This window comes from Enterococcus pernyi (genome assembly GCF_045371165.1).
Taxonomy (GTDB): domain Bacteria; phylum Bacillota; class Bacilli; order Lactobacillales; family Enterococcaceae; genus Enterococcus_B; species Enterococcus_B pernyi.
The window spans coordinates 1-57,671 of the sequence record NZ_JBIQDM010000002.1; the positions used below are offsets into that span (position 1 = coordinate 1).

56 protein-coding genes, 1 tRNA gene and 1 other RNA gene (1 of these 58 running past the window's edge) are annotated in these 57,671 nt (G+C 38.2%); 20 read left to right on the forward strand and 38 right to left on the reverse strand.

Annotated elements, in window-relative coordinates:
• Window positions 1–186: 186 nt before the first annotated feature.
• The 3 genes from ACH0AK_RS02585 to ACH0AK_RS02595 are packed head-to-tail and all read right to left on the reverse strand — an operon-like array spanning window position 187 to window position 2,977.
• Complete coding sequence (locus ACH0AK_RS02585) at window positions 187–1,191, reverse strand: FecCD family ABC transporter permease (protein ID WP_023519883.1); 1,005 nt, start codon at window positions 1,189–1,191, stop codon at window positions 187–189.
• A complete protein-coding gene (locus ACH0AK_RS02590; RefSeq protein ID WP_499796716.1) occupies window positions 1,188–2,177 on the reverse strand; it encodes a FecCD family ABC transporter permease in 990 nt (329 codons plus the stop codon). Before ACH0AK_RS02590 ends, ACH0AK_RS02585 begins: the two co-directional genes overlap by 4 nt.
• A complete protein-coding gene (locus ACH0AK_RS02595; protein WP_023519886.1) occupies window positions 2,177–2,977 on the reverse strand; it encodes an ABC transporter ATP-binding protein in 801 nt (266 codons plus the stop codon). The genes ACH0AK_RS02590 and ACH0AK_RS02595 overlap by 1 nt, the downstream gene beginning before the upstream one ends.
• A gap of 165 nt (window positions 2,978–3,142) precedes the next feature.
• Here ACH0AK_RS02595 and ACH0AK_RS02600 point away from each other — a divergent pair, with 165 nt between their 5' ends.
• Window positions 3,143–4,099 carry an iron-hydroxamate ABC transporter substrate-binding protein gene (locus ACH0AK_RS02600; protein WP_194179991.1) on the forward strand — a complete coding sequence of 319 codons (957 nt, stop codon included), beginning with the start codon at window positions 3,143–3,145 and terminating at the stop codon, window positions 4,097–4,099.
• A 153-nt stretch (window positions 4,100–4,252) separates the two neighbouring features.
• On the opposite strand, the gene ACH0AK_RS02605 is transcribed toward ACH0AK_RS02600, so the two are convergent.
• From ACH0AK_RS02605 to rpmG, 7 genes are all read right to left on the reverse strand, one after another.
• Window positions 4,253–4,936: a response regulator transcription factor gene (locus ACH0AK_RS02605; RefSeq protein WP_010735133.1), complete on the reverse strand. Its 684-nt coding sequence runs from the start codon at window positions 4,934–4,936 to the stop codon at window positions 4,253–4,255.
• On the reverse strand, window positions 4,914–7,538 hold the full coding sequence (locus tag ACH0AK_RS02610; protein WP_137072551.1) for a DUF4118 domain-containing protein: 2,625 nt from the start codon (window positions 7,536–7,538) through the stop codon (window positions 4,914–4,916). The genes ACH0AK_RS02605 and ACH0AK_RS02610 overlap by 23 nt, the downstream gene beginning before the upstream one ends.
• Before the next feature lie 27 nt (window positions 7,539–7,565).
• Entirely contained in the window at window positions 7,566–8,087 is a 522-nt protein-coding gene (locus ACH0AK_RS02615) for a potassium-transporting ATPase subunit C (RefSeq protein ID WP_023519889.1), read from the reverse strand.
• Between the two features lie 36 nt (window positions 8,088–8,123).
• Complete coding sequence (kdpB, locus tag ACH0AK_RS02620; RefSeq protein ID WP_499796717.1) at window positions 8,124–10,154, reverse strand: potassium-transporting ATPase subunit KdpB; 2,031 nt, start codon at window positions 10,152–10,154, stop codon at window positions 8,124–8,126.
• Window positions 10,155–10,169: 15 nt separating this feature from the next.
• Window positions 10,170–11,846 (reverse strand): potassium-transporting ATPase subunit KdpA, encoded by a 1,677-nt coding sequence (gene kdpA / locus ACH0AK_RS02625; RefSeq protein WP_023519891.1) that lies wholly within the window; start codon window positions 11,844–11,846, stop codon window positions 10,170–10,172.
• A gap of 315 nt (window positions 11,847–12,161) precedes the next feature.
• Window positions 12,162–12,653, reverse strand: a complete 492-nt coding sequence (locus ACH0AK_RS02630; RefSeq protein WP_010735128.1) for a dihydrofolate reductase — start codon at window positions 12,651–12,653, stop codon at window positions 12,162–12,164.
• An 82-nt stretch (window positions 12,654–12,735) separates the two neighbouring features.
• Window positions 12,736–12,900, reverse strand: a complete 165-nt coding sequence (gene rpmG, locus ACH0AK_RS02635; protein ID WP_373865805.1) for a 50S ribosomal protein L33 — start codon at window positions 12,898–12,900, stop codon at window positions 12,736–12,738.
• Between the two features lie 217 nt (window positions 12,901–13,117).
• Between rpmG and ACH0AK_RS02640 the strand changes: the two genes are divergently transcribed.
• Window positions 13,118–13,564, forward strand: coding sequence for a DUF2188 domain-containing protein (locus ACH0AK_RS02640; RefSeq protein ID WP_226075381.1), 447 nt, complete (start codon window positions 13,118–13,120; stop codon window positions 13,562–13,564).
• 126 nt (window positions 13,565–13,690) lie between these two features.
• Here the strand turns inward: ACH0AK_RS02640 and asnB are convergent, their stop codons facing one another.
• Window positions 13,691–15,586 carry an asparagine synthase (glutamine-hydrolyzing) gene (asnB, locus tag ACH0AK_RS02645; protein ID WP_010735126.1) on the reverse strand — a complete coding sequence of 632 codons (1,896 nt, stop codon included), beginning with the start codon at window positions 15,584–15,586 and terminating at the stop codon, window positions 13,691–13,693.
• A gap of 651 nt (window positions 15,587–16,237) precedes the next feature.
• Between asnB and ACH0AK_RS02650 the strand changes: the two genes are divergently transcribed.
• Window positions 16,238–16,798 (forward strand): hypothetical protein, encoded by a 561-nt coding sequence (locus ACH0AK_RS02650; protein WP_226075384.1) that lies wholly within the window; start codon window positions 16,238–16,240, stop codon window positions 16,796–16,798.
• An 816-nt stretch (window positions 16,799–17,614) separates the two neighbouring features.
• On the opposite strand, the gene ACH0AK_RS02655 is transcribed toward ACH0AK_RS02650, so the two are convergent.
• Window positions 17,615–17,702: transfer RNA gene (locus ACH0AK_RS02655), tRNA-Ser, on the reverse strand.
• A gap of 330 nt (window positions 17,703–18,032) precedes the next feature.
• Complete coding sequence (locus tag ACH0AK_RS02660) at window positions 18,033–18,599, reverse strand: TetR/AcrR family transcriptional regulator (RefSeq protein WP_023519894.1); 567 nt, start codon at window positions 18,597–18,599, stop codon at window positions 18,033–18,035.
• A 254-nt stretch (window positions 18,600–18,853) separates the two neighbouring features.
• Between ACH0AK_RS02660 and ACH0AK_RS02665 the strand changes: the two genes are divergently transcribed.
• The 5 genes from ACH0AK_RS02665 to ACH0AK_RS02685 all read left to right on the forward strand — a co-directional run bounded on the left by ACH0AK_RS02665 (window position 18,854) and on the right by ACH0AK_RS02685 (window position 23,942).
• A complete protein-coding gene (locus tag ACH0AK_RS02665) occupies window positions 18,854–20,188 on the forward strand; it encodes a DUF1576 domain-containing protein (RefSeq protein WP_194179989.1) in 1,335 nt (444 codons plus the stop codon).
• Window positions 20,157–20,492 (forward strand): hypothetical protein, encoded by a 336-nt coding sequence (locus tag ACH0AK_RS02670; protein ID WP_023519896.1) that lies wholly within the window; start codon window positions 20,157–20,159, stop codon window positions 20,490–20,492. The genes ACH0AK_RS02665 and ACH0AK_RS02670 overlap by 32 nt, the downstream gene beginning before the upstream one ends.
• 204 nt (window positions 20,493–20,696) lie before the next feature.
• Window positions 20,697–21,293 (forward strand): TVP38/TMEM64 family protein, encoded by a 597-nt coding sequence (locus ACH0AK_RS02675; protein WP_010735121.1) that lies wholly within the window; start codon window positions 20,697–20,699, stop codon window positions 21,291–21,293.
• A 101-nt stretch (window positions 21,294–21,394) separates the two neighbouring features.
• Window positions 21,395–23,194 carry a glycerophosphoryl diester phosphodiesterase membrane domain-containing protein gene (locus ACH0AK_RS02680; protein WP_175401364.1) on the forward strand — a complete coding sequence of 600 codons (1,800 nt, stop codon included), beginning with the start codon at window positions 21,395–21,397 and terminating at the stop codon, window positions 23,192–23,194.
• Between the two features lie 598 nt (window positions 23,195–23,792).
• Window positions 23,793–23,942 carry a hypothetical protein gene (locus ACH0AK_RS02685; protein WP_010735118.1) on the forward strand — a complete coding sequence of 50 codons (150 nt, stop codon included), beginning with the start codon at window positions 23,793–23,795 and terminating at the stop codon, window positions 23,940–23,942.
• Window positions 23,943–24,084: 142 nt separating this feature from the next.
• On the opposite strand, the gene ACH0AK_RS02690 is transcribed toward ACH0AK_RS02685, so the two are convergent.
• A complete protein-coding gene (locus ACH0AK_RS02690; protein ID WP_023519900.1) occupies window positions 24,085–24,474 on the reverse strand; it encodes a phage holin family protein in 390 nt (129 codons plus the stop codon).
• A 316-nt stretch (window positions 24,475–24,790) separates the two neighbouring features.
• Here ACH0AK_RS02690 and ACH0AK_RS02695 point away from each other — a divergent pair, with 316 nt between their 5' ends.
• From ACH0AK_RS02695 to ACH0AK_RS02705, 3 genes are all read left to right on the forward strand, one after another.
• Window positions 24,791–25,153: a helix-turn-helix domain-containing protein gene (locus tag ACH0AK_RS02695; protein ID WP_010735116.1), complete on the forward strand. Its 363-nt coding sequence runs from the start codon at window positions 24,791–24,793 to the stop codon at window positions 25,151–25,153.
• A gap of 6 nt (window positions 25,154–25,159) precedes the next feature.
• Window positions 25,160–25,588, forward strand: coding sequence for an ImmA/IrrE family metallo-endopeptidase (locus ACH0AK_RS02700; protein ID WP_019722947.1), 429 nt, complete (start codon window positions 25,160–25,162; stop codon window positions 25,586–25,588).
• A 116-nt stretch (window positions 25,589–25,704) separates the two neighbouring features.
• Window positions 25,705–26,769 carry a type I restriction endonuclease gene (locus tag ACH0AK_RS02705; RefSeq protein ID WP_010735114.1) on the forward strand — a complete coding sequence of 355 codons (1,065 nt, stop codon included), beginning with the start codon at window positions 25,705–25,707 and terminating at the stop codon, window positions 26,767–26,769.
• 559 nt (window positions 26,770–27,328) lie between these two features.
• Here the strand turns inward: ACH0AK_RS02705 and ACH0AK_RS02710 are convergent.
• The 4 genes from ACH0AK_RS02710 to ACH0AK_RS02725 all read right to left on the reverse strand — a co-directional run bounded on the left by ACH0AK_RS02710 (window position 27,329) and on the right by ACH0AK_RS02725 (window position 29,166).
• Window positions 27,329–27,526, reverse strand: coding sequence for a cold-shock protein (locus ACH0AK_RS02710; RefSeq protein WP_010735111.1), 198 nt, complete (start codon window positions 27,524–27,526; stop codon window positions 27,329–27,331).
• A 213-nt stretch (window positions 27,527–27,739) separates the two neighbouring features.
• A complete protein-coding gene (locus tag ACH0AK_RS02715) occupies window positions 27,740–28,132 on the reverse strand; it encodes a hypothetical protein (RefSeq protein ID WP_062805015.1) in 393 nt (130 codons plus the stop codon).
• Between the two features lie 225 nt (window positions 28,133–28,357).
• Complete coding sequence (locus ACH0AK_RS02720) at window positions 28,358–28,795, reverse strand: GNAT family N-acetyltransferase (RefSeq protein WP_499796718.1); 438 nt, start codon at window positions 28,793–28,795, stop codon at window positions 28,358–28,360.
• A gap of 173 nt (window positions 28,796–28,968) precedes the next feature.
• Entirely contained in the window at window positions 28,969–29,166 is a 198-nt protein-coding gene (locus tag ACH0AK_RS02725; RefSeq protein WP_010735111.1) for a cold-shock protein, read from the reverse strand.
• Between the two features lie 304 nt (window positions 29,167–29,470).
• Between ACH0AK_RS02725 and ACH0AK_RS02730 the strand changes: the two genes are divergently transcribed.
• Window positions 29,471–29,845 (forward strand): hypothetical protein, encoded by a 375-nt coding sequence (locus tag ACH0AK_RS02730; RefSeq protein WP_023519902.1) that lies wholly within the window; start codon window positions 29,471–29,473, stop codon window positions 29,843–29,845.
• A gap of 480 nt (window positions 29,846–30,325) precedes the next feature.
• Here ACH0AK_RS02730 and ACH0AK_RS02735 read toward each other — a convergent pair whose 3' ends face one another.
• Both ACH0AK_RS02735 and gdhA read right to left on the reverse strand, forming a co-directional pair.
• Complete coding sequence (locus ACH0AK_RS02735) at window positions 30,326–31,672, reverse strand: glucose-6-phosphate isomerase (protein ID WP_019722952.1); 1,347 nt, start codon at window positions 31,670–31,672, stop codon at window positions 30,326–30,328.
• Between the two features lie 111 nt (window positions 31,673–31,783).
• Window positions 31,784–33,133 carry an NADP-specific glutamate dehydrogenase gene (gdhA, locus tag ACH0AK_RS02740; RefSeq protein WP_023519903.1) on the reverse strand — a complete coding sequence of 450 codons (1,350 nt, stop codon included), beginning with the start codon at window positions 33,131–33,133 and terminating at the stop codon, window positions 31,784–31,786.
• A gap of 112 nt (window positions 33,134–33,245) precedes the next feature.
• Between gdhA and ACH0AK_RS02745 the strand changes: the two genes are divergently transcribed.
• Window positions 33,246–34,505, forward strand: coding sequence for a BaiN/RdsA family NAD(P)/FAD-dependent oxidoreductase (locus ACH0AK_RS02745; protein ID WP_499796719.1), 1,260 nt, complete (start codon window positions 33,246–33,248; stop codon window positions 34,503–34,505).
• A 113-nt stretch (window positions 34,506–34,618) separates the two neighbouring features.
• Here the strand turns inward: ACH0AK_RS02745 and ybaK are convergent, their stop codons facing one another.
• Genes ybaK through ACH0AK_RS02760 form a run of 3 tightly spaced genes read right to left on the reverse strand, consistent with a single transcriptional unit; the run spans window position 34,619 to window position 37,066 of the window.
• Window positions 34,619–35,104 (reverse strand): Cys-tRNA(Pro) deacylase, encoded by a 486-nt coding sequence (gene ybaK, locus ACH0AK_RS02750; protein WP_224434865.1) that lies wholly within the window; start codon window positions 35,102–35,104, stop codon window positions 34,619–34,621.
• A 20-nt stretch (window positions 35,105–35,124) separates the two neighbouring features.
• A complete protein-coding gene (gene aroD / locus ACH0AK_RS02755) occupies window positions 35,125–35,880 on the reverse strand; it encodes a type I 3-dehydroquinate dehydratase (protein WP_023519905.1) in 756 nt (251 codons plus the stop codon).
• 16 nt (window positions 35,881–35,896) lie between these two features.
• Window positions 35,897–37,066 (reverse strand): class I SAM-dependent rRNA methyltransferase, encoded by a 1,170-nt coding sequence (locus tag ACH0AK_RS02760; RefSeq protein ID WP_065095976.1) that lies wholly within the window; start codon window positions 37,064–37,066, stop codon window positions 35,897–35,899.
• Window positions 37,067–37,451: 385 nt separating this feature from the next.
• On the opposite strand from ACH0AK_RS02760, the gene ACH0AK_RS02765 reads away from it, so the two are divergent.
• The 3 genes from ACH0AK_RS02765 (at window position 37,452) to ACH0AK_RS02775 (ending at window position 41,363) form a co-directional block, all read left to right on the forward strand.
• The gene (locus ACH0AK_RS02765) at window positions 37,452–39,650 is read left to right on the forward strand and encodes an LTA synthase family protein (RefSeq protein WP_404852096.1); all 2,199 of its coding nucleotides are present in this window, start codon (window positions 37,452–37,454) and stop codon (window positions 39,648–39,650) included.
• A gap of 485 nt (window positions 39,651–40,135) precedes the next feature.
• A complete protein-coding gene (locus tag ACH0AK_RS02770; protein WP_019722957.1) occupies window positions 40,136–40,864 on the forward strand; it encodes a hypothetical protein in 729 nt (242 codons plus the stop codon).
• Entirely contained in the window at window positions 40,851–41,363 is a 513-nt protein-coding gene (locus ACH0AK_RS02775) for a P-loop NTPase family protein (RefSeq protein ID WP_010735100.1), read from the forward strand. Before ACH0AK_RS02770 ends, ACH0AK_RS02775 begins: the two co-directional genes overlap by 14 nt.
• Window positions 41,364–41,440: 77 nt before the next feature.
• On the opposite strand, the gene ACH0AK_RS02780 is transcribed toward ACH0AK_RS02775, so the two are convergent.
• From ACH0AK_RS02780 to ACH0AK_RS02790, 3 genes are read right to left on the reverse strand one after another with little or no spacing between them, the layout of a single operon-like run.
• Entirely contained in the window at window positions 41,441–42,883 is a 1,443-nt protein-coding gene (locus ACH0AK_RS02780; RefSeq protein ID WP_499796720.1) for an ATP-binding protein, read from the reverse strand.
• Window positions 42,883–43,599 (reverse strand): winged helix-turn-helix domain-containing protein, encoded by a 717-nt coding sequence (locus tag ACH0AK_RS02785; protein WP_010735098.1) that lies wholly within the window; start codon window positions 43,597–43,599, stop codon window positions 42,883–42,885. Before ACH0AK_RS02785 ends, ACH0AK_RS02780 begins: the two co-directional genes overlap by 1 nt.
• On the reverse strand, window positions 43,580–43,930 hold the full coding sequence (locus ACH0AK_RS02790; RefSeq protein WP_010735097.1) for an SdpI family protein: 351 nt from the start codon (window positions 43,928–43,930) through the stop codon (window positions 43,580–43,582). The genes ACH0AK_RS02785 and ACH0AK_RS02790 overlap by 20 nt, the downstream gene beginning before the upstream one ends.
• A 142-nt stretch (window positions 43,931–44,072) precedes the next feature.
• Between ACH0AK_RS02790 and ACH0AK_RS02795 the strand changes: the two genes are divergently transcribed.
• Complete coding sequence (locus tag ACH0AK_RS02795; RefSeq protein WP_226075404.1) at window positions 44,073–44,846, forward strand: Cof-type HAD-IIB family hydrolase; 774 nt, start codon at window positions 44,073–44,075, stop codon at window positions 44,844–44,846.
• Window positions 44,847–45,139: 293 nt separating this feature from the next.
• Here ACH0AK_RS02795 and ACH0AK_RS02800 read toward each other — a convergent pair whose 3' ends face one another.
• The 10 genes from ACH0AK_RS02800 to ACH0AK_RS02845 form a co-directional block, all read right to left on the reverse strand.
• Window positions 45,140–46,534 (reverse strand): oxaloacetate decarboxylase subunit alpha, encoded by a 1,395-nt coding sequence (locus ACH0AK_RS02800; protein WP_224434869.1) that lies wholly within the window; start codon window positions 46,532–46,534, stop codon window positions 45,140–45,142.
• Window positions 46,535–47,074, reverse strand: a complete 540-nt coding sequence (citX, locus tag ACH0AK_RS02805) for a citrate lyase holo-[acyl-carrier protein] synthase (protein WP_023519909.1) — start codon at window positions 47,072–47,074, stop codon at window positions 46,535–46,537. It lies immediately after the preceding gene.
• Window positions 47,067–48,599 carry a citrate lyase subunit alpha gene (gene citF / locus ACH0AK_RS02810; RefSeq protein ID WP_194179982.1) on the reverse strand — a complete coding sequence of 511 codons (1,533 nt, stop codon included), beginning with the start codon at window positions 48,597–48,599 and terminating at the stop codon, window positions 47,067–47,069. Before citF ends, citX begins: the two co-directional genes overlap by 8 nt.
• A gap of 2 nt (window positions 48,600–48,601) precedes the next feature.
• Entirely contained in the window at window positions 48,602–49,489 is an 888-nt protein-coding gene (citE, locus tag ACH0AK_RS02815) for a citrate (pro-3S)-lyase subunit beta (RefSeq protein WP_226075410.1), read from the reverse strand.
• Window positions 49,477–49,785 (reverse strand): citrate lyase acyl carrier protein, encoded by a 309-nt coding sequence (gene citD, locus ACH0AK_RS02820; protein WP_010735091.1) that lies wholly within the window; start codon window positions 49,783–49,785, stop codon window positions 49,477–49,479. The genes citE and citD overlap by 13 nt, the downstream gene beginning before the upstream one ends.
• Window positions 49,782–50,792, reverse strand: a complete 1,011-nt coding sequence (gene citC / locus ACH0AK_RS02825; protein ID WP_023519912.1) for a [citrate (pro-3S)-lyase] ligase — start codon at window positions 50,790–50,792, stop codon at window positions 49,782–49,784. The genes citD and citC overlap by 4 nt, the downstream gene beginning before the upstream one ends.
• A gap of 16 nt (window positions 50,793–50,808) precedes the next feature.
• Window positions 50,809–50,934 carry an OadG-related small transporter subunit gene (locus tag ACH0AK_RS02830; protein ID WP_010735089.1) on the reverse strand — a complete coding sequence of 42 codons (126 nt, stop codon included), beginning with the start codon at window positions 50,932–50,934 and terminating at the stop codon, window positions 50,809–50,811.
• A 15-nt stretch (window positions 50,935–50,949) separates the two neighbouring features.
• Window positions 50,950–52,065 (reverse strand): sodium ion-translocating decarboxylase subunit beta, encoded by a 1,116-nt coding sequence (locus ACH0AK_RS02835; protein WP_034691433.1) that lies wholly within the window; start codon window positions 52,063–52,065, stop codon window positions 50,950–50,952.
• 72 nt (window positions 52,066–52,137) lie between these two features.
• Window positions 52,138–52,533, reverse strand: a complete 396-nt coding sequence (locus ACH0AK_RS02840; protein WP_023519913.1) for an acetyl-CoA carboxylase biotin carboxyl carrier protein subunit — start codon at window positions 52,531–52,533, stop codon at window positions 52,138–52,140.
• A gap of 19 nt (window positions 52,534–52,552) precedes the next feature.
• Window positions 52,553–52,873: a hypothetical protein gene (locus ACH0AK_RS02845; protein ID WP_023519914.1), complete on the reverse strand. Its 321-nt coding sequence runs from the start codon at window positions 52,871–52,873 to the stop codon at window positions 52,553–52,555.
• 399 nt (window positions 52,874–53,272) lie between these two features.
• On the opposite strand from ACH0AK_RS02845, the gene ACH0AK_RS02850 reads away from it, so the two are divergent.
• The 3 genes from ACH0AK_RS02850 (at window position 53,273) to citG (ending at window position 56,448) form a co-directional block, all read left to right on the forward strand.
• On the forward strand, window positions 53,273–54,619 hold the full coding sequence (locus ACH0AK_RS02850; RefSeq protein WP_023519915.1) for a CitMHS family transporter: 1,347 nt from the start codon (window positions 53,273–53,275) through the stop codon (window positions 54,617–54,619).
• Window positions 54,620–54,863: 244 nt separating this feature from the next.
• Window positions 54,864–55,559 (forward strand): GntR family transcriptional regulator, encoded by a 696-nt coding sequence (locus ACH0AK_RS02855; protein ID WP_023519916.1) that lies wholly within the window; start codon window positions 54,864–54,866, stop codon window positions 55,557–55,559.
• Window positions 55,552–56,448, forward strand: a complete 897-nt coding sequence (gene citG, locus ACH0AK_RS02860) for a triphosphoribosyl-dephospho-CoA synthase CitG (RefSeq protein ID WP_023519917.1) — start codon at window positions 55,552–55,554, stop codon at window positions 56,446–56,448. The genes ACH0AK_RS02855 and citG overlap by 8 nt, the downstream gene beginning before the upstream one ends.
• On the opposite strand, the gene ACH0AK_RS02865 is transcribed toward citG, so the two are convergent.
• Both ACH0AK_RS02865 and ssrA read right to left on the reverse strand, forming a co-directional pair.
• Window positions 56,403–57,131 (reverse strand): response regulator transcription factor, encoded by a 729-nt coding sequence (locus ACH0AK_RS02865; RefSeq protein WP_438846593.1) that lies wholly within the window; start codon window positions 57,129–57,131, stop codon window positions 56,403–56,405. The two genes, citG and ACH0AK_RS02865, sit on opposite strands and share 46 nt — an antisense overlap.
• A gap of 304 nt (window positions 57,132–57,435) precedes the next feature.
• Window positions 57,436–57,671, reverse strand: a transfer-messenger RNA (tmRNA) gene (gene ssrA, locus ACH0AK_RS02870); it runs 132 nt beyond the window's last position.

Here is a 57,671-nt window from a genome sequence, read left to right on the forward strand (position 1 = left end):
GGCTGTATAGAACGCTTACATATTCATTATAACAATACATAACCTTTCGTTGGATGAGAATTGTATTAGATAGGTCTTGTTACTTTATTTCTTATCTGGCTGTTGAAGGTATTTCTAAATCTACTAAAAAACACTAAAGGCAAAATCGCCTTCAGTGTTTCCCGATCCCAACATTCTGGTCTTATCCTAGACAGATAGTTGTTTCTTTTGAATATAAAATAATAAATAAAGAAAATACGGTGCGCCCAAGACGGCAATCAAGATCCCTGTAGGAACTTCTCCATCTGGTAAAATGATGCGCGCAAGAATATCAGCAATATTGACAAATAATCCTCCGAACAAACCACTGAATAGGAGTGTCCACTGATTTTCTTTACGTACAATGATTTTGGCAGCATGCGGTGCGAGTAAACCCACAAAGGACAAGCTGCCTGCCACAGCAACACTGCCACAGGCTAAACCAACTGCAAGCAGTAATAAAACTGACTGACTTCGTGACACGTTCAACCCTAAGCTTTGCGCACGTTCTGGGCCAAAGGATAAAAGACCAATCCTGCGACTATAGAAAAACGCTAAAGGGATCAGAATAAGTACCCATGGCAAAAAGGCAGTGACATAAGGCCAACTAGCCCCCCAGATTGAACCTGCTAACCAAGCGTTCACAAAGCCATAATTTTCTTTTGAGATTTTTATCGTACTTAAAAGCATTGCCGCAGAAAAGCCCGCATTCACAGCGATACCTGAAAGGAGCAAGCGATTCATCGCTACTTGTCCAGAACGCTGATAGGCAACAAAATAGACTAGACATGCAGCAAGCGTGCCGCCTAAAAAGGCAACGAAAAGCAACAAGAAAGGTGACGCATGGCTAGTAAAAAAACCTAAGTATAGCATCACAAAAAATCCTGCGCCGGAGTTGATACCTAAAATACTTGAATCAGCTAATGGGTTTCTAGTTACTCCTTGCAAAAGATAGCCTGCGATTCCTAGACAGGTACCTGCGAATAAACTGATCAATAGGCGTGGCAAGCGAAATTCTGTCAGAACCAATTGTTGGACCTGTGTTCCTCTACCAAGTGCGACATCGATCAATTGATCAATATAAAGAAACGGTGTACCGATCATTAAACTGATTCCCGCAGTCACAAGCCATAAAAATAGTAACAGGCCAATCCCCCAATATATTTTTTTCACACGCGTTCCCTCCTAACTTGTACCAATAAAAAAGGGACACCAATCAAGGAAATAACTAAGCCAAAAGGTGTTTCAAATGGTGGATTGACCATGCGTGCCACAAAATCTGCTAACATAACTAAGATCCCCCCAGCGATAAATGAAGCTGGCAAGACATACCGATAATCCGTACCGACAAAGCCACGAACAACAGGTGGGACCATCAAACCAATAAAAGAGACGGGCCCAACTAAAGAAACAGCTAACGCTGCTAAGATCGAAACAAAGATGAAAACCAGTACCCGTGTGCGCTGTGGATGTCCTCCTAAGGCGATCGCATGTGATTCACTCAAATGGATCAGGGAGATCGACTTCCCTAATAGAAAAGAGCCAATAACCGCCACTAGATAGATAGGTGAAAGAACGAGTAACTGTTGCCAAGTAATATTCGCCGCACCGCCAACAAACCAAAAAGTCAAATCTTGTTGTAGATTAAATAACTGGGTCAGTGCTTGGCTGATTGCGGTAAAAAAAGAACTGATTGCCACACCGGCTAAAATCATCTGCATAGTACTGAGTCCTATTTTTGAAAAACTGAAAAAACCTAGAACGATCATCGTCACGATCAACGAACCAAGTAATGAAAGCAGAAAAATTGAAAACGGCGAAGCTTTAGGTAAAAAAGCAAAGCTAAATGCCATGGCTAACGAGGCACCAGCATTGATCCCTAACAATCCTGAATCTGCCAAGTTGTTTCGCGTTACCCCTTGCATCAAAGCGCCACTGAGGGCGAAACAGCTACCCACAATAAATGCTCCGATGACCCGAGGCAGACGGATATTACGTATGATCTGCTGGGATTGATCAGTTGGATCGAAATGGAACAACGCCTGCCAGACTTCATTTCCTTTAACTTCAGAAGCACCATTATACAAAGCAAAAAAGAAGACAAGGATTGCCAATAACAGAAGCAGCCATAGGATATTTATTTTTTTCCCTTTCCTCATCATTTTCCCTCCGGTTTCTTGATGAGATCATATGTTAAAAAGACAGGTTTATTTGTTTCAGGTAATTGAACGATTTGTGCTTCGATCTCAAAAATCTCTCTCATCCATTCTTTCGTGATGACTTGTTCTGGAGTCCCGTTGACAATTAATCGCCCTTCTTTCATTGCGACTAAATAATCGGAAAAACGGGAGGCATGATTGATGTCATGGATCGACATCAAAATCGTTGTTTTTTTCATTCGGTTGATTTCTTTCAGCAGATCTAAGATTTCCAGTTGATGCGCCGGATCTAAAAAAGTTGTCGGTTCATCAAGGATCAAGATATCTGCTTCTTGAGCTAACGCCATCGCAATCCAGACTCGTTGGGCTTGACCTCCGGATAAACTCGCTAAGTCTCGATCTTTTAGCGAGATCAGATCCGTCGCTGTCAATGCCCACTCAATGGCTTGCAGATCTTGATCATCCATGCCACTGAATAGTTTTTGATAAGGATATCTACCGTAAGAAACGACTTCTTCGACTGTCATTCCTAATGGGTATTCACTCGTTTGGGCTAGTAAGGCAAGTTTCCGAGCTAGTTCTTTCGAATGATAGGTCGTCAAGTCACGATCGTTGACTAATATTTTACCGTTTTTTACAGGAAGTATGCGGGTAAAGCTTTTTAATAATGTAGACTTACCACTGCCGTTCGGGCCAATCAAACTGGTGATTTTCCCTTCTGGTATAGCGACAGACAAATTTTCAATTATCGTTTTGTTGGGGTAACCGGTAGTAATTTCAACTGCATTTAATCTAGACATATACTTCCCCCTCTCATTGAAAATCATTCTCAATTATGACGGTACTTCACAAATTCGTCAAGCACAAATTTCGTCATTTACGTTAGTAAAAAGAGTTGACAGCGCCCTTTTCTTGGGGAATAATAGCAATTGAGAAACATTCTCAATTACGTTTGGAGGAAAGACATGAGACTTAAAAATAAACTATTCACAATCTCTAGTGCATTACTTTTGGTGGGATTACTGAGTGCTTGCTCGCCAGGCTCATCTACAACCGAAGAGACAACCGCATCATCGACTACTGCTGATAATGGTACGCATACCTTGACAGATACATTAGGACATTCAGTTGAAATACCTAACCAACCAAAGCGGATCATCGGCAGTTATTTAGAGGATTATCTTGTTGCGTTAGGTGAAACCCCGGTTGCTCAATGGACAGTCGGCAGTGGTTCGATCCAAGATTATTTACAAGATGATCTGAAAGATGTCCCAACTATCTCCTATGATCTACCCTATGAAAATGTGTTAAGTTTTGAACCTGATTTATTATTGATTTCTTCTTCAGCCACTGTTGAAGGTGGTAAATACGAGCAATATAGTAAAATTGCTCCAACCTATGTTGTTAAAAATGGTACCGATGTCACATGGGAAGAACAGTTGCAAGACATTGGCAAAGTATTGAATAAAGAGGACAAAGCAGAGGAAATCATTCAAGATTATCAAGATTACGCGAAAGAAACACGAGAAGAATTGAGTGATCAGATCGATGGGAAAACAGCGGCTGTCTTATGGGTCACGAACAACTCTGCCTTTATGGTCAGCCAGAATCGTTCAAGCGGTCGCATCGTTTATGAAGATCTACAATTTGGTGTGCCATCTTTAGTAGAAGAAGTATCAAAAGAGGCAACCTCTGATTGGTCAGCTGTTTCATCAGAAAAATTAGCTGAATTAGACGCAGACTACATCATCTTAGTCAATAGTGATGAAGAAGCAGCGATGTTCAACGAACCCACTTGGCAAAATCTGAAAGCAGTCAAAGCGGGTCAAGTGTTCGAATTTGGTCCAACTTCTAGCTGGTTATATAATGGACCAATCGCTAGTCGTCAAATGATCGATGATATCAAAGGCGAGCTAAAGTAAAAACGTGAAAACCACAATTTGGCTTGCGCTGTAAATAAAAGAAGTGTTCCATGTGCTAGCTGGTAAACAGCACATCGAAAAACGACAATCACCAAGCGGTAAAATTCTTCGGTGATTGTCGTTTTTTTCGATATTCAATTTGTTTGTCGCTTACTAAGAATTTCGGTAATCACGTAACCGATAGCCAACTCCGATCTCAGTGATCAAATATTCTGGACGAATGGTATTTTTCTCGATTTTTTTCCGAATGTTTGACATATTCACTCGCAACACTTGGGAATCTGTTCCATAAGGCCCCCAAACTTCTGATGTTAATACGCGATAAGTGACGACCTTCCCAAGGTGTTGGAATAATACGAGCAAAATGCGATATTCATTCTTAGTGAGATGGATCGGTTCTCCTGCTTTGGTTAACAGTTGGCTTTCTGTGTCCAAAGTCAATTCACCATTGGTGATGACTGAAGGTAATTCCTCTTGTTTACGATGACGAAAAGCGGTTCTGATCCTAGCAAGTAATTCATTCATCCCAAAAGGTTTAGTGACGTAATCATCAGCACCGAGATCGAGGGCTTTGACTTTTTCATGCTCGTTGTTTCGCGCTGAGATCACGATCAACGGTGTAGCCAGTCGTTTACGAATGATTTTCAATAATTCGATGCCATCAATGTCTGGCAAACCTAAATCGAGCAAAATCAAGTCAAAGGAATCTTCTTGGAACACATGCAAAGCTTCCATGCCTGTTGTGGCAATCGTAACGTGATAATGTTCTTTTGCCAACACGACTTCCATAAAATCAGTGATCGTTGGGTCATCTTCAATCAATAGTACTTTCCTCATGTAACGTCACCTCCTCACTCTTGTTCAAATAGATGCGAACCACTGTTTTCCCTTCTGATACAGCCATCTCTAATTTCCCATTATGGGCATGGATGATGGTTTTGACAATACTTAATCCAATGCCAAGACCATTTTTTGAATCGATTGGTACTTCTTCTTCATTAGATAGATTCATCTGGATTTTTTCATATTGCTTCAATGAGATTTCACCATCATTCTTCACTTCGCAAATGACCTGTTGTCCCTCTTGAAACACGCTAACTTCTACTTGCCCTTGTGTCGATCCATGACGAAACGCATTTTCCACCAGATTGAACATCGCTTGCTCAATCAAGATAGGGTCAACTTCGACAAATAAAACCGCTGTCGGTAAATGAACCAATAGTTCCTTGTCAGGATAAACTTTTGTGACATGTTCATAGACTGCTTCGATGATTTCCTCAATCGGTTCTGTTGTTTTTTTCACTTGCATCGTGTCCATATTGATCCGTGTGATCGACAACAGATTCTCCACCATTCGAATCAACCATTGGGATTCTGTCTGGATATCGGTCAGCAATTTTTGGCGCGTTGCTTGTTTCAGCTCTTCATCTGTTTGCAAGAGTGTTTCTGCAATCCCAGAAATCGCAGTCAATGGTGTACGCAAATCATGGGAGATCGCACGTAATAAATTACTGCGAACTTTTTCACGTTCATTTTCTAACTCAATTTGTTCTTTTTCATTCTTAAGCTCTGTTTGCTCTAAGATAACAGCAAGCTGGGTCAACACTAACCGTAAATAATTCAATTGACTATCCTCGATCGGCAGCCCGCGACTGCGACGAATCCCTAAAACAGCTAACGTCTTACCATTTGCGACAATCGGTAAATAAAAACCTTTTGCGCCACTTAATGTATCCGTTCCATAACCTGAGTCTTTTTGATTTTTAGCCGTCCAATAAGCTACTGCTGCCTCTTCTGGATGATCGAGTAAAAATGGGGCATCTTTTGGTGTATATTGGCTTAGCTTGATGGCATGTTTATCAAAGAAAATCACTTCCCGATCCAATAGTCTACCTAAATAAGTGGCAGATAATTCAACGATTTGTTGCTGGTCTTCTGCTAAAACAAACTGCTTGTTCAGTTCATACAGAATTTCCATCTGTTGTTCTTTTTCTCTGGCATGGACAGCCTGTTTTTTCAGACGAACCATCAAATTACTGATCATCAATGCAACGATCAGCATGATGACTAAAGTAATCGGATAACCTTGTTTATATACGGTCAAGGAATACAGCGGCTCGACAAAAAACCAGTTGAAAGCTAAGACACTTAAAATAGAAGATAATGCGCTCCAAAAATAGCCAGAGGTCAAACGGGCAACAAGTAAGATAAAGAAAATGTACACCAACATCAAGTTTTGTTCTCCAAAGTGAAGATATTGCATCACTTCAGTCAAGAGCGTTGCTACGAACACACAGATCAATGAAATCGCAAAATCTTTTCCTCCCCCTTCCACTAGTTTCTTGGAATGGGAAAGGATGGTTGAACGTTTTTCTTTATAAGGAATCAAGTGAAGTTCAGTTTCTGGCAATCGTTTGAGCAGTCGTACATCCAGCTCTTCTGAAAACAATCGCTCCGTCCACGGTTTCGCCAAATTTTTACCGATGATCAAATCGGTTGCGCCGACCAGTTTAGCATATTCGACGATCGTTTCAAATGAATGGTCCTCCTCGATTACCACGACTTCTGCGCCAAGTTTCTCCGCTAAGTCATTCGTCCCTTGTAAACGATCATCGGAACGAATGTATAGCACGATCCATTCTGCCCCCAAGCCTTGAGCTAACCGAGCAGTCCACCGAATACTTTTCTCAGCCATTTTAGGGAAAGCATCTTGAACGATCGTGATCAATTTACTTTGGACACCATTTGTTTTACCGATCACACGATTGATATGATCCGAAGCCCGTTGAATCGCTAGACCTCGTAACTGTTCCAATTTTTTAGGAATAAAGAAGTGCTGCAAGGCGCGTTTTGCATTTTCATCAGCATAGATTTTCCCTTGCGCTAAACGATCGATCAATTCATCTGGTTCCACATCGATCACCTTCAATGTCGCCTGTTGGAAAAACGTATCCGGAACCGTTTCTTTTACTTCGATCCCAGTCACTTCTTCAACGATATCATTCAAGCTTTCAATATGTTGGACGTTGATCGTCGTATGGACATTGATTCCTGCATTCAATAATTCTTCGATATCTTGATATCGCTTGCGATTTCTTGATCCTGGCGCATTACTATGGGCTAATTCATCGATCAAAACGATCTCTGGCTGACGTTTGATAATGGCATCGATATTAGGTTCACTCAAAGTCAGCCCTTTATACGTCACTTCTTTTAAAGGAATCTGTGGTAATCCTTCTAATAATTGGTTCGTATCCGGGCGATCATGAGGTTCGATGTAGCCTACCACAATGTCTTTACCTAGTACGCTCAGCTCTTGTGCTTCCGCCAGCATTGCATACGTCTTGCCGACTCCCGCCGCGAAACCAAAATACACCCGTAGACGTCCTCGGCTTTTTTCACGCTGGTGTAACATTTCTGAAACATCCTGTCTTTCCATCTTTGTTTCACCTAACCCCTCTGCCACCTACATGTTATCAAGTGACAGATTCAATTCAAGCACGTTGACAAACATTCGATCTGAAAACCAATCTTTTTGTGCTTTTTCCTGTATTATAGCACGAATCTTAGTAACGTCTTCTCCCCGCTCTTTAGCGATACGAGAGACTTGACTTTCTGCGGCTACCACACTGATATGCGGATCAACACCGCTTGCAGAGTTTGTGACTAAATCGATTGGGATCTCCGTAGTTTGATTGCTTTGTTGTGCCAATTTCGTTTTATCTTCTACTAATTTCTTTTGCTCCGATGAGGTTGGTGAAAGTTGGGTCACGTCTTGCCCTCTTCCACTAAAATAAGCTGCCTGTTGAAAGGATTGTCCAATCAACGAAGAGCCAACCACCTTCCCTGAAACGACTTCCTGACTACCATTGGCTTGATGAGCAAAGAAAAGTTGACCGATACCAGTAACAGCGACGGTGTATAGCCCACCGAGGAGTAGGATGCTGAGGAATAAAAAACTAAGCTGTGCTCTAAGGATCTTTTTCATAGGTGAATTCCTTCTTTCTGCAAAATGTCTTTCTTTTTATATTAAGAAAAAGCTCAAAACGAGATCGATCAGTTTGATGAATATGAACGGGGCAATTAAACCACCTAATCCATAGACCAATAGATTATGCCGCAAAATCTGACTGGCAGGTTTTTCTGTATACTTGACTCCTTTTAACGCTAAAGGAATCAATGCGACAATAATCACTGCATTATAGATAACAGCCGATAAAATCGCCGTAAGAGGACTACCTAATGCCATGATATTCAATTGGGCCAATTCGGGATAGATCCCATAAAACAAGACTGGGATCACAGCAAAATATTTTGCGACGTCATTTGCAATACTAAACGTGGTCAAAGCACCTCTAGTCATCAATAATTGTTTACCGATACGTACGACCTTCAATAGCTTCGTTGGACTAGAATCTAAATCGATCATATTGCCCGCTTCTTTTGCTGCTTGTGTCCCTGTATTCATCGCCACTGCCACATCCGCTTGTGCTAATGCTGGCGCATCATTCGTTCCATCACCTGTCATTGCTACAAGATGACCTTTTTCTTGATAGTCACGAATAAGATCCATTTTATTTTCAGGTGTTGCTTCTGCGAGAAAGTCGTCGACCCCCGCCTCAGCCGCAATCGCCGCTGCTGTCAAAGGATTATCTCCTGTGATCATGATAGTTTTAATCCCCATTTTACGCATATCTGCGAAGTTTTCCTGTACGCCATTTTTTACAATATCTTTGAGATAAATGACCCCCATCACTTGATCATTTTTTACAACCACCAAAGGAGTTCCGCCAGCTTGGGCAACTTTTGCAACGATGTGATCACATTCTTCTGGATATTGTCCACCACGTGCCTGCACATATTTCTTGATCGTATCTGCGGCACCTTTACGGATCTGATCGCCACGATAATCCATGCCGCTCATGCGGGTTTGCGCACTAAAATCAATGAATTTCACTTCAAATTTTTCAAAAATACGTTCCCGCAAAGCAAATTTTTCTTTAGCTAAAATGACAATACTGCGGCCTTCTGCCGTCTCATCTGCTAAAGATGAAAGTTGTGCTGCATCAGCTAATTGTTGTTCTGTGACGCCATTGACCGGTAAAAACTCACTTGCCCGACGATTTCCTAAAGTAATCGTTCCTGTTTTATCTAACAGTAATACATCAACATCTCCCGCTGCTTCGATGGCACGACCACTCATTGCAATCACGTTTTCTTTCGTTAATCGACTCATTCCAGCAATTCCGATCGATGAAATCAATGCACCGATCGTCGTTGGCGCTAAACATACGAATAAAGCAATGACAACGATCGTCGCAATCGGCGCCCCTTTACCTGACAGCTGACTACTGAATTCGGTAAAAGGAACTAAACTAACAGAGACCGCTAAAAAGATGATCGTTAACGTGATCAAAAAGATTTGTAACCCGATCTCATTCGGGGTTTTCTTTCGTTGTGTCCCTTCCACCATTGAAATCATTTGATCTAAAAAGGAGTGTCCATTTTCGGATGTCACACGGATCACCAAGTAATCAGAAACCACCGTCGTCCCACCAGTAACGGCACTTCGATCGCCCCCTGATTCACGGATTACTGGCGCTGATTCCCCTGTAATGGCACTTTCGTCCACTGAAGCAGCTCCTTCGATTACATCACCATCCGCCGGAATTTGTTGACCCGATACTACGTAAATCAGATCCCCCTTTTTGAGATCAGAAGATTTGATCTCAATAAATTCTTGGTTTTCAATGTCTTCTAAGCGATTGATCTTATAAGTGACTACTTCTTTTTTTGCTTGCTTCAAGCTATTTGCTTGCGCTTTTCCGCGACCTTCTGCCACTGCTTCGGCAAAATTTGCAAACAATAAAGTGATCCATAACAAACAGGTGATCGTTATAGTAAACCATAAAGGCACGGTTGTTTGTCCAAAACAAAGGATCGTCGCTAAGATCGCTCCGATGTAGACCATGAACATCACTGGGTTTTTGATTTGTTGTCTTGGGTCTAATTTGACAAAGGCTTCTTTGATTGCCCATACATAAATAGTTTTCATTTGATTTTACTCCTTCTAACTTAAGGTAAAATGATCAGCGATCGGACCTAATGCCAACGCTGGTAAAAAGCTCAATGCTCCGACAACAAGGATAACGATCATCAACATGGAGATGAATGTGCCATTCGTTGTTGAAAGTGTTCCATCATTGATCGCGATGGTTTTCTTCCTTCCCATGTTTTCAGCCAAGAACAAAATAGCAACGATCGGAATGTAGCGAGAGCACAACATCAAGACACTTCCTAAAAGATTTAGAAACGGTTTATCTGCCGTCAACCCACCAAATGCACTCCCGTTATTATTTGCTAGAGAAGTCACATTATAAAGCAACTCACTAAATCCATGAGGCCCTTTATTGGTCAACCAAGTTAAAACATCAGGATGCAGTGAAACTGCCATCGTACCAAACAACGTCAATAATACTGGCGTCAAAATCACTAAACTAGCCATCTTGATATCGAAAGCCTCGATTTTCTTGCCTAAATATTCTGGCGTACGCCCGACAAGTAGCCCAGCGATAAAAACCGTCAGTAGTAGAAATGCCAACATGCCATATAATCCACTACCCACACCACCAAAGATGATCTCCCCTAATTGCATCAAGAAAAGCGGAATACCACCACCGAGAGGCGTAAAACTGTCCAACATCGCATTGACTGATCCATTCGATGCCGCTGTTGTGCTAACAGCCCATAAGCTTGACCAACCCACACCAAAACGTACTTCTTTTCCTTCCATATTCAGTGAACCCAGAACATCCGTAAAAGCGGGCCCATGATATTCACTAATTGCTACACCTACAAAAGCTGCAAAAAGAAAAACAAACGAAACGATCAAAATCGTTCGACCTTGTTTCCATTCTTTGACCCAATAGCCAAAAGCAAAAATCAATGCAGTAGGTATCAACAAGATGGCGAGATTCTCGATGAAATTAGAAAAAATCGTCGGATTCTCAAATGGATGAGCGGAATTTGCACCAAAAAATCCACCACCATTGGTTCCTAATTGCTTGATGGCTACTTGACTGGCCACAGGTCCTAGATACAACCATAAAGATTCTCCAGATAGACCAGTGTATGACATCCCATGACTAAACGTTTGAACCACGCCTTGGGAAATCAGAAGTACAGCAGTAATTAATGAAAGTGGTAAAAAAATGTAAAGCAAACTGCGTACTAGATCTTGCCAAAAATTGCCCAGTTGGCTTGATTTCCTTTGGATGATGCCGCGGATCAATGCACAAAGAACCGCTAAACCTACAGCTGCTGACAAGAAATTTTGAACAGTCAAACCAAGCATTTGCGTCGTATTCGACAGTGTCACTTCTCCTGCGTAAGCTTGCCAGTTGGTATTTGTCACAAAACTAACAGCTGTATTCACGGCTAAATCAAATGACAGATTTTCCACGCCATTATTGCCAGGAAGCCAACCTTGGACCATCAATAATCCGGTTAAAAATAGCAAAGAACAGATTCCAATACCCAACACATGCGCTAAATAGCGCTTCGCTGTCATTTTCTTTTGACTCTCAGGACCAATCAATTGATAAAAAAAGCGTTCGATTGGTTGGATGAAACGTACATATTTTGGTGTTTCCCCTGTCATGATCAACTTGATGTACCACCCAAGAGGTGCGGCTAAAACGAGTAGAATAAAAAAGAAAAACAACCCTTGAAATACTGCACTCATCATTGCTCTTCCCCCTTAAATAAAAACCAAAATAGATAAGCTAACAAAATAATACTGATACAACCTAAAAATAAGATCATTTTCTTCCTCTCCTTTGTTTTCATCATAGACAAAGGACTATAAAGATAGTGTTAATATTCAAGAAATTTCTTTATATGTTCTTTATACAACACAAAAAAACAGCTAAACCTTAAGGAGCAACGCTCGCTTGACTTAGCTGTTTCTCTATAAATAAGACAAAAAAAAGATGCTCCCATGATCTTGAACATCTCCCTTTATTTCTTTCAATCCTCCATTTTATGCATCAATGATCAGAGCTTACTTTCTTACCCATTTTTGGAAGCGATGGGCATAATGGTTTTCTTGATCCGTGATACCGATATGTTCTTCTGCTAGTTCAAAATCACTAAAGTCGATCTCTCCAATATACGTATCTCCTTCAAACTCACCATCGATCAGTGTTCGCCAAATAATCCCAGTCTGGGGCAATAGTTCTTGAAAGATCCGACTTCCACCAGAAACATAAATATCTTCTGAAACAGTCTCCGCAAAAGCCAATAATTCATCGATCGAATGCATGACTTCTGCATTTTCTTTGACCTCAAAATCTTCTTGGGTAGTCAACACGATGATGTGGCGATAAGGAAGAGATAGGTCGCCCATGCCTTCATATGTTTTACGCCCCATCACTAATAAACGATCCACCGTATGTTCTCTGAAAAAACGCATATCATTTGGCAAACGCCAAGGCAATAGCCCATCTTTACCGATCAACCCATTCTTGTCTTGGGCCCACATGGAAATAAACATTTTGACTCGCTCCTTTCATCTACTACTTGATTATACTAAAAATAAAAAAGCTTGGGTACAGACCCAAACTTTTTTAGACATATTATTTTGTTTCGCGGTGCAAAGTAACTTTACGTTCGCGTGGGCAATATTTTTGCTTTTCCAAACGATCAGGATTGTTACGTTTGTTTTTGTTAGTTAGGTAGTTACGTTCTTTACAAGAAGTACACTCTAAAGTAATGTTTACGCGCATGATTTTCCCTCCCATTTATACTAGAATCCTCTAAGATGACTCTCAGACTTGATTATCTTACCATGATTTTTATCAGATTGCTAGCCTTTTTCACGATTTTGTTAAGTAGTTCTACTTGACGAGCAAAAAATAAGCATAGCAAAAATTGAAACAGATGATTTTTCTTTTTACCAAGTTGAGATTACACTTGTTATAGTAGTAAAATCAATTATTCTTTTAGGAGGAGTTAACTATGCCTTGGAATATGAAAGATTTTCCACCAGCCATGAAGAACTTGGAAGAATTGACCAAAAAGAAAGCAATCGATATCGGCAATGCGCTTTTAGTTGAAGGCTATCCTGATGATCGTGCAATCCCGATTGCGATCAGTCAAGCGAAAGAATGGGTTGAAAGTGCAGATGAGAAAGAGAAGAAAGCTTTCTCAAAAGAGAAAAATCCACAAAAAAATGACAAGCATGATAGCAATCCGCGAGCAGCCAAATTATTAGACGCCACAGTCGAAGTCAAATTCGAAGAAGATCATTGGATCGTTCGCTCTAAAGGCGCTGAAAAAGCAAGCAATCACTTCGATCATAAAGAAGACGCCATTGAAAAAGGAAAAGAAGTAGCTCGTAATAAAGAAACATCCTTGATGATCTATAAAAAAGATGGCACATTTGAGCGAGAAGTCCATTACTGATTGTATACTATCGTACCTTTGAATAAAAAATCAACCTAGTCCGATTTACGGCAAAAAACGAAGAGTCTGCCCATTATGGATCGGCACTCTTCGTTTTTGCGTTCAATAGAAACATAGTTGGATCGTCTAAACTGTTACATATTGGATCGGTTCAGCTTGAGGAATCGTTTCATCCACAAAATAAACTTTGTACCACGTCAAGAAACTGAAAATCGTCCAAATCTTACGCTGTTCTTCACTTCTACCTTCATGATGGTCATCAAGTAATTTGATGATCTTCGCTTGATCAAAGAACTCTTTCGCAAAATCAGCTTCAAATAATTCTTTTACTTGGTGATAGCCATGTTCTTCTTTCAGCCAAGCTTTGATCGGTACAGGGAAACCAAGTTTTACACGATTTGACCATTCTTCAGGCAGATGCTTGTTCGCAGCTTGTCTAAAGACATCTTTTGTATTGTTTTGATTCAATAAATACTTACTTGGGATTTGTTGCGCTAATTTCATTACTTCGATATCAAGAAGTGGTACCCGCACTTCCAGTGAACTTGCCATTGAAAGTTTATCGGCTTTTAACAAAATATCTTTTGGCATCCATTGGTGTAAATCAACATATTGCATCTTGTTGATCTCGTCTTGGATTCCTTCCGTTTTCGCATAATGTTCTGCCATGATTTCTTTGACTGTTGGGGCTTGTTGAAATTCTGGCGTCAACAAGTTGGCCGCTTCGTTTTCTTCAAAGATCCGTGCATGTCCGATAAAATATTCTTTGGCAGGCGCTAAAGATTCATATAGATGAATCCTACCATGGAAATTACGCATCTTACCGATTTTTCTACCTAAGTTATAGCGAGTGCCTTTCGGTAATTTTTTCAATCCTTGAGCAATCACTCGGATAAATTTTGAATTTGTGTGGAAGCCATATGATTGATAGCCAGCAAATAATTCATCTGCCCCCTCACCAGATTGGACCACTCGTACACTTTGTGCCGCAAGATTCGCTAAGAAATATAACGGTACACAAGATGGATTAGAATCTGGTTCATCTAAATGGTATTGGATCAAAGGGAAAGCCTTAAACGACATGTCTCCATCAATGACAGCTGCGGTGTTATCCAAGTCAAGCATTTCTGTTAATTTACGTGCCTCGATTGCTTCATTATAGGTTTTATCATCAAAGCCTATTGAGAATGAATGGTCTGGTTTCAAAACAGAAGTCACATAACTTGAATCGACCCCACTTGATAAGAACGAGCCAACTTCCACATCACTGATCGTGTGTGCTTCGATCGATGCTTTCACAGTTTCATCAATTTGATCGATCCATTCTTGACGGCTTTGTGTGCCTTTTTCTTCAAAGTTCGCATCCCAATACTGTTGGATATCCATGTGGCCATCTTTGTAAGTGAAATAATGACCTTCTGGTAAACGATAGACGCCTTTAAAGAATGTTTCCCCATTTAAAGGAGAATATTGGAACGTCATATATGGTTTCAATGCTTCCCGATTCAATTCTTTATTGAAGTCTGGATGTGGTAAAAAACTCTTGATTTCAGAACCAAACATCAAAGTTCCGTTCATTTCAGCATAGTAATACGGTTTGATCCCAAAATGATCTCTTGCACCGAATAATTCTTTTTTCTCATTATCCCAAATCGCAAAAGCAAACATCCCACGTACTTTTTGCAATAACTCAGTTCCCCATTCTTCATAGCCATGTAATAAAACTTCTGTATCAGCATGGGTTTTAAAAATATGACCTGCATCGATCAATTCTTTTCTAAGTGGTTGATAGTTGTAGATTTCTCCATTAAAAATAATGATTTTTGTTTGGTCTTCATTGTAAATGGGCTGTGTGCCCCCTTCTAAGTCAATAATACTTAGACGTCTAAAACCCAAAGCCACATCACGATCAATGTATTCACCTGAACTATTCGGTCCGCGGTGAATGATGCGATCCATCATGTCATTTATGATTGCTTTTTTATTATCTTTGTCATTAACAAATCCTACGATTCCGCACATTTATTTCACATCCTACTAAAATTACTATTCCATTATTATGTCCACATGAATCTTATCACAGGAAGGCATCCAGAATGAATGATTTTCACTCTTACAATTTCGTCACATGAAAACAAATAAAATGAAAAATCTCTATCTTTAAAAAAAGTAGACTCAACAATTAATTTAACATGTTTTATCCTAGGAAGCTACTGGATTCTCCTATAGTTTACAAATATTTCATGTTATTCATAAATAGGGAGATTTTTGTAGACGTATATCTTCAAAATAACAAGCGATTTCATTTTTTATTTCAATCTAAAATCTTCTTTACTTGCGCTTTGATAGGATACCTTTTATCCATCACTGTCTTTTACGTCGGCATGTAAGAAAATCATCATGCGAGAAAAAAAGTCAGTTATTCTGTTTGGTAGAAACGAGAACTACTCGGCACAATATTAAAAAAACTTTTTATTTGCCTCTTATTACATTTGAAAATAACTAAGTATCTCTTTGTACTACCTGCTTCACTATACAGAGTAGGTAAATTTCAATAAATAAAATTCAATATACAATAACTGTAACCTGCTATCAAATCACTTGACGAAAAAACGAATTTCGGAGATGCTCAATTTAAGAACATATTTTATTTTAAAGTTAGGAAGGATGAACATGAAAAACGGAAAAGTACTATTAGGGATATTGTTAGGGGTAACAACTATTATTGGGGCATTTATATTAGGTATCATGCTATTCCCGTTATTTGCACCAGAAATCCAAAACACGACAATTCAAGAAGCCACAAATACTTCACAGGCAAAAAGTACCGAACGTTCATTAACCACAACAGAAACAACAAGCCCAAATGATCAACAGCTGGTAAATCAAACACCTACACAAGGACAAACCCCAGATTCAATTTTGGAAAAGGCATTAAATACACCTGCTACACCATTGAGCGCCTTTAGCTCAGATCCTTATGATTGGGATTTAAATCAAGCGAATATCACGAACGGCACCGCTCAGTCTATCGGCTGGATTCAAGCAGAAGACGCAACTGGAAGAATAGAGGTAGAATACCACTGCTTCGCTTGCGACACGAATTGGAGCGGTAGAAATTACGCCTATGAATGGAATGGCCAAACGATGACAACTAAAATAACTCCTTTTACAATCGTTGGAACACCTTGCGAACATCAAAAATCCTTAAAAAATCATGGCTATATTAGTTGATTTCAGATAAATAGAAAATCTATCTAAAAAAGAGAACAGATTACTTGAATACAAGAAAACAAGCGCACAAACCAAAAAAGACTACACCGTCGTTTAGATTTTTGCGCTTATCTTCTTGTAAATAAAATTTTTTATTGCTCAGGATAGGAAGCTAATGATTGCCCCATTACGAGGAACAAAGAGCAAGAACTTGAGATTCAATCAAAAAAAAATCAAAATTAGCAATCACTACTTTTATAAGAATTTTTTTTACGTCCTTTTTATTGCAAGAGTATTTTAAAACAACCTCTTCCATCATAGCGAAAAAATAATCCTCATGTTCACTCAACCTTCCCGTATAATTTAAGTATCAACGAGCAAGACGTTGAAATAAATCAGGATGGTAGATATAGATGGCAATTTATTATTTTAACAAAAAAACAGATGCGCGAGGAAATCACGAAGTCCACGTGATCTCATGTACGCATTGTCCAGAGGATGTACTTTTTATTGGCGTATTTTCTACATGTGAAGAAGCCCTACATAAAGCATGCACATCCCACACATCCAAAAGTTTCGATGGATGTCGCTACTGTTGCAAAGACTGCCATAACGGTTGACTTTCAAGGGATAGCTAGGCTGTCCCTTGTTGTTTCTTTCTTTTTACAGAGATCTTTCTTTATACATAAAATAGACCGTGTTTGTAAATTTACAAATCACATGAGATGAGTATGTAAAATTATAAAAGGAGTACCAAAAGGGGAGTCAAAGAATAATTTAAGATAAAAATACAACAAAAAAGACACGACCTAAATCGTTTCTAACCGTTGGTATATAAGGAAGGTACGGGATTTGAACCCGTGCACCACATTTCTGCGGCTCGCCGGATTTCGAGTCCGGTGCATTACCACTCTGCCAACCTTCCATGCCTACTATTTTTAATCTTTTTTCTGCAAATGTCAAGAGGTATTATGCACTCCAGTTCATCTTATTTGTTTTGTAAACTGGTCATTTAAATACCATAACTGTTATGTTTAAATCCGAAAACACTTTTCAAATTACAGGATTGGAATAAAATAGCTTACGGACATTCGTCTTCTCGCACCACCAAAAAACGAATAAACGGCGTTAACAGTAGAAGTAACCTCTTCGAAAAAATAAGGCGCCATCCACAAAAATTTGAAGAACATTTTTCGTAGATGGCGTCTTATTTCTAGAGGCTAAACACTTCTGTCTCGACCTCATGCTGTTGTAATTAGCGTATTTTTTCTGGATTTTCAATTGCAAGTACAGAATCGACCGTCGTTTTGATGATCGAAATGATTTGCTCTTCAGTCGGATGCATAATACTAGAAGACATCAATGAAGCAATACCAGTGATGGTTACCCAAGTACCAGTATGAAGCGCATCAATATACTCTTCCGATAAATCTTTATAGCGGGCGTCCTCTTTTAATAACTTACGGAAATAATTATAAGAAAAATCATGCATCTTTTGACCATTTCCATGCTCATCGATATATAAAGCCATATAAAGGCTATGGTTTTTCTTAGCGAAATAAATATAATTCAATCCTAAATCAATGATTTTATCGCCTGTACGCTCTACAGGAAACACTTCTTCTTCTAACTGTTGGAAGATGACATCTAATAGCGTATTTTTTAAATCTTCCATATTTTTGAACTCTAAGTAAATCGGTTGGGTAGATATCCCCATCTTCTTCGCGATATTTCGTGCAGTGAAACCTTTAAATCCTTCTTTAGCAACAACTTCATATGCAGCTTTCAGAATTTGATCCTTCGTATAGACTTTTCTTCTCATAATAAACTCCCCCACTCCATGCTACAGTCTCTGTTCTTTTATTTTAACCGATATTGATCAATTTTTGCAAATAATATACCTAAATTGTTATATTTTAAAGCATATATGTGTTTTTTTATTGATTTTCTCAATTTTCTAAATATTTTTTTGTGTAATTTGTTTCCCCTTACAATTTTTTATTTTGTGTTGAATTTAAGTTGACCTAAAGTTTTCTTTCAAGTTATAGTTAAATAAAAAGGAAAAGAAGGTGTGTAATGAAGAATAAAAGTGACGTTATTTATATTCATCCTAAAAAAAGAATCATTTCTCAAAGGAAAAACTATTTTTACCTTATTTTTACAGGCGTGTTTTTTTTGATTATTGGATTGCTTAGCGATTCTTTATCAAATAACCTCGTGGGATTAATGGTCATCATGACCTCCCCCAGTAATCTTTTGACCGACTATATTGCTTTAGGTGGATTTGGAAGCGCATTTATGAATGTAGGCTTACTTACACTCTCTTCTGTGTTACTCGCCTATCGCCATAAAGTCATGTTGAATGGTGCAATGTTTGCTTCCATATTGACTGTCTCGGGTTTTTCATTCTTTGGGAAAAATCTATACAATTCCATCTCCATTATCCTCGGTGTTTATTTATATGCCTATTTTATGCACAAACCATTTTCTCAATATGTAATGATTGGCTTATTTGGTAGTGCACTCTCCCCTGTTGTCAGCTATATTACATTCGGGATGGGTTTACCAATCCTTCAAGGTGCTTTCCTGGGTAATTTAGCCGGTTTGATCGTTGGCTTTTTATTGCCGATCCTAGCTGTTCAGACTCTGACCTTTCATCGTGGTTTTACACTTTATAATATTGGTTTTACTTCAGGGTTGATTGCTATGTTGGTGACAGGTATCCTTCGACAATTTAGTTATTCGATCGAAGTACATTCGATTCTTTCGACTGATTACCACCATGAATTGACTTGGATCATTTTTTTATTCTTTTTATCAACCGCTGTTTGTGGCTTCTTCTTTAATGCCTTCAAATTGAAAGGATTACGTGAAATCTTTGAGTCTTCTGGAAAACTTACAACAGATTTCATCGGCACATCAGGTATCGGCGCCACCTTGATCAATATGGGCTTTGTTGGCTTGTTATTGATGTCTTACGTCTTGCTGATCGGTGGTGTGCTAAATGGACCTGTGGTGGGAGGAATCATCTCAGTGGCTGGTTTCAGCTCATTTGGAAGTCATGTTAAAAATTGTTTTCCGATTTTGATTGGTATCTACATTGCCTCAATATTAGGGACGATGCATGATATGACCGAAACAACCATGCTCGTAGCTGCGATTTTCGGTACAGGGCTTGCCCCGATCAGTGGATTTTATGGCGGCGTTTATGGAGTGATTGCAGGCTTTTTACATATTACTCTTGTCCATAATCTCAGCACATTACACGGAGGATTGAATCTATATAATAGTGGGTTTTCAACGGGATTTATTGCTGGTATACTAGTGCCTATCCTAGAAAATTTTACGTTTACCGGGAAGGGAAAGAACGCACATGGAAATGGAAAAAGAACTATCAAAGAGGATCATTGATGAATTTCTCACGTATTTTTACGAACACGAGATCAATGAGATTCGTATTGGCTTAGAATATACAGATGAAGGACTGTATATCGAATTTCAAGGAACAACGAAAAATCCGCCAAAAGATTTGAATACATTGGCCTCACTGTTGAATACACCTAGAGATCCTAGTATGGAGATCTATTACCACGAGTTGCTAGGTACCCCTTCTCATGGCCAAGAATCCTATCGATTACTTGGGAATCTGATCGATGATGTGGAAATCATGTATGATTCGCCAATTTTGAACATCAAGATTTTTCGCCGGATTTAAATGTGAAATAGCCATGATCCTTTTATAGATCATAAAATTAAGTAAATAAGACTCTAGATGGATGTTTTATTTTGTTCCATCCTCTATACTTGGTTTGAACTTACAAAATTGTTTGTTGTTTCTCACTTGAAATAGTGGCGCGCAGTGGCGCTTTTCAGGTAAAATACAATTATCAGATGAAAACCTCGAAGGAGTTGACTAGGGATGAACGTTGCAGTATCACGTAAATTAATGAATATTATATCGATCATCGGTATTGGTTTTTCAATTGCACTCACGATTTATTTTATTAATCTAGGCGTCTTTAAAGATTTGAACGCATTAAGAGGTCTTGTAGGTGATTCAATTATTTTAGGACCGATAATCTTTATCTTGATCCAAATACTGCAAGTCGTTATACCGATCATTCCTGGAGGGATCAGCACCGCAGCAGGTGTCCTGATTTTTGGTCCTTACGCTGGCTTTATCTATAATTATGTTGGTATTTGTATCGGTTCGATCATTATTTTCCTATTAGGTAGAAAATATGGAAAACCATTTATCCTGTCGATGATTAGTGATAAAACATATGACAAATATATTGGTTGGTTAGAAAACCAAAGTCGTTTTGAAAAGCTTTTCGCGCTAGCGATCTTCTTACCAGTAGCACCAGACGATGCCTTGTGTTTAATGGCTGGCTTGACAAATATCTCAGTCAAAAAATACACGTTGATTATTTTGATTGCTAAACCCTTATCGATCTTTTTGTACAGCATGGCATTGATTTATGGTGGTAACTTCCTGACTGGCTTGTTAGGATGATTTCTTAATAGATACACTGTGAGTACTGCAATGAAAGATTCCTGCAGTACTCCTTTTTTATGTTTTTTGCGCTATAATGTTAGGAGTAGGTGATAATAATGATCGTTTATTTAAAACGAAGTTTAGGAAATGCTTGGGACTTCCTGAAAGGAACACAAGCTTATTTTCGTGATGTAGTTCTGATGCATGGGTTTATTTTGTTTATTTGTTTGCCTTTGCTTGGTAGTATGACACGCTTGATTTTACAACGTGGGTCGATCGATTATCTTTCAACGGATAATATCCCCACACTGATTTCGCAACATCCAGGAGTTTTCTTCTCCTTGATCGCTGTCTTATTGTTGATTTTGCTCTTAGTCTATTTTGAGTTTACTTTTTTGCTAATGAGTGTTTATTTCATCAAAAAACAAGAACCAATTTCATTAAAGCAATTATTGCAGTTGACCATCCGACAAATAAAAAAAGTTCGTCCGATGATTTTTTTATTTTTCTTAGCTTACTTTTTTTTGATTTTACCGATCAGTGGATTAAGTTTTAATTCGGACTTACTTTCTAAAATAAAAATTCCTGCATTTATTATGGATTTTATTTTCACTAACCGCTGGATCATCGTAAGTTCTTTTCTACTTGTCTATGTCTTCCTCGGTTATATCGGGATTCGTTTAATCTTTGCATTACCTGAAATGATTTTAAGAGATCGCCCTTTTCGTGAAGCGATCCGTGAGAGTTGGCGTTTGACCAAAGCACGTTTTTTTGCGATTTCAGGTCAATTTTTAGTGATCAGTGGTACGATTTTATTGATTTCAACAATCAGTTACTTGGCGATCTTGTCAGGTCAGATCTTTGTTGAGGAATATTTCTCCGATTACTCATTGATTAGTGCTGTTTTTGCCATGACACTCTTACAAGGCGTTCTTTTGTTCAATATTGTGATGTCTACCGTCGGAATTTTTTACGTCATTGTAGACTTTATGGATGATGAAGGTTTCTTACCAGATATTCCCAGCTGGTTCTCTTCACAAGAAGTGCCCAAAAAACACACAGCTTTAAAAAATACTGCGTTTACTTTATTTGCTGTTTTCTTCGGTGTCGGTGTTTGTATTTACAATATGAATTACCTGACATCTGCTTCTGAAACAAAACCTCTAACGATTTCCCATCGTGGCGTTAGCTTAGGAAACAGCGCACAAAATACGATTGCTGCACTAGAAAAGACGAGCAAAGATTATCATCCAGATTATGTAGAAATGGACATCCAAGAAACCAAAGATGGTCAATTCGTGGTCATGCATGATTTCAATTTAAGAAATTTGACTGGAGTCAATAAAGCACCGCAAGACCTAACTTTAGCAGAACTGGAAAAATTGACTGTGACTGAAAATGGTGCCAAAGAGCCATTGGTTTCATTCGATACGTATTTAAACCGAGCAAATGAACTGAACCAAAAATTATTGATCGAAATCAAAACGACTCGAAAAGACTCGGATGATTTAGTTAAAAATTTTGTTAAAAAATACGAAGAAACTATTTTAACACATGGACATATTTTACAAAGTTTGACTTATCAAACAGTGTCAGATTTAAAAGCGGAAAACCCTAATTTTTACGTTGGCTACATTTTGCCTTTTAATCTAGTTGGCCCTCCAGTAACACCTGCCGACTTCTTGACCATGGAGTACAGTACGATCAATCGTAATTTCATTGATTCTGCTCATCAGGATGGCAAAAAAGTCTATGTATGGACACCCAATGAGTCAGACGATATGAGCCGGATGATGTTTTATGGTGTAGATGGTATCATTACAGATGATATGCAAGCGTTGAATGATACGATCAAAGATTCTGAAGGAGAAATTACTTACTCTGACAAGTTATTAAACTTTGTTCTTGGTGTTGGTTAATATAAAAACGTGTTGCTCACTATCCCACCGGATAAGTAAGCAACACGTTTTTTTTAGTTTATCTTTGCTTTGATTCCTTAATAGCTCGAACGACTGCTAAAACAGCAGGGATAGCAGATATAACTGCTAGAAAAATGCTTAGTTTACCAGAATTTTTTCTTTTTTGCATAGCGATTCGCCCCCTTTCTTTTATTATAATGAAGTTTGCGAAATATCTCAAAGCAAGTGTTTGCTCGACGCTTTCAACTTTCACTATTTTGATGCCTGTTTTGCTATTATTTCAGTCATTTCAACCCAAAATATGACAATTTTGTTTGAACATTATCCCCCACTGTTCGTGAGTCCAAACCAAAAAAGAGATACATTAATCTTAAAGAGGTGAATAAAGATGGTCTACATTCAAACTGGTATATTTATTTTATTAATGATTAGATTATTGATGGGAATCTCAGAGAATTAATTTCAAGTAAACTAGCAACAGCTATCTTATAGCACATTGATTGCCCAAATATTAGAATGGTGCTAAACTTAAGGTGTATTCGGAAGTTTTATGAAAAATTTCATGAATACACAAATACCGATGAAAGGAGAAATATCTATGACATTCACAAAAACAAGCATCAGCTATCGTGTAGCATTTGATAGCTCAACGAATCGCTTCATGGCAATCGATGCAATGAACGAACAACACATCGCTTATGGGATCACCATTGAGCAAGCAGTAAAAGCGCTACACGAATCTAACTAAGGAGTGTTCCCTTTTCATGTCAGCTGATAATTCTATAGAGAATTAAAAGACGTTTTTGGCTAAACGAGCCATAGAAACGTCTTTTTTGTTTGCTCCAAATAAGAAGAGTATCCTAGCAGCACTTTTAAGAAAATCCTATCGATCATTTTTTGTACTTCCCCTGCTCCTCTGAGAAATCACGCCATTTTTTCAAACGTACTTTAACAAAATCAGGTACAGGTATTCCTAGTTTCCTTAGATTTTCAATAACGGACAAACCATAGATCGCACAATACGAAAAAACCAAAGCAATACCAATTGCTTCAAAACCTGTAATTTTGAGATAGGGATAAGCAATCAAAACAATAAGTAAAATCAACAAATATTTGATTACATCTTTTACCACAGAACGTTTGAATCGTTTCTTTTTTCCTGTTTGCAGACAGATACCACTAATAAAATCAAGACACAGAATCAATACAAAAATTTGAATGTACACATTACTTACAAGATTTCTAAACTCATTCAATACCACATCATTCTCTACAATCATTTTGCTCACCCTCCACTTTCTGGAATACCTAACCTTTGTTTGATCTTACCTATTCCGACAGACTACTTCAATTTGATTACAATTCAATGTTCATCATCTTTGACACAAAATAACTTTTAAGCTATTATAAAGTCAATAGAAATCATAAGAATACGCTTTATCTTAAGCATGCTCTATTGAAAGAACTTTTAAGTAACTGTATTCTTAACTTTTCGAACAATTGAATCAGTGTATAAGCAAACTATAATAGCTTAAAAGCTAATTGTCAACCATAATGACTTTTATGCTATTTAAATATCAAGAAAGGTGGTTCCTTATGACACTAGTTGCGCGAATCAAACAATTAGCAGAAGAAAAAAAAGTAACCTTTGCTGAAGTCGAACGTGCCGTAGGAATCTCTAATGGCCAGATCCGAAGATGGGATCGTGTTTCACCCAAGTCGGAAAATTTAAAAAAAGTAGCGGATTATTTTGGGGTAACAACTGATTTCTTATTGGGCAGCAACCAAGCGCCAAAATGGGCAAATAAAGATGATTTATTTGAGTTAGACAAAATGCTCAATTCAAATGTCAATATGGCGTATGGTGGAGAAACATTGACAGAACAAGAAAAGCAACGTGTGAAAGATGTATTGACGGGGCTTTTCTGGGAATTTCGAAAACGTGGCAAAGAGAAGTGAGCATATATGGAGATGGATATTATCAAACTAGTAAGCGAACTGAAGCGTACCTATGATACCGCCAATCCTTTTGTGATTGCTGAAAAATTAGGAATAGAAATCAGATATGTTTCTTTTCTCGATAATCCAAAAGGACAGTTTCAAGAACTATTAGGCTCCCCTATTATTTTATTGAACAACTCACTGAAAGAATCAGAAGAACGTTTTTACATTTGTGCCCATGAACTTGGACACGCTTTGTTCCATCGAGAAATATCTAGTTACTATGTATCCTCTAGAAATTCAAGAAGCAAGTCTGAAAGCGAAGCTAACTGCTTTGCTTCGAACTTGATCGTTTCCTTGTACAAAGAAGATACGGAAACCTACCCAAGAGAAGTGGAAGAACTGACAAGACTTTATGGTCTTCCAGAGAGTTGTTATCGGTTTTTGATTTAATGAGTGTACTATTATGTTTATTTAGGACTTAGTGGGGTAAGTCCTCGATAATATAGATTTGGCGACTACTACTACCTGCCGTTAAATGGGAGTAAGAAACTATCAGGAGGGCTATTATGGAATTGGAAAAGTTTCAAGATAATTTAAAACAGTTAGGTAAAAGAGTTATTGAGCTAAAAGATAGTATTGGTACAGAGGAGGCAACCAAAACATCTTTGATCATGCCGTTCTTTGCAACTTTGGGCTATGACTTATTTAACCCCACAGAGTTTGTACCAGAATTTACAGCAGATGTTGGCATAAAAAAGGGAGAAAAAGTTGACTATGCTATTGTCTTAGATGGAAAACCCACTATATTAATCGAAGCAAAGTCAATCAATCAACAGCTAACGAAACATGATTCTCAATTGTTCAGATATTTTGGAACAACAACATCTAAGTTTGGAATATTAACAAATGGCGAAGAATATAAATTTTTTACTGATTTAGACGAGCCTAATAAGATGGATTTGACACCTTTTTTAACTATAAATATCACAAAAATTAAAGATAACCAGATTCCTGAATTAGCAAAATTTCATAAAGATAATTTTGACGTTGATAAAATCACAAGCTCTGCGGCAGAATTAAAGTATCTCAGTTCATTAAAATCTTATCTTACTTCTGAATTAAATGAGCCTTCCGATAACTTCGTTAAGTATCTATTAGGCGAAATTTATGAGGGGATGAAAACAAAACAGACAATAGAAAAATTTAAACCTATCATAAAAAAAGGAATGAATCAATTTATTGCTGAAAAAGTAAATGACAAATTAAGTGCAGCATTGAAAACATCAGTTATTACAGATGAAAATGAAGCTAAATCTCAATCAGACACAACAGATGAAAGTGACAGTGAAGTTATTACTACTCCAGAAGAGCTAGAAGCTTATACCATTTGCAAAGTTGTCTTAAAAGATACCATTCCATTAAACCGACTATTTTATAGAGATAATAGAAGCTATTTTAATATCCTATTAGACGACAATATTAGAAAATGGATTTTACGTGTTCGTTTTAATTCATCTGGTATGAAAATCGAATTGAACGATGATAATAAGACGATTTATGAGCTATCCGAACCAATGGATATCTATAACCTATCCAAAGAAATGATTAACGTGGTAAATAAATTTTTATAACCGCTAAAAAGAAAGCGCTATTATTTATAACACCTTCTCATTATGAGTTTGTTGTCTATTCAAATAAAAAAGAAAAAAGTTATCTGTAAAAATATTATTTGTATTTTTTACAGATAACTTTTTATTTTCAAATAATCTTTTCTACTTACACTGTTCACTCGGTTTTAGGAGAAGAAAGAATATTTAGAGTTAGCTTTGTCTCCAGCTTACCTTATATATATTTTATTGACTAGCGTTATCTAACATACGCATCAATAGTACAGATCACTTGCTGACATTATTTTACCAACACATTGATGCGGCGTAACTGCCGTTGTTTTGGTGTATCTTCATTCCGTTGATGCTTTCTGTTCTAGTTTTAAAAATCTTACAATACATTTTCCTTTTTATGTACATACTGTTTTAAATTTTAAATCTCAATAAGCCTAAGTATACCCTTTTACATGATTTAGTATATATCATAAATTAGCTTTATTTAACTCTCTTTCCAAATCTTATTATTTGATAAAAAGACAAAAAAACCATCTCACAAGGAGATGGTTCAAAGTCGTCTATTGAATTATTTATTGATATTTACTGCTTGTGGTCCACGTTGACCATCTTCAATATCATAAGTAACTGCTTGACCTTCATCTAAAGTCTTAAAGCCTTCACCTTGGATGGCTGAAAAATGTGCAAATACATCTTGTCCATCTTCACCAGTGATAAATCCAAAACCTTTGTCTGAGTTAAACCATTTTACTGTACCGTTATTCATATATATTTCCTCCTATTACGTAAATCATACGTGTTTTATTGCAATTAACATTACTTGGTAAAAGGAGTTTTTATAGTGTGAATATATCGCTCAGATTACGTTTCAAATTAGATTACTTATTTAATATACCATGTATTACCTAAGAATACAAATATTTACACTTATTCTTTTGATTTATCATTCTAGTAGTATAAGTTTGTACCATTAATATTTTTATTTTGTCAATTTGTACTCAATACCATGGATCGTAATATTTTTGATAGTATCAGGCCATCCCTTGCTCTGCCATTTCTCTTCATTTGCTTGTTTTTCGATTTGATCAGCACCTTGGTTATAAAACTTCACTTGGTTTTTATTATACCAAGGATCTTTATGTGGATTTGGACTTAATTGGTAGCGATATTTCCCTGGGTTGATTTCATACCCTCTGTTCGTACCACCAAATGACGCTTCTCTCCATTTATACTGTTTTCCTTCTATTCTCATGGTACAGCCTAGAAGATAAGTGCCACCTTGCTCCTTTGCTGCCGCATCTCTACTATTCCAAAACATACTCCCACTTAATAAAACTGTTATACCTAAAATAATTACTAAAATTCTCTTCATGAAAAAATTCTCCTATCAGTATTTTTGAATTCGCTTAATCTTACAAATAATCTGTGAAAAACATATTGAATTTCCCTTGATTTTTACTAAGAATGAGCTTATGAAAACATCAAACCAATGTTCAATAAATACGAACAAATATGTCTGCATACTTGTTTTACTTATTCAAATAACTGATTAATCGCTTAGTATGAGCCGCTCCTATTCATTCGGATTTTTCATTCATCAAATTTTTTTTAATACCCGCATCAATCGTCCAAACCGATCATTTTCCTTAGTTATTTCCCGATATCCCCATTTTTCATATACCCCTTCATGTTGAGTTGTTATATATACACTGCCGAAACCAATTTCCTTTAGTTTATTTTCACCTGTTGTAACTAATTTTTGGCTGATATGCTTCCCTCGATATTCTGGCGCGACAAAAACAGTGGCAATGTTAGGCGTGTAGTCCTTCGTATCAATAATGTCTTTTTTTACAAGAGTACAAAATCCTACAACATGATTTCCATCTTTTGCAATAATCACGGATTCCCAATCTGTAAATTCTTGTTTTTCCATTTTTTCTGCTATATACTTTGCTGCTTTCCATTCAAATTGACGGATAGAATTAGCTACTGAAAGCCAATCAGAATGTTCTTGGGTTGTAATGACATATTCCATATACTTTTCCTCTTTTCTAATTACTTTAAAAGCATTTGATTCTTGCGATCTCTACCTACTGATTATTAAATAATAGTTTACTTGATTTTTCAAATGTTTCCAAAATTTTCATATCTATTCCAAATAACAAAAAAACCATCTCACAAGGAGATGGTTCAAAGTCGTCTATTGAATTATTTATTGATATTTACTGCTTGTGGTCCACGTTGACCATCTTCAATATCATAAGTAACTGCTTGACCTTCATCTAAAGTCTTAAAGCCTTCACCTTGGATGGCTGAAAAATGTGCAAATACATCTTGTCCATCTTCACCAGTGATAAATCCAAAACCTTTGTCTGAGTTAAACCATTTTACTGTACCGTTATTCATATATATTTCCTCCTATTACGTAAATCATACGTGTTTTATTGCAATTAACATTACTTGGTAAAAGGAGTTTTTATAGTGTGAATATATCGCTCAGATTACGTTTCAAATTAGATTACTTGTTTAATATAGCACGTATCAGCTAAGAACACAAATAATAACTCTCGCAAAACATCATTAGAGTTTATGATACCTATCTCTAGTCAAAACAAGTTTAATGTAAGTAATTATTATTATCACGCTAATTTGGATGCGTTATCTTTTTACAATATATATATATAAAGTGTACGATAAATAAATAATATATATGGGAGAAATTATAATAAAAAAAATTGTTTTTATTGGTATGGTAACTAGTCTTCTTTTACTCGCTGCTTGTGAGACAACTACCTCAAAAAATACAGAGTCAGATAACCAATCTATAAGTTCAACGAGTAATATCGAACTAAATTCAATAAATGAAAAGAGTTCGTTTCAAGAAAATTCATCAATATTTCAACCTTCACAAATTCAAGAAGCTATAAATTCTACTCAATCATCTGAGGTAACAACGGAATCAACGGCTGCTTCTTCGCCCCTTGTAGGTAATGCAATAACCTCTCAGGAACGAGCAATGCAAGTACTTATCAGTGATTCTCCTGAATTACAAAATGAGGATATCGTGGTTACTTTCTATAAATAATTGAATCAGACTATCTATTCAATACACAAAGTAAATCAATACTTGAACAAGGAGGATCAGGATCGGTAGGTTTTTATCGAGTTTCTAAGGAAGGAACGATCACAATAACTGATGCATACGGAAACGCAGTTTAATTTTTTAACAAAAAAATTTAGTAGGCTTTATTTGTCAATAAACCTTGATCAAACTATACTACCTCCATAAATATATTTCTCACTCCAATTATACTTAGTTACAAAGAAGTATCTATCCCCCAGATATATGGTCACCTCTCTCTCCTTGTCAAAGAACGTGCTGTAAGTAAATCAGATGATTTTTTAAACAATCAAGATAAAAAGCATCTGGTCAACTGGTCCAATTTACATCAAAAAAAAGACAGCCAATAATCGGCTGTCTTTTCTGCATGTAGTACCATTAAAATAAAATGGCACCTACATGTTTAGTCGTTTTCATTACTAAGAATCTTCTCTAACCCCCATCTTACAGGCGTTCGTTCAATTCTTTCGCAAGGTCTTCAAACCCTGGTTTGCCTAGTAAAGCAAACATGTTTTTCTTGTAAGCTTCTACTCCTGGTTGGTCGAATGGGTTGATGCCATTCAAGTAACCTGAAATGCCGACAGCAATTTCAAAGAAGTACATTGTGTAACCTAATGTGTAAGCATCCATTGTAGGGATTTTAACTAATAGGTTTGGTACATCGCCGTCTGTATGAGCTAATAATGTACCTTCAAAAGCTTTTGTATTTACAAAGTCAATTTCTTTTCCTTGTAAATAACCAAGTCCGTCCAAGTCTTCTGCTTGTTCAGGAATTGTAATTGATTTACGTGGTTTTTCAACTTTTACGATTGTTTCGAAGATATTGCGACGTCCTTCTTGGATGTATTGTCCAAGTGAATGCAAGTCTGTTGAGAAGTTTGCACTTGAAGGGTAGATTCCTTTTTGGTCTTTACCTTCTGATTCGCCGAATAATTGTTTCCACCACTCAGAGAAGTATTGCATTCCTGGTTCGTAGTTGATCAACAATTCAGTAACTTTGCCTTTACGGTAAAGAATATTACGCATTGCTGCATATTGGTAAGCTTCGTTTTCTTCAAGTTTGTCGCTTGAATAAGCTTTGCTTGCATCGGCAGCACCTTGCATCAAGGCATCGATATCTGCTCCGCTTGCGGCGATCGGTAGCAAACCAACTGCTGTCAATACAGAGAAACGTCCACCGACGTCATCAGGAATCACAAATGTTTCCCATCCTTCTGCGTCTGCTTCTACTTTAACAGCCCCTTTTGCTTTGTCTGTTGTAGCGTAGATGCGTTTGTTTGCTTCTTCTTGACCATATTTTTTAACAAGTAATTCTTTGAATACACGGAATGCAATGGCTGGCTCAGTCGTTGTTCCTGATTTTGAAATGACATTTACTGAGAAGTCACGGTCGCCGATCACTTCGATCAAGTCAGCAAGATAAGTTGAGCTGATTGAGTTTCCAGCGAAGAAAATTTGTGGTGTTTGGCGTTTGTCGCTTCCCAACAAGTTGTAGAAGGTATGTTGTAAGAAATCGATTGCTGCACGAGCACCTAAATAAGAACCACCGATACCGATGACCACAAGGACTTCAGAATCAGATTGGATTTTCTTAGCAGCAGCTTTGATACGAGCAAATTCTTCTTTGTCGTAGTTCGTAGGTAGGTCGATCCATCCTCGGAAATCGCTACCTGCGCCAGTTCCTTCTCGTAATAATTTGTCTGCAGCAGTAACTTGACTCTGCATATAGCCTAACTCATGTTCATTGACAAATGGTGCAACTTTTGAATAGTCAAAATGAATGTGTGCCATTTTTGTTCCTCCTTAAAAGTTTCAATCTACAGATATACTTTACGTTTTTTTTTATTATTTTTCAAGCAAATATGCGAGAAGCTTCTAATATTTGCAAGAAACTTCCATTTTTTAGACTAAACCTTGCATAGCCATTACTTTTGCGACTTTTTCAAAACCTGCCACATTGGCACCAAGCAAAAGATTTTTTTCGTTGCTAAATTCTTTGGCAGTTTGACGACATGTTTGATAGATCGTTGCCATGATCTCATCAAGTTGCGCATCAACTTGGCTGCTTTCCCACACCAATCGTTGTGAATTTTGGCTCATTTCTAGCGCAGATACAGCTACACCACCAGCATTGGCAGCTTTTCCTGGACAATACCAGATGTCTGCTTTTTCATAGACTGAAACAGCATCTAATGTGGATGGCATGTTCGCACCTTCTGCGACGATCTTCACGCCATTTTCTACAAGGATCTCTGCCAATTGTCCGTCGATTTCATTTTGCGTTGCACAAGGTAAAGCAATATCAGCCGCTTGTTTCAAAGTCCAAACCGATTCATTTGCGTGGTATTCAGCTGATGAGCGTTCTTTGACGTATTCTGTTAAGCGGGCTCTTTTGACTTCTTTCAATTCTTTTAATAGATCAAGATCGATACCTTCTGGGTCATAGATATAGCCACCTGAATCAGAACAAGTAACCACTTTCCCTCCTAATTCATGGACTTTTTCGATTGCATAGATTGCCACATTCCCACTGCCTGAAACCATCACTGTTTTGTCAGCAAATGAATCTTGTTCTTCGTTCAATAAGTGTTTCACATAATAAACTAAGCCATAACCTGTTGCTTCTGTTCGGATCTTACTTCCCCAGAAATCTAAAGGTTTCCCTGTCAAAACGCCTGCATCATATTGTTTCAGTCGTTTATAGGCACCATACATATAGCCGATCTCACGAGCACCTACACCGATGTCGCCTGCCGGTACATCAATTGAAGGTCCGATATGTTTTGCCAGTTCCAACATGAAACTTTGACAAAAGCGCATGATTTCATTATCCGATTTTCCTTTTGGATCAAAATCACTTCCGCCTTTACCGCCACCGATTGGTAGGCCTGTCAGGCTGTTCTTGAAAATTTGTTCAAATGCTAAGAATTTTAAAATACTCAAATTGACACTTGGATGAAAACGTAAGCCACCTTTATATGGTCCGATGGCTGAATTGTATTGGATTCGGTACCCACGATTCACTTGCCAGTTTCCTTGATCATCTTGCCAAGGAACACGGAATTGGATCACTCGTTCTGGTTCTACTAAAATCCCTAGAATATTTTTTTCAATGTATTCTGGATTTTTTTCTAAAAATTGGATGACCGTAGGCATAAATTCATCGACCGCTTGCAGAAACTCGATTTGGCCGTCATCTTTTTGGTGAAGTTTTTCTTGTATCGCTTGTACGTATTCTTTTGCATTTGACATAGGTTCACGCTCCTTTATTCATCTGACTTTATTTTAGCTTATTTCAATCATAGGTCAAAACATTTTCTGCGAATCGTCTTCAAATATGCTACACTCTCTGTGAGGTGAGAAAATGGAAAAAACTTATGACGTGATTGTTGTTGGCGCAGGAACAAGTGGCATGATGGCTGCAATCAGTGCAGCCGAGTATGGTGCCAGTGTCTTGTTGATCGAAAAAAATAAAAAAGCAGGTAAAAAATTATTGATGACTGGTGGCGGTCGATGTAATGTCACAAATAATCGCCCTGTTGATGATTTGATTGCGCATATCCCAGGAAATGGTAAATTTTTATATAGTACGTTTTCTCAATACAACAATTTTGACATCATGGAATTCTTTGAAACACAAGGGGTTCACTTAAAAGAAGAAGATCATGGACGAATGTTTCCAGTGACTAATAAATCTAAAACGATCATTGAAGCACTGGTTCATCGTCTGAATGAATTGAACGTCACGATGTTTTTTGGTGAACGTGTAGAAAAATTGATCCATAAGGACAACCAAATCTATGGTGTGCGTACTGAATTTGATGAATTTAAAGCAAAATGCGTCATTTTGACGACTGGTGGACGCACCTATCCTTCTACTGGTGCAACGGGTGATGGGTATAAATTGGTCAAAAAAGTAGGCCACACGATCACACCACTTTATGCAACAGAGTCTCCTTTGATTTCTGAGGAATCATTTATTGCGGATAAAGTGTTGCAAGGTCTTTCTTTACAAGATATCACGTTACGTGTCTTGAACCAAAAAGGAAAAGTGATCACGGAACACACGATGGATCTTTTATTTACCCATTTTGGGATCTCTGGACCAGCAGCTTTAAGGTGTTCCAGCTTCATCAACAATGAACTACAAAAAACGCAGGCACCTGTAACTGTTTCTTTAGATTGCTTCCCGACGAAATCAGTCGAAGAACTGATACAGGAGTTAGTGGAACTAAGTAAGGAATCGAAAAAGAATTTGATCAATGCGTGGCGTGGTTTTCTACCTGAACGTCTACTCCAATTTTATCTTGAACGTCTAGAAATGACCGAACTAACTGGTAGCCAAACAACCGAAAAACAAATCCAAGAATTTGCTGAATTATGTAAAAACTTTGAGCTATTGATCCATGAGACATTTCCCATCGAGAAATCTTTTGTTACTGGTGGTGGCGTTTCATTAAAAGAAGTCAATCCAAAAACCATGGAAAGTAAAGTATTGAACGGATTGTTTTTTGGCGGTGAATTACTTGATGTAAATGGGTATACAGGTGGCTTTAATATCACGGCAGCTTTTGCTACGGGGCGTGTTTCAGGGATGCACGCAGCCATGCAAAGTCAATGGTAAGAGACAAAAAAGCAAAACATTGCTTGAATGAAACATCCATGAAAGGCAACGCGTGTCGTTCGCCTTTCATGGATCGATCTTTCAGCATTTGTTTTGCTTTTTGTTTGTGGTTTTTAAATTTTGATATCGACAAATGTTGCATTGGTCAACTCAGCGATTGCTTCTGGAGCAAGTTCCATTTGCAATCCGCGCTTTCCAGCAGAAATAATGATCTGGTCATATTCTTTTGCCTGTTCTTCAATAAATGTTGGGAATAATTTTTTCATACCAATTGGTGAACAGCCACCTCGAATATATCCGGTCGTTTTTTCCAAGTCCTTGAGATGGAGCATTTCTACTTTTTTATTGCCGGAGACTTTTGCTAGTTTTTTTAAATCAAGTTCAGTGCTTCCAGGGATAACGGCAACGATCGGACCTATGTTATTCCCCACTGCTACTAATGTTTTAAAAATTCGTGATTCACTTCCTGGCAACTGAGCAGCAACGGATGAGGCACTGATATGTGCTTCATCCCAAGCATATTCATGTTCTGTATAAGCAATCTTTTTTTGTTCTACCATACGTATAGCATTCGTTTTTACTGGTTTCTTCTTTGCCAAAATCTTCACCTTCGTCTAGCTTAATTTTCATTGAGTAAACTAATGATTTGTTTTAATTCTTTAACTGGTAATTGGCCAGGTGCAGAAGCTCGTGTCGCATCTAACGCACCGAAAGTGATGGCTGAACCTGTCACGTTGCCTGCAAGTCGAGAGACCATGCCAAGCTCACCCATTGACATAGTGATTAGAGGCATTGACACAAACGCATGTGCACGACGAGTCAATTCCATCATCCGTAAAACATCACGTTCATTATTTGGCATCACAGCAATTTTGCCGATACTTGCACCAAAATGTTCCATCATATTCAAACGATACAGCAAGACCGGATCTGCTGGTGTTTCTTTAAAATCGTGACTACTGATGACCAGTGGGATCTGGCGGCGGTGGATATCATGGAGCAGATCCTTTTCCATACTTTCGATTTTGAACAACTCAATATCTAGCATTTCCACTAATTCTGTGTCGATCAAAAATTTATACAGATCGTGATAGTCTTTGATTGAAATATCTTGCGTTCCACCTTCTTCTAAGGTTCGAAAAGTCAAAAGCAATGGAAGTCTTTCTAACATTTCATAGATCAGTACTAACGTTTCCTTTAGTTGTTCTTTGTTGAAGACATCCTGATAACAATCAAGACGCCATTCAGCCAAATCAGCACCGGCTTCCCTCGCCAGGATTGCTTCTCTCAGAAGTTCTTCGCGAGTTGTACCAGTCAAGGGCGCACAGACTTTTGGACGTCCAGTACCAAATCTTACTCCTTTTACTTGAAACATTTACTTCACGCCCTCTCTATTTTTTTATTTCATAAACAAATACCTTTAAATAATTTCCTTCTGGGAAAGAATCAATGGTTTGAAAATCATCAGGCAAACGATAAACACCGCTGATTTGGTATTCATACTCTGCAGAGATTAGTTCATCTTCGATCATTGCTTGAAATTGATCAATCGACACATTGGCTGCATTTGTTGAGGCAATCAGGATTCCTTCATCGGCTAAGATCGACAAGCTATCTTTCACTAATTCACCATAATTTTTGGCTACACGAAAGACTTTTTTCTTGTTCCGAGCAAAACTTGGAGGGTCCAAAACGATTACATCATAAGAGAAACCTTTACGTTGGGCATATTTAAAGTATTCAAAAACATCCATGACGATGATTTTATGGGCATCCGGTGTCAACCCGTTGACCTCAAATTGTTCACGAGTTTTTTTCAAACTTCGTTTTGCTAGATCGACACTTGTCGTTTCTGTTGCCCCACCCATAGCAGCAGCTACAGAAAAAGCACCGGTATAGCTAAACATATTCAGTACTGATTTCCCTAAAGCTAAGCCATCGATCAATGCCCCTCTGACTTCTTTTTGATCAAGGAAAATTCCTGTCATCAGACCTTCATTCAAATAAGTGGCATAAGTCACTCCATTTTCTTGGACAAGTAGTGGTTCTTTGGCCTCTTCTCCAGTCACATGCTGGCTCTCCGGTAATCGTGTTGTTTCAAAGCGGATTTTTTCGTAGATTCCGACAATTTCAGGATAAGCAGCTTGAAAAGCTTTTAATAAAACTTCACGAGCCAAATATAAGGTTTCATTGTACCAAGAAAAGACAGCAAAGCTATCGTAGTAGTCAATGATCAAACCACCGATCCCATCCCCTTCTCCATTGAACAAACGAAAAGCTGTTGTCTGCTCATCATTAAAATAGCTTGTCCTTTTTTCTTTAGCTGTCAGAAATTTTAGTTCAAAAAATGATTGATCAAATGGTTCATCCTTTTGACTGAGTACCCAACCAATCCCTTTGTTTTGTTTTCCTAAATAGCCTTTTCCTAAAAATTTTCCTTGCTGATCAATTAACTCTACCCATTCCGTCGTTTTTTTCATTTGGACTAGATCTTCTTCTTGGATCAATGGATAGCCTTTTAAAAATTTTTTGACTGCTCTTTTTTTTATTGTTAGTTTCATTGGCTCACCTGCTTTTTCATTCTCCCTTTTAGTATAACAAAAAACACGCTTCTTGTCTTAGAGATTCCTTGTCTTATAGGTAGTTTCCCTTAGAAAAGAGCTAAAATAAAAACTCCTTATCTCCCACTAAAACGAAATGCACAGTGTTCCGAAAGTAGCTCCTTCAGAAAAAAATTTGAAAAACGACAATTTGAAGAATGATTTCCGATTTTCCATGATGATTTCTCAGTGCTGCGCACTTTTGTCCTCCCTATTCATGTGTAGATTTTTGTACAAAACTTAGCGATCTTAAAGAAAATCTTAATCTATCAAGCTTGATTTGTACTTTCAATTGACACTATTTTGGTCTACTAGTAAAATGGTTAGGAGTATGTGAGTCGTGAGTATGTTTCATGTCACTCTTTTTTTATGTAAGAGTGCAGAAAGGAAGATTAATTTGAAAATAAAAACACCCGCTTTTTTAAATAAAAGGCTCGGATTTTTTTCTTTACTAGCAGTTTTGTTATGGGTCAAAACGATTGCTACTTATCTATTTGATTTCCATTTAGGGATCGAGAGTGGCATCCAATATTTTATCTTGTTCATCAACCCGATCGCAACGACTATCCTTCTTTTAGGGATTGCCTTATATGTTAGACGAACGAAAGCAGCGTATATCACGATGCTAGTCATCTATTTCTTGTTGACCTTGCTCTTATTTTCTAACATCATCTATTATCGTGAGTTCACTGATTTTATTACGATCAACGCGATCCTAGGCGCCGGAAAAGTCGCAAGTGGTTTAGGCGAAAGTGCCTTACGGTTATTCCGTCCTTATGATGTCCTTTATTGGATCGATATCATTTTGATCATTGCACTTTTAGCAACGAAAAAAATCAAAATGGACCCACGTCCTGTACGCGCTCGAATGGCGTTTGCTTTTACTACATTAGCAGTGATGATCTTCTCTGGAAATCTATTTTTAGCTGAAGCAGATCGCCCAGAGTTATTGACACGTACATTCTCTCGTGATTATCTAGTTAAATATCTTGGACTGAACGCGTTCATGGTATACGACGGTATCCAAACTTACCAAACGAACCAAGTACGAGCTGAAGCAAGTCCAAATGATATGAAAGAAGTAGCAACTTACGTCAAAGAACATTATGCGCAACCAAACCAAGATCTCTATGGATTAGCTGAGGGTAAGAATGTTATCTATATCCATTTAGAAAGCTTACAACAGTTTGTGATCGATTATAAACTGAAAGACGAAAATGGCGTAGAACATGAAGTAACACCTTTCTTGAATAGTTTATTCCACAGTAATGAAACATTTAGTTTTGACAATTTCTTCCATCAAGTAAAAGCTGGAAAAACAAGTGATGCAGAGACATTGATGGAAAATTCATTATTCGGTTTGAACCAAGGATCGCTATTCACTCAACTTGGTGGTAAGAATACTTTCCAAGCAGCACCAAATATTTTAAAACAAACAAAAGGCTATACCAGTGCAGCATTCCATGGGAATGCTGGTACATTCTGGAACCGTAACGAAACTTATAAGAGTTTTGGATATGATTACTTCTTTGATGCTTCATACTATGACGTGAATGACGATAACTCATTCCAATACGGTTTACATGATAAACCATTCTTTGAACAATCCGTCCAATATTTAGAACGGATGCAACAACCCTTCTACTCAAAATTCATTGCTGTATCGAATCACTTCCCTTATTCAAAATTCACGAATGAGGAAGCTGGATTCCCAGTAGCTAATACGAACGATGAAACAATCAATGGTTACTTTGCGACAGCTAACTATTTAGACACAGCGGTAGAAGAATTCTTCAACTATTTAAAAGCAAGTGGCTTGTATGAAAACTCAGTCATCGTCTTATACGGTGACCACTACGGGATCTCTAATACAAGAAACAAATCTTTAGCTGAATTAGTTGGTAAAACAAGTTCGACATGGACAAATTTTGACAATGCAGCGATGCAACGCGTGCCATATATGATCCATATCCCCGGACAAACAAAAGGTGGAATCAATCATACGTACGGTGGCCAAGTAGATGCTTTACCGACATTGCTTCATTTGTTAGGTGTTGATTCAAAAAATTATATCCAATTAGGACAAGATCTTTTCTCACCTGATAATAACCAGTTAGTCGCTTTCCGTGATGGTGACTTCGTTTCACCTAAATATACCTATTATGGTGGATCTGTCTACGATACCCAAACAGGTGAAGTCCTATCCGATATGACTGAAGAACAACAAGCAGAAGTTACTGCCTTACGTGAAGCAGTCAGCAAGCAACTCGCCGTTTCAGACCAGATCAACAATGGCGATCTACTTCGATTTTATACAGAAAGTGGTTTAGAACCACTTGATACTTCTAAGTTTGATTACAAAAATGGCTTGCAACATCTAAATGATGCCGAGCGTTCACTTGGTGACAAATCAACAAGCGTCTTCAGTGAGAACAACAATCAAACGACACAAAATCTTTACGAAACAAAAACTTTCCAAGATATCCATGGTATTCCTACCGAGGAACCTACGGATAGTGAAGATGCAGTAGAAAACAACGAATGAACAACGTGAGAATAAGTAGCGAATGTTATCACTCAACGAACAGCACTCGAGGAAATCCTTTCTTCGGGTGCTTTTTTTGATCTAATAACTAGCGATATAAATAGATTTGCTTATTTCTACTCAGTGATTTTTTTTACCCGCACGATTGAAAGTGCAAAGAGATGCTACTAATCATATTCGATGCATCTCTGTCCCCTCATACATACTCTAAGTCTGAAACGATTAAGATCCCAGACAAATCATTTGATTCTTGGGGACTCATCGCTCGTTCATAAATCTTGAAATTGATACATTTCCCTATTAGTTTTTGCACTGGATCTCATAGTAGGACCAAAAGAATAGCGTCACTAAAGAAGTTTTTTATACGCCTTCAGGTTCCTTTTGCTTGTCCTACTTGACCAGCCTTCCTTTATTTCGGTTTTTCACTAAATGATTTTCATACTTTATTCATATTCATTTTTTATACTATTCTTGAGGTGAAAAGTATGAATATGATCCGTTATTCTACCGCACGATTACTTTATTACAAAAAACAAACATTTCTATATACTTTGTTTTCAAGCTTTTCTGCTTTTCTATTATTGATCAGCTTTAACTTATATAATCTACAAACCACTTTACACAAACAAATCCAAGATCGGGTGTTGATATTTGATGCTTCTGATGTCAAAGAAAACTTGCCTTCATCAGAAACGCTTCAACAAGCCTATCTGGTTGTGATCAGTTGTATACTGGCACTGTTTGCCTTGTGTTTCTTTTTTTTCTTTTTACTCTCACTCTATCGTCATCGTATGGAAATCATCAATTGGCGATTAGCGGGTCTTTCCAAACCAAAAATGTTCTTCTTTGTTTTTTGGCAATCCTTGATTCCATTAGTTCTGAGTTGTCTTGGCGTTCTTTTGATCGTTTTTGCTTTCCAAAATGGCTATCAAGCTTTACTCCAAAAAATCAATTTGGCTCTGTTAGATTTCTTCGAACTACCGAATTTACCAAGTGTCTTTTCTTCTGGAAATGGTTTATCGATCTCGATTGATCAAAATAGTTTTTTCATGATCGATTTTTTTAGCGATAACTTTTTAGTAGATACCTTAAAAGGGATCGGACAGACGATCATTTGTTTAGTTAGTATTAGCACATTACTTAGTACCTGTCTTTTCATGATTTCAAATCGACTTTTAAAAAGAAAGAAGCTGATCATTGATGAACCAACATGATTCACTGATATCATTTAGCGGTTTTACTGTTCTGATCGGTTCGAAAGCCGAACAACAGGTGATTTTCACAGAGATCAAAGCACAACTCCTTGCTTCAGAACGAACTGATCTGATGATCGTTCAAAAAAATTGGCCGTTCTTCCCTTATCTTAATTTAAAAGAACAAGTATTTTTGGACATCCCCGAAAAACAAAAAAAAGCCAAACAGGAACAAGCGCAAGATAAGCTAATGATAGATTCCTCGTTGCTCAAAAAATCAGTAAGTGAATTGAGCACGTACGAAAGAATCAAATTGCAACTGATGCATGCGATCCTCGCCGATAAAAATAAACTGATCATCGAAGACCCTATCGATGATTTGTCGATTATCGAGATTCAAGATCTTTTGACAAATCTTTGCGATTTAGTCAACGATCATTCTTTTTCGATCTTATTGTTGACTCATGATCTTTCGATTGCCGAAAGCCCATATGTCACTGATTGTAAAGAAGCGAGTTGACTTGTGCTTGTTGATCTTCATAAAAAAACCGTTAAAACAAGAGAGAAGCCTTGTTTTAACGGTTTTTGATTTAGTTATCATTCGATTTCAACATCTGGTAATTTTACAGTAAATGTCGTTCCTTTTCCTAACTCACTTGTTACGTCGAGTTTTCCTTTATGCAATCGAACTAATTGTTGAACGATCGGTAACCCTAAGCCGGATTCGCCATATTTTGTATTTTTTCTAGATGGATCAACTTTGTAATAGCGATCCCATATGCTTTTCATTTGTTGTTCTGACATACCAATACCAGTATCGGTCACTTTGATGATCGTTTCAAGATAACCTTTTTCTAATGTGACTGTGATCGTTCCATTTTCAGTGAATTGGATCGCATTTTGAATAATGTTGACCATGATCTGTACAAACCGATCATAATCAGCGTATACGTCTAATTGTTCAGGTGCTTCTAAAATCAATTGATTACCCGCAGCTTCTGCTTTTGCTTCCAATTGAGCAACAATGTTTTTTAACGTTTCTGTCCCATCAAATTTTTTGATGACCATACTGATTTGATTCGTTCTGATTTTTTCATAATCTAGATTCTCATTGACTAGACGAATCAAACGTTCAGTTTCATTTTTCATTAATTTAATGGCATTTTCCCGTTGGTTTTCTGGGATGGCATTATACTCTATGCCTTCTAACAAGCCATTGATGGTTGTTAAAGGGGTCCGCATTTCATGGGAAGCATCTGCCATGAATTGTCTGCGCCGATTCTCTTGTTCCTCGATTTCTGCTCGTGATTCTTTCAGTGAGTTGGTCATCTTATTGAAATCATCTGCTAATTCATCAAATTCATCTTTGTCATTTACAGGTAATTGCACATCGAAGTTGCCATTCGTGACTTCTTTTGTAGCATTTCTCAAACGATTGATCCGTTTGACTTGGAAAGCCGCAAAGGCATAGCTTGCGATGATTGCAATGATACTTGAGAAGATGAAGCCTTTGAAGAGATTCAAGGTGACTGATCGCACGCTATTGTCGATGTTTCTGGCTGGTTGGCTTACAACTAATCCCCCATAAAACTCATGATTCAAGTTGAAAGGAACCAAAGCATAGGATGTGGCTTGATTCTCTCCTGAGATATTTTTATTTGAAGTAAACTTGACTTGGCGACCGCTTCTCAAACTTTCCCATTGATCTGCTGTAATCGTAAAATTCAAGTAAACCCCAGCAGTTGGATAAATCACTCGCTCATATTTATCAATAAAGATAAAATTGACATTTTGTTCAGTTAATACTTGTTCAGTCAGTTCCAACGCATTTTGGAATGCTTGATCTTGATTGAATTGAGGAAACGTATCCGCAAAGGTTTGGGTCGTTTTCTCCACCGACTCGGCATAACCAAAAAGTTGTTGGTAATTATTTTCTTCGATGGTCTGCTTGGTCAATTGCGTAAAAGAAATACCGACGATCAAGATGATCATCGCGATCATCCCACAAAATGCCAGTAATTGTTGGTATAAATAGCGCATCAGGCAACACCTGAATCATCAAATTTATAGCCTACTCCCCAAACGGTCTGGATCACTTGTGGGCCTACTTTCTCGATTTTTTGACGCAATTTTTTGATATGGGCGTCGACGGTTCGTTCATCACCAAAATATTGATAATCCCAAACGAGTTCCAATAACTGTTCTCTTGAAAACACTTGTCTTGGTTTTTTTGCTAATGTAAATAAAAGATCAAATTCTTTTGGTGTCAATCCATCGATCGGTTGGTTATTCAAGTAGGCTTCACGCGTTTTCGTATTCATCTTGAAGTGATCGGTTTGGATGTCAAAATTTTGATCAGATAATGGATTTTCTTCTTTTGTTTCTACCAATTCGCTACGACGGTGTAATGCCTTCATACGTGCAATCAATGTCAAGGGACTAAAAGGTTTAGTGACATAGTCATCAGCTCCCATCTCTAAACCGATCACTTGATCACTTTCAGAATCTCGGGCGGTCAACATGATGATTGGTACTGTACTAGAAACTTTTCGGATTTCTCGTCCAACCATCATGCCATCCATTGTCGGAAGATTAAGATCCAACGTGACCATATCCCAATGTTGCGGATTCTCTAAAAACGCATCTAATCCTTCTTTTCCGTCGTATTTGAAGGTTGCTTCCCATCCTTCATTCAAAAAAAACATCTGCATCATTTCAGATACGGATTGATTATCTTCAATCATTAAAATGTTCATGCTCGTCTCCTCCATTTATCAAATCGTAAGTTTGTAATTTTTTTTCTGTTAATATAAAAATCGGCATGATCGGAAACACTAAGACCAACATTTCAATAATAAAAAAATTGGTATGTCCTGTGATTTTTAATCCGTAGCCGATCAAGGTCATCAATAATCCGAAAATCAAGAAATATTTTCCGCTTGTTCGTTGGGCAATCCGCCAATGTTCGTCGGATCTTGTGGCACGTTCTGAATGATAACCATAGAAAGGTAAATTACCTTTAGAAGGCAAAATTAAAAATAAGAGCCCTATCAAGGTCAAAAAAAGACCAACTGTTAAAAAAATCATGATTTCACTCTCCAATCTCTGTCTATAGTATACTCTAAAATGGTTGCTGAACCAATAAGTTCAGTAATTCTTCACGAAACGTTTGTCTTTTGTTCATTCTTTGATAAGATAAAGATAGTCAAATGAAAAAGGAGTTTTATTTGTGACAAACTATCAAGCAATCACATTTTTCGATCTCGATGGAACTTTATTAGATGGACATTCTAAAATAACTCCTGAGATCGCCGCAGCAATCCAAGTATTAAAAGAGAATGATATCCTACCTGTTATCGCTACTGGACGGACAGAAATGGAAATCAAACAAATCATGCGTGATGCGGGTATTACTTCCGCTGTAACAATGAATGGTTCTTGCATTAGCGTAGAGGGAGAAGAAATTTATTCTGTACGCTTTTCTAAAGAAGAATGTCAACAAATGCGTGACCATATCGAAGAGCAAGGTCATGCCCTTTGTTTTTATAATAGAGAGAACATTTGGAGTACTCATCACACAGAGACCATGAGAAAAGCTTATGGCTTTATCCATTCAGATGTGCCACCAATCGATCCTTCCGCTTTTCAGGATCATCCGATCAATATGTTGCTGATTCTTTCCGAATCAGGTGATGAATATTATCATGAACGTTTCCCAGACATGACTTTTTACCGCAATAGTCCTTATTCGATTGATACGGTCAGAAAGGGTATTTCAAAAGGTGCAGGCGTCAAACACTTAAAAGAAACGTTACAATTGGAAAATGTTCCGACTTTTGGTTTTGGTGACGGACCGAACGATTTTGCCTTACTCGAAGCTTGCGATCACAAAATCGCAATGGGCAATGCCTATGATGAGTTAAAAGAACTTGCAACCTTCATTACGAAGAAAAATACCGAAGGCGGGATCGTTCACGCATTGAAGCATTTTGAATTGATTTGATTGTGGAACTGCTTAAACATGACAAAACAAAATAGCCGTCACTTTAACAGAGGACGACTATTTCTACTATACCGAATGAAATTTTTGGCGCCTTTTTTAGCGGCGCTTTCCAAAGGGACTGTTCAAGCAGTTCCTTTTTTATTGTTAATCTCGCCCAAGACTGAGGATTCAGACATCGCCCCTAAGTCCATGAGTAGGGAATTTTATCTACTCAACATCTCTAAAATGACATATATCCACCTTTATTTTACTATCTCTCAACTGCGGCTAAAAACCGAATCCTTGTTTTGACATCAGTCCATGTCGATCATCACTTCAACCGTTTGCAGTGGTACGTCATAGAAGCGGTCTTCGCGACGCCCTAAGAAATCTTTGGCTTGTTGAGGGAACAAGGCATAGCTTAAAAGATCTTCTGGTGATTTTGCATACTCACTGATTTCTTTTTTGAGTAGCGACAATTGAGGTGCTAGTAAATCTGCGGGTCGTTCCTGGATCACTTGTTCATCACCAATGATTGTTTGTTGGATGGCTTCAGCGATTGGTGCTGGAGGACGGCCGTACAACCCTCGAACATATTCTTTGATTTCAGTTGGGACGAGTTTATATCGCTCACCAGAAAGTACATTCATCAGCGCTTGAGTTCCTACCATTTGGGACAACGGAGTAACGAGTGGCGGAAAGCCAAGATCTGCTCGAACTTTTGGCACTTCTGCTAATACTTCTTCATATCTCTCTTGTAATCCTTGTTCCGTCAACTGACTTAATAAATTAGATAACATACCGCCAGGCACTTGATAAATCAATGTTTTAGGTTCAATGTCCTTGACTTTAGGATTTAACATCCCTTCTTCGCGAAAACGATCTCTGATCGGATTGAAGTATTCTGCTATTTTTGTTACTTTTTTCATATCTAGCCCTGTCTCATAGCCCATTTCTTCAAGCACCAAAGCCATTGATTCAGTTGCAGGTTGGCTCGTTCCACCCGCAAAAGAAGAGATAGCCGTATCGATGATGTCCGCCCCTGCTTCAACTGCTTTTAAATAGGTCATTTCAGCGATCCCACTTGTTGCATGGGTATGGACTTCTAATGGTAATGGAACAGCATCTTTGATTCGACTGATCAATTTGTAACCCGTTTGCGGGGTCAATACGCCCGCCATATCTTTGATACATAACGAATCTGCTCCAGTATCCGCCATTTCTTTTGCTAACCTTACAAAATAATCGATCGTATGGATCTCACTCGTCGTATAAGAAATAGCTGTTTGGCAATGACCACCAGCTTCTTTAGCTGTCACAATAGCAGTCTGTAAATTTCGGACATCATTCAATGCGTCAAACACACGAATACTATCAATGCCATTCTTGATCGATTTCTCGACAAATTCTTTGACTACATCATCTGCGTAATTTTTGTACCCAAGGAGGTTTTGTCCTCGAAGCAACATTTGTAGCTTTGTTTGTTTGACTTGTGAACGAATCATACGCAAACGCTCCCATGGATCTTCATTTAAGAAACGTAAGCACGCATCAAAGGTAGCGCCACCCCACATCTCTAATGAATGGTAGCCTGCTTGATCCATTGTTTTCAGGATTGGCAACATGTCTGCTGTACTCATTCTTGTGGCAATCAAGCTTTGTTGCCCATCACGCAAAACGGTTTCCATCATTTGGATTTTTTTTGCCATTTACTTCCTTCCTTTCTCAACAAGTTGCTGGATATGTGTGCGTATCATTTGAAGGGAATGTTTCTGTTCGCGACTACAAACTTTGGCTACTTCGTTACACACGTAACATGTCCGTTGGTTATATCCCAGCATCTCGCGACTCAACTGCTGCATCTTTCCTTCTTCCCAAAAAAGTACATCAAGATCAACTAATCGACCATAGGGGCATGTTTCTTCGAGTTCGATCATGCGCTTTTTTAGTAGCTCTTTTCTTAAAGGAAGAAGCAAAAAATACTCGTAACCTGTTTTTTTCTTACGGTACAACTGGACCAATGGAGTGACTTCTGAAACACATTCTTCTATAGCTTCGACCACTATATGAAAGACTTGTGCGATTTCTTCTGACGTTTTGACAGGACCTGGTATATTCGTAGTTGCTGAAAGCAACACATGTTGTGGATTTGCTACCAATAATTTTCTTTGTCTTTTAGCACGGGCCTCTCTTGCGATAAGGATCTCTTCATGCGTCACAATTGGTCCATTGAATAATTTGCTACACATTTTTGACCACGTCGATCAATGTGCCATCGCGATATTCCACCAAGGCAACGATTTTTTCGCCATACTGGATGGCTGAAGGCTCGCCAACGATGGCATATGCTTTTTGTTTAAGCTCGTCAATCGTATATTGCGGTATATCTACACCCTTAAAATACTCGATCAGATCTTGACGTTCAGGATTGATGGCGATACCTACTTCCGTAACTAAGACATCAATGCTAGTTCCGGGAGTCACAACCGTATTGACATGATCAACAACAGTGGGTATCCGTCCACGAACGAGTGGCGTGATCACCAGGCTCATTTTACAACCCATGCTTGTATCTGGATGCCCGCCAACAGCTCCACGAATCACTCCATCTGAACCAGTCATGACATTGACATTGTAAGCCGTATCGATTTCTAGCGCAGACACAATGGCTGTATCTAGCTGATTTACCATAGCACCTTTACTTGCTGGAGAAGCATACATACTTGCATCTATTTCATAATGTTGGTTGTTTTCACCTAAAGAAATCGCAGATAAATGATCGAAATCCTGGACATCAATAATCTTTTCTACTAAACCTTCCTCCAGTAATTCCACCATCGCATTTGTAATTCCACCTAAAACAAAACTAGCAGTCATTTGGTCTTTCAACATTGCTTCGCGTAAAAAACGGGTAACTGCCAGTGCCGCACCACCTGTGCCAGTTTGAAAGGAGAATCCCTGTTGATAATAAGGCGAATGAGTGATAACTTTTGCTGCATACTCTGCGATCAAAAGTTCTTTAGGATTTTTAGTAAAGCGTGTCGCACCTTTGGCAATGCCTTCGGGATCACCTATCGCTTCCACTTCTACAACATAATCGACATCCGTCTGTGCAATACTGATTGGGATATTAGGAAAAGAAACTAATGTATCTGTGAGGATGACCACTTGATCCGCATATTTTGCATCGACCATGGCATAACCTAGTGATCCGCAAATGGCCTTTCCAGTGGTTCCATTGGCATTTCCATATTCATCTGAACTCGTCGCCCCTAAAAAAGCGACATCAATATGCAGATCACCGGATGCAATTGCTCGCGCTCGTCCACCATGGGAACGAATGATTACTGGTTTTTCCATGATTCCTTGCGAAATCGCTGCACCTACTTTATCCCGCAAACCGCTTGTGGTAATTCCTGTCACAACGCCATTTTTTATATGATCAATCAAAGGTTCATGGACATTTGCGATTGAACTTGGTGCGATCGTGATATCTTTGATTCCTAACGAGGCAATCTCTTCCATGACCTTATTAAGTACAAAGTCTCCTTCACGGAAATGATGATGAAAAGAAATCGTCATTCCATCTTTCAGCCCTGTTTTTTCAATGGCTTCTTTGAGACTTCCCACTATTTTTTTCTCATTTGATCGGACAGGATGGATGTTTCTACTGGCTTCCTTGTATGGTTCAATATGGTCCAACTCACCTTCGTACAGACGATGAGCAACTGTTGCTGTTTGTGGAATCTCTTTGCCAACTTTATTTACAACCATTTCTAGATCTCCTCCTCTCTGATCAACTTCGCTGCTTTTGCAAGAGCAATCACTCTTTCTGCTCGCTCGACGATTGGTTTGTCCACCATCTTGCCATTCACAGAAATCACGCCTGAACCTTTTGCTTCCGCTTCTTGGATACCCCAGATCACTTCTTTCGCTGCTTGGATCTCTTTTTCTGTTGGTTCATAAATAGCATGGACTAATGGAATCTGACGTGGGTTGATCACTGATTTCCCATCAAAGCCTAGTTGCTTGATCAGACGAACTTCTGTTTGAAATCCCTCAAGATTTTCAACATCTGAATAGACAGTATCGATTGCTGCAATACCAGCAGCTCTGGCTGAATGAAGGATCATATTTCGGGCAAAAGACAATTCTTGCCCATCTGGATATCGTTGGGTTTTCATATTGGTCACATAATCTTCGGCACCTAACGCGATGCCAACTAACCGTTTGGAAGCTTTAGCGATTTCTCTTGCATTCAATACCCCTTCTGCAGATTCGATCGCTGCCATCATTTTTGTGGTTCCCATTGGGATTTGATAGGTTTCTTCCACTGAAGTGATGACCTGATCAACCTCGATGATGTCTTGTGCGGTTTCTGTTTTTGGCAAGCGAATGACATCGATCCCTGCTAATACCATTGCCTCAATGTCTTGATCACCCCCAGCCGCCAATGCGTTGATTCGAACGACCGTTTCTACTTTGCTATAGTCAAATGTTTTTAATGCCATATGAACGAGCAAGCGTGCCGAATCTTTTTCTTTTAAGGATACGGCGTCTTCCAAATCAAACATGAGTGAATCTGCACCGTATAATGGCGCATCTCTCAGCATCGCTGCATTTGCACCAGGGACAAACATCATCGTTCTCCTTAAACATTCCATGAATTGATCTCCTTCCAATCATAGCGCTCTTGCTTTCCAGCTCGATGGACTGCTGTAATCGTCCTTGCCTGGATCGTACAATCAAGCGCACCTTTATCGACAGCTGTTACTTTGGCGGCTTCAATGCCTAACTGTTGAAGGGTGTCCATAATGACTTTTCTGATTTGGTGACCAAATTGTTTTTCGACATTGCTTGTCAAGGAAAGTTCAATGCCTTTTTCTATCTTTGGATCGATCGTGATCATGATATCACTGGATTCAATTGTTCCAGCCACTGCACTTTGATAAATTTTCACTTCCTGTCACCTCTATTACGTTTATGATTTTTGATATAGTTATAAGTCGAAGCAGGCAAATACGCTTGTAATGTCTGCAAGTCATCTTCTTGTAAGGCTTTTCGGACTTTTGTTGCACTGATTGCTACTCTTTTGATACGTTTGCGTGGTAGGACGATCAAAGAAAGCGATTCTCCAAATACCTTTTTCAACGTTTCATTATAGATTTCAGTTATCTTAGAGTAGGGTTCTTCACCGACAAACCGATTTTCAATTTTAAGTATCGGTGCGATTTTTTCTTTAAAAAGTAGCGCATCCAAAGTACCTTGCGCTTTTGCCGCTTCTTCTGTAGCATGTTCCTTTAAAAAATAGGCAGGAAATGTGGCGGAAGAAATCAGATAATCTTCAGTCGGCAAAATCGTGACATTTTTTACATGCGCGACCCCTTGCTTGACCATTTCGAACCGTTCAGAAAAGGAAAATTCTGAACAATCTTCTGACAGGATAAAAAGGTAGACTTGGTCTGCTTGTTTGGCTGCGCACTCCACCAAGTACTGATGTCCTTTTGTAAAAGGATTGGCATTCATCACAATCCCACAGCCTGTACCTTTTTTCTTTTTTGCCTTCAACATGGCAAGATAATCTTGAAAGTCAGGTGTACCTTGTTCCATAAACAATATGGTTTCAGTGGCAATGATCTCTTTAAATCCCATAGCATGAAAAATGGAGTGATTACTAGGATCTGTGTAGACAAAGAAATGCCTTTTGTTTTCTTCGGATAAATGATCAATTAATTGCTGAACGAGCTTCGTCAACAAATTTTCTGATTGGAAATCTTTCGCAACAGCCAAATATTTTAAAATATTACGCTCATAAGAACCGGTGGCAATCAGCTGCTCTTCTTGATAGATCCCAACGGTATAGTCAACCTTTTCATTCAATGTGAGACCGGATTTTTCGATCAGCTCCAGCCATTGTTGATAGACTTGAGCGTCCTTTTCCAACCATAATCTTTTGATTGTATACATGTACAAGACCTTCTTTTTATTTTCTTACTGGAAACAAGCGACTCAATAGCATCGAAGCAAGATAAATGATCAAGATAACAACGAATACGCCACCCCATCCTAAAACTAGTAGTTCAAGAGATTTGATTAACTCTGCTGACATCGTTTTTCTCCTTTCTTATACCAATAAGGCGAGCAATAAGCCGCCGGCAATCACTGAAGCAATCTGACCAGATACATTGGCTCCAGCTGCGTGCATCAAAATAAAGTTCTGTGGGTCTTCTTCTGTTGCCATTTTCTGAATGACGCGACTAGACATTGGAAAAGCAGAGATTCCTGCTGCTCCGATCATTGGATTGATTTTCTCTTTTCGGAATAAATTTAACAATTTAGCAAACAATACTCCACCGATCGAGTCCATAATGAAAGCAACCAGCCCTAGACCGATAACCATCAACGTATCGATCTGTAAAAATTCTTCATACTGCATTTTGACCGAAATGGCGATCCCTAATAATATGCTGATGAGATTGACTAACTCATTCTGAGCAGTGATCGACAAACGATCCAATACCCCACATTCTCGTAACAAATTTCCAAACATCAAAAACCCAACAAGTGGCAGAGAGACAGGCGCAATCAAACCAGCGACGACTGAAATAACTAAAGGAAAAAGGATTTTTGCTGTTTGCGACACTTCCCCTGCACGATAATTCATTCGAATACGTCGCTCTTTTTTAGTCGTCACAGCTTTGATCGCAACTGGCTGAATGATTGGCACGAGGGCCATATACGAATAGGCAGCCACCATGATGGCACCCATATATTTCGAATTCAACGTGTTCGCGACAAAAATGGAAGTTGGTCCATCCGCTGCTCCGATGATGCCAATAGAAGCTGCATCATTCAAATCAAAACCTAATAGGATCGCTACGATGATCGTAAAGAAAATCCCAAATTGTGCGGCGGCTCCAAAAAGTAATAAAAATGGATTTTGTAACAAGGGACCGAAATCGATCATTGCACCAATACCAATGAATAATAAGAGCGGAAATAGCTCCGTCGTAATCCCCATATCAAACAAAATTTGGAACGCGCCGGCCTCACCACCGGCACTCAGCACACCTGAATTAGGGAAATTAACTAAGATCGTACCTAACCCCATCGGTACGAGTAACGTTGGTTCATATTCTTTTTTTATCCCAAGGTACATGAGGACTCCGCCAATCACCATCATCACGATGCGTCCCGGCTCTTGCCCCATGCCAATAACTCCTTCAATAAGTGTTTCCACAGATGTCACTTCCTTTTACTTAATACTGAATACCAAGAGTCACCAAAATGACTCTACTCTCAAAGCGAACATTTAACTAATCGTGATAAGTGGATCACCAGGATTCACCATTTCTCCTTGACTGATATGGATTCCAGTCACTTGACCAGCTTTTCCAGCAACGATTTCATTTTCCATTTTCATCGCTTCTAAAATCATCAAAGGTTGATTGATTTCCACTACCTCCCCAACTGTAACTAATAAACGAGAAATCGTGCCTGGCATCGGCGAAGTCATCGCATCCGCTCCCGCTCCGACTGAGGATTTCGTTTCTGGTACAGTTGTTGAGACCTCTGATGGTATGACCGCTTCAACTGGTGTAGATCGTTCTGGTGTTGGAACTGGATTCGTTTGCGGACTTCCACCGATTTCTTCCATTTCCACTAAATATTCTTTTCCATCAATTGAGATTTTGAATTTCCGCAACATTTTTTCTCCTCCAAAACATTTATTTTTTGGCTATTTTTCGTATAATAAACTGACTATTTGGATTGACTCCCGCTGCTACACCTGTAGCAATCAGTGAAACCAAAATTGCTTCCGGATTTCTCTGCTTGATTTTTTTGATAATGAATCGACTCTCCGGATCATATTCTGCTGCTAAACTTGCAGCTACCACGCTGACAAGCTGAATATCAGCTGGCGCAGCATCAATATATGCAGGAACCGGTTTCATTTTTTCTGGCTTTTCATTGTCTCTTTCTACTATTGTGGGATTGGGCTTCACTGCTGGTTGTTGCTTCTTTCTTCGTTTTGTAAACAGCCACATACTTCTTGCTCCTTTCTTCTTTTCTGTCCTTATTTTTATTATAGGATGATTCAACCAATTATGTTTTCCAAACTGATATAAGATTGTTTTTTTGTTGTTTCTTTTTCTTGAATCAGGCAAAAAAAGCAATACAAACATTGATATAAAAGCTTTTTCCAATGAATTAATGTTCTGTTAAGGTACTATTAAGCATTCGATAAGATTAGGTAGACCAAATTGTTTTTTTCATGTTCTTTTTTCTTACTTCATCTATCTTCCCTTTAAAATATTGCTTATCCTAGAGTCGTCAAGGAGGCGTCAATTTTAGAAACACACAACTCTTTCTGTCCTAAGAATAATTTTCTACCCATCTAATTTTGATACCGCTTACAAACAATGCAATCAGAAAAGGAGAAGCGTATGTTACTAACCGTTTTATCTTATGCAATGATCATTATCTTCATGTATGTCATCATGAAAAAGAAAATGTCCCCTTTTACTTCCCTTGTGGTTATTCCACTTTTATTTACCTTAATTGCAATGATTTCTGGTGCTTCAAAGAAAGGAAATATTGGCGATTTTGTATTAGAAGGCATCAAAACAACTTCAAATACAGGAATCATGCTATTATTTGCCATTTTATATTTTTCAATCATGTTAGACGCTGGTCTATTTGATCCAATCACTAAAAAAATGATTTATTTTGCCAAAGGCGATCCGATGAAAGTTTTAATGGCAACTGCGATCGTTGCCGCAACCGTTTCGCTGAATGGCGATGGGACAACGACTACGTTGATTTGCTGTTCCGCTTTTATTCCTATCTATAAAAAATTAAACATGAAAATGATGAACTTAGGGGTATTGATCATTCTTCAAAATACCATCATGAATCTATTACCTTGGGGTGGACCGACCGCTCGAGCGATGGCAGTATTGGAAGTCGATGCGGATATCTTGTCTTACCTAGCTCCTGGAATGATCTTGTCTTTGCTTTATGTCATTTTTTTCGTTGCACGCCGGATGGGAAAACAAGAACGTGACCGTTTAGGTATTACCCAATTATCAAATGAGGAAATTGAAGAAATCACTAAAATCACCGATCCTGAAACAGTCAAAATGCGCTGTCCTAAAAATTTTGTATTCAATGGGATACTCACGATCGTGTTGATTGCCTGGTTGGTTGCAAGCTCGTTTATCTCTTCGATTGCCTTACCACCTCTTTTATTATTTTTAGTAGGAACATGCATTGCCTTAATGGTCAATTACCCTAATCTAAAAGATCAATCCGCCCGTATTGGTGCAAATGGTGGCGATGCAGTGCAAGTCGTGATTTTAGTTTTTGCAGCAGGAGTTTTCATGGGGCTTTTCCAAGGTTCCGGTATGGCTGAAGCACTCGCGAATAGCTTTACTTATCTCATTCCAAAACAACTAGCAGGATTCTGGGGATTAGTCATTGCGTTGATTTCAGCGCCCGGTACTTTCTTTATTTCAAATGACGGTTTTTATTTCGGTGTATTACCCGTTTTAGCAGAAGCCGGACATACCTATGGCTTTACGAATATGCAAATGGCTCTCGCCTCTTTGATGGGTCAAGCCTTCCATTTGCTCAGTCCTTTAGTCGCTTTTATCTATCTTTTGTTACGTTTGACCGGATTGGATATGGGGAAATGGCAACGAGAAGCTGGAAAATATGCCTTGGGTATTTTTACTATTTTTGTCGTCACAATTATTCTTTTTGGCTATATGCCATTTTATATTTCCCAATAAAAACAACCGTCTAAAGTAGATGTCCACTCTGAGAAGTGCTCCGTAATAGTAGAAAACAATTGATCCTCTCTTTTTCGATGTTACGGAACAATTTCTCAGAGATTTCCAGACGGACACTTTATTCCGATTTGTAAAATAAAAGTCACTCACATTTTAGTCATTTCTCATGAGGCGAAGGATAAAGCATGATAGACTTATTCATTGACTTAGTTTTTTATAGCAAAAGTAGAAATGGGGAGAAGAAATGAACAAGGTTGTTGAAGCATTACGTAAAAATTTGGACCTCACACAAAATAAGACATTGAATGTGCTTATTTATGAAGCGTTTCGTAAAACGATCATTCTTGGCGATATCCCTGCCAATACGCGGATCAACGAAAAAGTCTTAGCCGAAGAATTGAATATCAGCCGTACACCTATTCGCTTAGCAATGAAACAATTAGTCAATGAAAAATTGGTTGAACACGTACCCAAAATCGGCATCGTCGTCAAAGGTATCCGCATAAAAGACGCTTACGAAATCTATGATATCCGTAAATCTTTAGATACACTTGCCACGATCAAAGCAATGAATCAGATGACAAAAGAAGATTTCATTGAGCTGAAAGAACTATTATTACGAGGCGAAAGCTATAATCAAGCAGATCAAACAGAAAAAGTCTTGCAAAATTTTTCGGACTTCAATACGTTCATCTATGAAAAAAGCCACATGCTCCGTTTAAAATCCATTGTCTTAGAGTTACAAGCTTACCTCGTTTATTTTCGCGATATCGCCATTCGTTCATCCAGACGCAGGGATAAAGCCCTTGAAGAACATTGGCTGATCTATCGCGGGATGCAAACAAAAAATGCAGAACAAATCACTTTGATCACCCACGAGCATTTAGATCGTTCATTACAATTTATTTTAGCTGAAATGGAGCGTAGAAAAATTGACTGACCACAAACTGATCGGTACGATCGCACAGGCTGCACAGCACGCTTTGTTTTACGAAGTAGCATTAAGTCCAAAACCAGGATTAGTCGATCCTATTTCAAATGGCGCGCATACAGATATGGATTTTCAGACTTTTCAAATAAGTATCCAAACCTTAACACCTTTTTTTCAAAAATATATCGCATTAGGTCTTACCCATAAAGGAAACACAAAATCATTATTTGAACAGCTAAGGCAGACTGGATATCAAGCAGAGCAAGCAATGCTTGACGCAACAAATGACATCAACACACATAAAGGAGCGAATTTTTCGTTTGCAGTCATCTTGGGCGCGATCGGTTGGCACATGCAACAGTGTTTTATCCAAAGACTTCCATTAAACGCCAAACAGACGGAGCAAATTTTAAAGCTTACCGGAGAACTGACCCATGATTTGATCAAAGAGGATTTTCATGATTTAGCGCGGAAGACACAGCGTACACATGGGGAAGAGCTTTTTTTGGTGCATGGTATTTCAGGTATTCGTGGCGAAGCTGCTCAGTGTTATCCCAGTCTTGCTTCCATTCTTCTTCCCTACTTACGTTCAGCAAACTATCATGCGCCCGATGAAGTCTTTCTACGTGCCTTGGTTTTATTGATGAGCGAAATCGAAGACGGGAATATACTTCACCGAGGCGGTATTCAGGAGTGGCAAAAAGTACAACAAGAGACAAAAAAAATTCATCAAGCAAAGCTTCCACGGAAGCAGCTACTTGATGAATTAACGATCTATGATCAACGATTGACCAAACGCAATCTAAGTCCTGGTGGTGCAGCAGATTTACTTTCATTAGGTATTTTTTTCGCTCAATTAGAAGGATTACTTTCTTTACCAGAGGGTAAGAAAATATAACCAAGTCCTCTAACCGTTCTGAGGTACTGGACATTTTTTGGATCATCTTCGATTTTGTTTCGTAAGTGATTGATAAAAACCATAATGGTATTGGCATCCAGCTCACTGTCATTCCAAACACTTTGATAAATTTGTTCCTTTGAAAAAACCTGTTCGGGATTTTCTATAAAGAATTGCATCAGCTTGATTTTTTTTGAAGACAACTCAATGGATTTGCCTTTTTTATATAAACGATAAAGCGCTTTGTCAAAGCAAAAATCACCTATACTGATTTTATTTTTTTTGCACTTTGTCGTTTGTTCTTTAAGTACGTTGTGTCTGTCCAAAATAGCGAGAACTTGCGCCTTTAGCAGTGTCGGATTGAATGGTTTAGTGATGTAATAATCTGCTCCCATCTCCAATCCAGTGATAATTTCAATCTCATTTTGTTGTTCGGTAAAAAAAACGATGGGAGAAAGACTGTCTTGCTCTCGGATGAGTTGAACAATATGGTAGCCATCTGTTTGATGGGCTAAACGAATATCTAAGAGATATAGATCAAAAGTCACTCTAGACATGATATCCAGTGTTTTTTCGACGGAATCACTTTGATAGATCAATACACCAGCTGGTTGTAAGGCCTTCCAAATCATTCTTCTAAATGTTAGATCTTCATCGATCGCCAATATCTTCTCATTTCTCATTTTCTTTCCTCCTGCCTAGAGCATCCATAGGTTAAAAAATACACTATGACCTGTATTTTACTTATTCAAGTAAAAAAAGTAATTGATCATAATATCACAATTCATCCTCCAACTCTATTATACGCAAAGAAACGGTGATTTTCCGACTTCAAAAAAGAAAATACAATATAAAAACATTTTTGACCTGGATTTTGACCTAGATAAATTTTCATAAAAGCAAGAACAACTGAAAACTGAAAACTAAAAACGCTAAAATCCTTCATAAAAAGGATTCTAGCGTTCAGCTAAATCGTGTGATTTCTCCGAATGGAGACGGCGGGAGTCGAACCCGCGTCCAAACACATCGCCACTTAAAAATCTACGTTCATAGTCAACTCATTTAGAGGTTCGCTTTACAGCTTGCCGAGTGACAGGCATTCTGTATCGCTAGTCTGATGTTCTCTTTTTCAACTTACAGACGGAAAGTTGAAACGTATCCCACTAAAGTTAGGACCCTTACTCGAGCACATGGGCGATGCCGAGAGGATCTACGCTAACTGT

What these genes read in the sequence shown, in the direction of transcription:
- ACH0AK_RS02660 (WP_023519894.1), bottom strand. Translation starts at nt 18,599, where the DNA reads ATGAGAAGAAAAGTCTATACGAAGGATCAAATTCTGAAAGCTGCATAT.
- ACH0AK_RS02675 (WP_010735121.1), top strand. Translation starts at nt 20,697, where the DNA reads ATGAACGTTGCAGTATCACGTAAATTAATGAATATTATATCGATCATC.
- ACH0AK_RS02640 (WP_226075381.1), top strand. Translation starts at nt 13,118, where the DNA reads ATGCCTTGGAATATGAAAGATTTTCCACCAGCCATGAAGAACTTGGAA.
- ACH0AK_RS02790 (WP_010735097.1), bottom strand. Translation starts at nt 43,930, where the DNA reads ATGATTTTTTTAACAGTTGGTCTTTTTTTGACCTTGATAGGGCTCTTA.
- citX (WP_023519909.1), bottom strand. Translation starts at nt 47,074, where the DNA reads ATGTGTAGCAAATTATTCAATGGACCAATTGTGACGCATGAAGAGATC.
- ACH0AK_RS02785 (WP_010735098.1), bottom strand. Translation starts at nt 43,599, where the DNA reads ATGAACATTTTAATGATTGAAGATAATCAATCCGTATCTGAAATGATG.
- ACH0AK_RS02775 (WP_010735100.1), top strand. Translation starts at nt 40,851, where the DNA reads ATGAACCAACATGATTCACTGATATCATTTAGCGGTTTTACTGTTCTG.
- ACH0AK_RS02780 (WP_499796720.1), bottom strand. Translation starts at nt 42,883, where the DNA reads ATGCGCTATTTATACCAACAATTACTGGCATTTTGTGGGATGATCGCG.
- ACH0AK_RS02605 (WP_010735133.1), bottom strand. Translation starts at nt 4,936, where the DNA reads ATGAGGAAAGTACTATTGATTGAAGATGACCCAACGATCACTGATTTT.
- citF (WP_194179982.1), bottom strand. Translation starts at nt 48,599, where the DNA reads ATGGTTGTAAATAAAGTTGGCAAAGAGATTCCACAAACAGCAACAGTT.
- aroD (WP_023519905.1), bottom strand. Translation starts at nt 35,880, where the DNA reads ATGTTTCAAGTAAAAGGAGTAAGATTTGGTACTGGACGTCCAAAAGTC.
- ACH0AK_RS02730 (WP_023519902.1), top strand. Translation starts at nt 29,471, where the DNA reads ATGGGAGAAATTATAATAAAAAAAATTGTTTTTATTGGTATGGTAACT.
- ACH0AK_RS02715 (WP_062805015.1), bottom strand. Translation starts at nt 28,132, where the DNA reads ATGAAGAGAATTTTAGTAATTATTTTAGGTATAACAGTTTTATTAAGT.
- ACH0AK_RS02600 (WP_194179991.1), top strand. Translation starts at nt 3,143, where the DNA reads ATGAGACTTAAAAATAAACTATTCACAATCTCTAGTGCATTACTTTTG.
- ACH0AK_RS02670 (WP_023519896.1), top strand. Translation starts at nt 20,157, where the DNA reads ATGGAAAAAGAACTATCAAAGAGGATCATTGATGAATTTCTCACGTAT.
- ACH0AK_RS02725 (WP_010735111.1), bottom strand. Translation starts at nt 29,166, where the DNA reads ATGAATAACGGTACAGTAAAATGGTTTAACTCAGACAAAGGTTTTGGA.
- ACH0AK_RS02760 (WP_065095976.1), bottom strand. Translation starts at nt 37,066, where the DNA reads ATGAAACTAACAATAAAAAAAAGAGCAGTCAAAAAATTTTTAAAAGGC.
- ACH0AK_RS02845 (WP_023519914.1), bottom strand. Translation starts at nt 52,873, where the DNA reads ATGTGGCTGTTTACAAAACGAAGAAAGAAGCAACAACCAGCAGTGAAG.
- ACH0AK_RS02735 (WP_019722952.1), bottom strand. Translation starts at nt 31,672, where the DNA reads ATGGCACACATTCATTTTGACTATTCAAAAGTTGCACCATTTGTCAAT.
- rpmG (WP_373865805.1), bottom strand. Translation starts at nt 12,900, where the DNA reads ATGGGAGGGAAAATCATGCGCGTAAACATTACTTTAGAGTGTACTTCT.
- ACH0AK_RS02745 (WP_499796719.1), top strand. Translation starts at nt 33,246, where the DNA reads ATGGAAAAAACTTATGACGTGATTGTTGTTGGCGCAGGAACAAGTGGC.
- ACH0AK_RS02595 (WP_023519886.1), bottom strand. Translation starts at nt 2,977, where the DNA reads ATGTCTAGATTAAATGCAGTTGAAATTACTACCGGTTACCCCAACAAA.
- ACH0AK_RS02700 (WP_019722947.1), top strand. Translation starts at nt 25,160, where the DNA reads ATGGAGATGGATATTATCAAACTAGTAAGCGAACTGAAGCGTACCTAT.
- ACH0AK_RS02705 (WP_010735114.1), top strand. Translation starts at nt 25,705, where the DNA reads ATGGAATTGGAAAAGTTTCAAGATAATTTAAAACAGTTAGGTAAAAGA.
- ACH0AK_RS02850 (WP_023519915.1), top strand. Translation starts at nt 53,273, where the DNA reads ATGTTACTAACCGTTTTATCTTATGCAATGATCATTATCTTCATGTAT.
- ACH0AK_RS02610 (WP_137072551.1), bottom strand. Translation starts at nt 7,538, where the DNA reads ATGGAAAGACAGGATGTTTCAGAAATGTTACACCAGCGTGAAAAAAGC.
- ACH0AK_RS02695 (WP_010735116.1), top strand. Translation starts at nt 24,791, where the DNA reads ATGACACTAGTTGCGCGAATCAAACAATTAGCAGAAGAAAAAAAAGTA.
- ACH0AK_RS02665 (WP_194179989.1), top strand. Translation starts at nt 18,854, where the DNA reads ATGAAGAATAAAAGTGACGTTATTTATATTCATCCTAAAAAAAGAATC.
- kdpB (WP_499796717.1), bottom strand. Translation starts at nt 10,154, where the DNA reads ATGAAAACTATTTATGTATGGGCAATCAAAGAAGCCTTTGTCAAATTA.
- ACH0AK_RS02865 (WP_438846593.1), bottom strand. Translation starts at nt 57,131, where the DNA reads ATGAGAAATGAGAAGATATTGGCGATCGATGAAGATCTAACATTTAGA.
- asnB (WP_010735126.1), bottom strand. Translation starts at nt 15,586, where the DNA reads ATGTGCGGAATCGTAGGATTTGTTAATGACAAAGATAATAAAAAAGCA.
- citC (WP_023519912.1), bottom strand. Translation starts at nt 50,792, where the DNA reads ATGTATACAATCAAAAGATTATGGTTGGAAAAGGACGCTCAAGTCTAT.
- ACH0AK_RS02770 (WP_019722957.1), top strand. Translation starts at nt 40,136, where the DNA reads ATGAATATGATCCGTTATTCTACCGCACGATTACTTTATTACAAAAAA.
- ACH0AK_RS02690 (WP_023519900.1), bottom strand. Translation starts at nt 24,474, where the DNA reads ATGATTGTAGAGAATGATGTGGTATTGAATGAGTTTAGAAATCTTGTA.
- citE (WP_226075410.1), bottom strand. Translation starts at nt 49,489, where the DNA reads ATGGAATGTTTAAGGAGAACGATGATGTTTGTCCCTGGTGCAAATGCA.
- ACH0AK_RS02710 (WP_010735111.1), bottom strand. Translation starts at nt 27,526, where the DNA reads ATGAATAACGGTACAGTAAAATGGTTTAACTCAGACAAAGGTTTTGGA.
- ACH0AK_RS02720 (WP_499796718.1), bottom strand. Translation starts at nt 28,795, where the DNA reads ATGGAATATGTCATTACAACCCAAGAACATTCTGATTGGCTTTCAGTA.
- ACH0AK_RS02800 (WP_224434869.1), bottom strand. Translation starts at nt 46,534, where the DNA reads ATGGCAAAAAAAATCCAAATGATGGAAACCGTTTTGCGTGATGGGCAA.
- ACH0AK_RS02590 (WP_499796716.1), bottom strand. Translation starts at nt 2,177, where the DNA reads ATGAGGAAAGGGAAAAAAATAAATATCCTATGGCTGCTTCTGTTATTG.
- kdpA (WP_023519891.1), bottom strand. Translation starts at nt 11,846, where the DNA reads ATGATGAGTGCAGTATTTCAAGGGTTGTTTTTCTTTTTTATTCTACTC.
- ACH0AK_RS02650 (WP_226075384.1), top strand. Translation starts at nt 16,238, where the DNA reads ATGAAAAACGGAAAAGTACTATTAGGGATATTGTTAGGGGTAACAACT.
- ACH0AK_RS02855 (WP_023519916.1), top strand. Translation starts at nt 54,864, where the DNA reads ATGAACAAGGTTGTTGAAGCATTACGTAAAAATTTGGACCTCACACAA.
- ACH0AK_RS02615 (WP_023519889.1), bottom strand. Translation starts at nt 8,087, where the DNA reads ATGAAAAAGATCCTTAGAGCACAGCTTAGTTTTTTATTCCTCAGCATC.
- ACH0AK_RS02840 (WP_023519913.1), bottom strand. Translation starts at nt 52,533, where the DNA reads ATGTTGCGGAAATTCAAAATCTCAATTGATGGAAAAGAATATTTAGTG.
- ACH0AK_RS02685 (WP_010735118.1), top strand. Translation starts at nt 23,793, where the DNA reads ATGACATTCACAAAAACAAGCATCAGCTATCGTGTAGCATTTGATAGC.
- ACH0AK_RS02765 (WP_404852096.1), top strand. Translation starts at nt 37,452, where the DNA reads ATGTTTCATGTCACTCTTTTTTTATGTAAGAGTGCAGAAAGGAAGATT.
- ACH0AK_RS02830 (WP_010735089.1), bottom strand. Translation starts at nt 50,934, where the DNA reads ATGTCAGCAGAGTTAATCAAATCTCTTGAACTACTAGTTTTAGGATGG.
- ACH0AK_RS02630 (WP_010735128.1), bottom strand. Translation starts at nt 12,653, where the DNA reads ATGTTTATTTCCATGTGGGCCCAAGACAAGAATGGGTTGATCGGTAAA.
- gdhA (WP_023519903.1), bottom strand. Translation starts at nt 33,133, where the DNA reads ATGTCAAATGCAAAAGAATACGTACAAGCGATACAAGAAAAACTTCAC.